This window comes from Adhaeribacter swui, from assembly GCF_014217805.1.
GTDB lineage: Bacteria > Bacteroidota > Bacteroidia > Cytophagales > Hymenobacteraceae > Adhaeribacter > Adhaeribacter swui.
The window spans coordinates 5,017,414-5,075,084 of sequence record NZ_CP055156.1 but is presented as its reverse complement, the minus strand read 5'-3'; the positions used below and the strand labels follow the sequence as shown (position 1 = coordinate 5,075,084).

Annotated in this window: 49 protein-coding genes, 1 tRNA gene and 1 pseudogene (2 of these 51 only partly in view); 10 read left to right on the top strand and 41 right to left on the bottom strand. The window is 41.7% G+C overall.

All coding sequences use genetic code 11. From position 1 onward, the window contains the following. Nucleotides 1-246 carry the 3' end of a TetR/AcrR family transcriptional regulator gene (locus HUW51_RS21030; RefSeq protein ID WP_185271571.1) on the top strand. It extends 315 nt beyond the left edge of the window, so only the last 246 of its 561 coding nucleotides appear in the window; the start codon falls outside the window, past its left edge; it ends in the stop codon at nt 244-246. 234 nt (nt 247-480) lie between these two features. On the opposite strand, the gene hisIE is transcribed toward HUW51_RS21030, so the two are convergent. The 8 genes from hisIE to hisG form a co-directional block, all read right to left on the bottom strand. Continuing rightward, entirely contained in the window at nt 481-1,107 is a 627-nt protein-coding gene (gene hisIE, locus HUW51_RS21025; protein ID WP_185271570.1) for a bifunctional phosphoribosyl-AMP cyclohydrolase/phosphoribosyl-ATP diphosphatase HisIE, read from the bottom strand. Continuing rightward, nucleotides 1,098-1,859, bottom strand: coding sequence for an imidazole glycerol phosphate synthase subunit HisF (gene hisF / locus HUW51_RS21020; RefSeq protein WP_185271569.1), 762 nt, complete (start codon nt 1,857-1,859; stop codon nt 1,098-1,100). Before hisF ends, hisIE begins: the two co-directional genes overlap by 10 nt. Continuing rightward, nucleotides 1,853-2,575 (bottom strand): 1-(5-phosphoribosyl)-5-[(5-phosphoribosylamino)methylideneamino]imidazole-4-carboxamide isomerase, encoded by a 723-nt coding sequence (gene hisA / locus HUW51_RS21015; protein ID WP_185271568.1) that lies wholly within the window; start codon nt 2,573-2,575, stop codon nt 1,853-1,855. The genes hisF and hisA overlap by 7 nt, the downstream gene beginning before the upstream one ends. After that, complete coding sequence (gene hisH / locus HUW51_RS21010) at nt 2,572-3,153, bottom strand: imidazole glycerol phosphate synthase subunit HisH (protein ID WP_185271567.1); 582 nt, start codon at nt 3,151-3,153, stop codon at nt 2,572-2,574. The genes hisA and hisH overlap by 4 nt, the downstream gene beginning before the upstream one ends. Next, a complete protein-coding gene (gene hisB, locus HUW51_RS21005; RefSeq protein WP_185271566.1) occupies nt 3,153-4,247 on the bottom strand; it encodes a bifunctional histidinol-phosphatase/imidazoleglycerol-phosphate dehydratase HisB in 1,095 nt (364 codons plus the stop codon). The genes hisH and hisB overlap by 1 nt, the downstream gene beginning before the upstream one ends. A gap of 88 nt (nt 4,248-4,335) precedes the next feature. Then, the gene (gene hisC, locus HUW51_RS21000; protein WP_185271565.1) at nt 4,336-5,388 is read right to left on the bottom strand and encodes a histidinol-phosphate transaminase; all 1,053 of its coding nucleotides are present in this window, start codon (nt 5,386-5,388) and stop codon (nt 4,336-4,338) included. Further along, the gene (hisD, locus tag HUW51_RS20995) at nt 5,381-6,673 is read right to left on the bottom strand and encodes a histidinol dehydrogenase (RefSeq protein WP_185271564.1); all 1,293 of its coding nucleotides are present in this window, start codon (nt 6,671-6,673) and stop codon (nt 5,381-5,383) included. The genes hisC and hisD overlap by 8 nt, the downstream gene beginning before the upstream one ends. Next, nucleotides 6,673-7,524, bottom strand: coding sequence for an ATP phosphoribosyltransferase (gene hisG / locus HUW51_RS20990; protein ID WP_185271563.1), 852 nt, complete (start codon nt 7,522-7,524; stop codon nt 6,673-6,675). Before hisG ends, hisD begins: the two co-directional genes overlap by 1 nt. A gap of 451 nt (nt 7,525-7,975) precedes the next feature. Here hisG and HUW51_RS20985 point away from each other — a divergent pair, with 451 nt between their 5' ends. Then, entirely contained in the window at nt 7,976-8,857 is an 882-nt protein-coding gene (locus tag HUW51_RS20985; protein ID WP_185271562.1) for a DUF2911 domain-containing protein, read from the top strand. Between the two features lie 174 nt (nt 8,858-9,031). On the opposite strand, the gene HUW51_RS20980 is transcribed toward HUW51_RS20985, so the two are convergent. From HUW51_RS20980 to mnmA, 5 genes are read right to left on the bottom strand one after another with little or no spacing between them, the layout of a single operon-like run. After that, nucleotides 9,032-11,443 carry a TonB-dependent receptor gene (locus HUW51_RS20980; protein ID WP_185271561.1) on the bottom strand — a complete coding sequence of 804 codons (2,412 nt, stop codon included), beginning with the start codon at nt 11,441-11,443 and terminating at the stop codon, nt 9,032-9,034. Nucleotides 11,444-11,494: 51 nt separating this feature from the next. Further along, nucleotides 11,495-12,151, bottom strand: coding sequence for a ribulose-phosphate 3-epimerase (gene rpe, locus HUW51_RS20975; RefSeq protein ID WP_185271560.1), 657 nt, complete (start codon nt 12,149-12,151; stop codon nt 11,495-11,497). 58 nt (nt 12,152-12,209) lie between these two features. Further along, nucleotides 12,210-13,892 (bottom strand): S8 family serine peptidase, encoded by a 1,683-nt coding sequence (locus tag HUW51_RS20970; protein ID WP_185271559.1) that lies wholly within the window; start codon nt 13,890-13,892, stop codon nt 12,210-12,212. 13 nt (nt 13,893-13,905) lie between these two features. Further along, nucleotides 13,906-14,640, bottom strand: coding sequence for a hypothetical protein (locus HUW51_RS20965; RefSeq protein WP_185271558.1), 735 nt, complete (start codon nt 14,638-14,640; stop codon nt 13,906-13,908). A 15-nt stretch (nt 14,641-14,655) separates the two neighbouring features. Continuing rightward, nucleotides 14,656-15,759: a tRNA 2-thiouridine(34) synthase MnmA gene (gene mnmA, locus HUW51_RS20960; protein WP_185271557.1), complete on the bottom strand. Its 1,104-nt coding sequence runs from the start codon at nt 15,757-15,759 to the stop codon at nt 14,656-14,658. Nucleotides 15,760-16,003: 244 nt separating this feature from the next. Between mnmA and trpF the strand changes: the two genes are divergently transcribed. Next, nucleotides 16,004-16,627: a phosphoribosylanthranilate isomerase gene (trpF, locus tag HUW51_RS20955; protein WP_185271556.1), complete on the top strand. Its 624-nt coding sequence runs from the start codon at nt 16,004-16,006 to the stop codon at nt 16,625-16,627. A 131-nt stretch (nt 16,628-16,758) separates the two neighbouring features. On the opposite strand, the gene trmB is transcribed toward trpF, so the two are convergent. From trmB to holA, 9 genes are all read right to left on the bottom strand, one after another. Then, nucleotides 16,759-17,412 carry a tRNA (guanosine(46)-N7)-methyltransferase TrmB gene (gene trmB / locus HUW51_RS20950; protein ID WP_185271555.1) on the bottom strand — a complete coding sequence of 218 codons (654 nt, stop codon included), beginning with the start codon at nt 17,410-17,412 and terminating at the stop codon, nt 16,759-16,761. Nucleotides 17,413-17,418: 6 nt separating this feature from the next. After that, nucleotides 17,419-18,711: a bifunctional folylpolyglutamate synthase/dihydrofolate synthase gene (locus tag HUW51_RS20945; RefSeq protein WP_185271554.1), complete on the bottom strand. Its 1,293-nt coding sequence runs from the start codon at nt 18,709-18,711 to the stop codon at nt 17,419-17,421. Nucleotides 18,712-18,739: 28 nt separating this feature from the next. Next, nucleotides 18,740-19,630 carry a hypothetical protein gene (locus tag HUW51_RS20940; protein ID WP_185271553.1) on the bottom strand — a complete coding sequence of 297 codons (891 nt, stop codon included), beginning with the start codon at nt 19,628-19,630 and terminating at the stop codon, nt 18,740-18,742. Between the two features lies 1 nt (nt 19,631). Next, nucleotides 19,632-20,033 (bottom strand): ExbD/TolR family protein, encoded by a 402-nt coding sequence (locus tag HUW51_RS20935; RefSeq protein ID WP_185271552.1) that lies wholly within the window; start codon nt 20,031-20,033, stop codon nt 19,632-19,634. Nucleotides 20,034-20,035: 2 nt separating this feature from the next. Further along, nucleotides 20,036-20,731 carry a MotA/TolQ/ExbB proton channel family protein gene (locus HUW51_RS20930; protein WP_185271551.1) on the bottom strand — a complete coding sequence of 232 codons (696 nt, stop codon included), beginning with the start codon at nt 20,729-20,731 and terminating at the stop codon, nt 20,036-20,038. Between the two features lies 1 nt (nt 20,732). Further along, on the bottom strand, nt 20,733-22,205 hold the full coding sequence (locus HUW51_RS20925; RefSeq protein WP_185271550.1) for an HU domain-containing protein: 1,473 nt from the start codon (nt 22,203-22,205) through the stop codon (nt 20,733-20,735). 11 nt (nt 22,206-22,216) lie between these two features. After that, nucleotides 22,217-23,896 carry a TonB-dependent receptor gene (locus tag HUW51_RS20920; protein WP_185271549.1) on the bottom strand — a complete coding sequence of 560 codons (1,680 nt, stop codon included), beginning with the start codon at nt 23,894-23,896 and terminating at the stop codon, nt 22,217-22,219. Beyond that, nucleotides 23,896-26,973: a tetratricopeptide repeat protein gene (locus HUW51_RS20915; RefSeq protein ID WP_185271548.1), complete on the bottom strand. Its 3,078-nt coding sequence runs from the start codon at nt 26,971-26,973 to the stop codon at nt 23,896-23,898. The genes HUW51_RS20920 and HUW51_RS20915 overlap by 1 nt, the downstream gene beginning before the upstream one ends. 186 nt (nt 26,974-27,159) lie before the next feature. Beyond that, entirely contained in the window at nt 27,160-28,203 is a 1,044-nt protein-coding gene (holA, locus tag HUW51_RS20910) for a DNA polymerase III subunit delta (RefSeq protein ID WP_185271547.1), read from the bottom strand. Nucleotides 28,204-28,347: 144 nt separating this feature from the next. Between holA and tyrS the strand changes: the two genes are divergently transcribed. Continuing rightward, nucleotides 28,348-29,655 (top strand): tyrosine--tRNA ligase, encoded by a 1,308-nt coding sequence (gene tyrS / locus HUW51_RS20905; RefSeq protein ID WP_185271546.1) that lies wholly within the window; start codon nt 28,348-28,350, stop codon nt 29,653-29,655. 232 nt (nt 29,656-29,887) lie between these two features. Here tyrS and HUW51_RS20900 read toward each other — a convergent pair. Beyond that, nucleotides 29,888-30,055: pseudogene (locus HUW51_RS20900) on the bottom strand (histone H1); the annotation flags it as partial. A 106-nt stretch (nt 30,056-30,161) separates the two neighbouring features. Beyond that, a complete protein-coding gene (locus HUW51_RS20895) occupies nt 30,162-31,400 on the bottom strand; it encodes an aminotransferase class I/II-fold pyridoxal phosphate-dependent enzyme (RefSeq protein ID WP_185271544.1) in 1,239 nt (412 codons plus the stop codon). 195 nt (nt 31,401-31,595) lie between these two features. Between HUW51_RS20895 and HUW51_RS20890 the strand changes: the two genes are divergently transcribed. Further along, nucleotides 31,596-33,095 (top strand): acetyl-CoA carboxylase biotin carboxylase subunit, encoded by a 1,500-nt coding sequence (locus tag HUW51_RS20890; RefSeq protein WP_185271543.1) that lies wholly within the window; start codon nt 31,596-31,598, stop codon nt 33,093-33,095. 109 nt (nt 33,096-33,204) lie between these two features. On the opposite strand, the gene bshB1 is transcribed toward HUW51_RS20890, so the two are convergent. The 8 genes from bshB1 to HUW51_RS20850 all read right to left on the bottom strand — a co-directional run bounded on the left by bshB1 (nt 33,205) and on the right by HUW51_RS20850 (nt 41,966). Continuing rightward, entirely contained in the window at nt 33,205-33,924 is a 720-nt protein-coding gene (gene bshB1, locus HUW51_RS20885) for a bacillithiol biosynthesis deacetylase BshB1 (RefSeq protein WP_185274619.1), read from the bottom strand. 9 nt (nt 33,925-33,933) lie between these two features. After that, on the bottom strand, nt 33,934-34,980 hold the full coding sequence (locus HUW51_RS24885; RefSeq protein WP_185271542.1) for a peptidoglycan DD-metalloendopeptidase family protein: 1,047 nt from the start codon (nt 34,978-34,980) through the stop codon (nt 33,934-33,936). A gap of 226 nt (nt 34,981-35,206) precedes the next feature. Continuing rightward, on the bottom strand, nt 35,207-36,145 hold the full coding sequence (gene trxB, locus HUW51_RS20875; RefSeq protein ID WP_185271541.1) for a thioredoxin-disulfide reductase: 939 nt from the start codon (nt 36,143-36,145) through the stop codon (nt 35,207-35,209). Between the two features lie 155 nt (nt 36,146-36,300). Further along, complete coding sequence (locus tag HUW51_RS20870; protein WP_026464485.1) at nt 36,301-37,164, bottom strand: sigma-70 family RNA polymerase sigma factor; 864 nt, start codon at nt 37,162-37,164, stop codon at nt 36,301-36,303. A 233-nt stretch (nt 37,165-37,397) separates the two neighbouring features. After that, the gene (pnp, locus tag HUW51_RS20865; protein ID WP_185271540.1) at nt 37,398-39,542 is read right to left on the bottom strand and encodes a polyribonucleotide nucleotidyltransferase; all 2,145 of its coding nucleotides are present in this window, start codon (nt 39,540-39,542) and stop codon (nt 37,398-37,400) included. 116 nt (nt 39,543-39,658) lie between these two features. Further along, nucleotides 39,659-39,934 carry a 30S ribosomal protein S15 gene (gene rpsO, locus HUW51_RS20860; RefSeq protein ID WP_185271539.1) on the bottom strand — a complete coding sequence of 92 codons (276 nt, stop codon included), beginning with the start codon at nt 39,932-39,934 and terminating at the stop codon, nt 39,659-39,661. A gap of 106 nt (nt 39,935-40,040) precedes the next feature. Continuing rightward, nucleotides 40,041-41,453, bottom strand: coding sequence for an LptF/LptG family permease (locus HUW51_RS20855; RefSeq protein ID WP_185271538.1), 1,413 nt, complete (start codon nt 41,451-41,453; stop codon nt 40,041-40,043). A gap of 117 nt (nt 41,454-41,570) precedes the next feature. Continuing rightward, nucleotides 41,571-41,966 carry an START-like domain-containing protein gene (locus HUW51_RS20850; protein WP_185271537.1) on the bottom strand — a complete coding sequence of 132 codons (396 nt, stop codon included), beginning with the start codon at nt 41,964-41,966 and terminating at the stop codon, nt 41,571-41,573. Nucleotides 41,967-42,079: 113 nt separating this feature from the next. Between HUW51_RS20850 and HUW51_RS20845 the strand changes: the two genes are divergently transcribed. After that, nucleotides 42,080-42,153: transfer RNA gene (locus tag HUW51_RS20845), tRNA-Met, on the top strand. 249 nt (nt 42,154-42,402) lie between these two features. Here the strand turns inward: HUW51_RS20845 and rplT are convergent. The 8 genes from rplT to HUW51_RS20805 form a co-directional block, all read right to left on the bottom strand. Continuing rightward, nucleotides 42,403-42,747: a 50S ribosomal protein L20 gene (gene rplT, locus HUW51_RS20840; RefSeq protein WP_185271536.1), complete on the bottom strand. Its 345-nt coding sequence runs from the start codon at nt 42,745-42,747 to the stop codon at nt 42,403-42,405. 119 nt (nt 42,748-42,866) lie between these two features. After that, nucleotides 42,867-43,061: a 50S ribosomal protein L35 gene (rpmI, locus tag HUW51_RS20835; protein WP_185271535.1), complete on the bottom strand. Its 195-nt coding sequence runs from the start codon at nt 43,059-43,061 to the stop codon at nt 42,867-42,869. Nucleotides 43,062-43,085: 24 nt separating this feature from the next. Then, a complete protein-coding gene (gene infC, locus HUW51_RS20830) occupies nt 43,086-43,637 on the bottom strand; it encodes a translation initiation factor IF-3 (protein ID WP_185274618.1) in 552 nt (183 codons plus the stop codon). 78 nt (nt 43,638-43,715) lie between these two features. Then, a complete protein-coding gene (gene thrS / locus HUW51_RS20825) occupies nt 43,716-45,656 on the bottom strand; it encodes a threonine--tRNA ligase (protein WP_185271534.1) in 1,941 nt (646 codons plus the stop codon). 30 nt (nt 45,657-45,686) lie between these two features. After that, complete coding sequence (locus tag HUW51_RS20820; RefSeq protein WP_185271533.1) at nt 45,687-46,796, bottom strand: tetratricopeptide repeat protein; 1,110 nt, start codon at nt 46,794-46,796, stop codon at nt 45,687-45,689. A 200-nt stretch (nt 46,797-46,996) separates the two neighbouring features. Further along, nucleotides 46,997-47,776: a tetratricopeptide repeat protein gene (locus HUW51_RS20815; protein WP_185271532.1), complete on the bottom strand. Its 780-nt coding sequence runs from the start codon at nt 47,774-47,776 to the stop codon at nt 46,997-46,999. Nucleotides 47,777-47,796: 20 nt separating this feature from the next. Beyond that, nucleotides 47,797-50,532 (bottom strand): DNA gyrase/topoisomerase IV subunit A, encoded by a 2,736-nt coding sequence (locus tag HUW51_RS20810; RefSeq protein ID WP_185271531.1) that lies wholly within the window; start codon nt 50,530-50,532, stop codon nt 47,797-47,799. Beyond that, entirely contained in the window at nt 50,525-52,399 is a 1,875-nt protein-coding gene (locus HUW51_RS20805) for a DNA topoisomerase IV subunit B (RefSeq protein ID WP_185271530.1), read from the bottom strand. Before HUW51_RS20805 ends, HUW51_RS20810 begins: the two co-directional genes overlap by 8 nt. Nucleotides 52,400-52,713: 314 nt before the next feature. On the opposite strand from HUW51_RS20805, the gene HUW51_RS20800 reads away from it, so the two are divergent. Together HUW51_RS20800 and HUW51_RS20795 are read left to right on the top strand one after the other, a co-directional pair. Next, nucleotides 52,714-53,862, top strand: a complete 1,149-nt coding sequence (locus HUW51_RS20800) for an AI-2E family transporter (RefSeq protein ID WP_185271529.1) — start codon at nt 52,714-52,716, stop codon at nt 53,860-53,862. Between the two features lie 338 nt (nt 53,863-54,200). After that, nucleotides 54,201-55,604 (top strand): exonuclease domain-containing protein, encoded by a 1,404-nt coding sequence (locus HUW51_RS20795; RefSeq protein WP_185271528.1) that lies wholly within the window; start codon nt 54,201-54,203, stop codon nt 55,602-55,604. A gap of 93 nt (nt 55,605-55,697) precedes the next feature. Here HUW51_RS20795 and HUW51_RS20790 read toward each other — a convergent pair whose 3' ends face one another. Next, nucleotides 55,698-56,774 (bottom strand): DNA topoisomerase IB, encoded by a 1,077-nt coding sequence (locus tag HUW51_RS20790; protein WP_185271527.1) that lies wholly within the window; start codon nt 56,772-56,774, stop codon nt 55,698-55,700. A 256-nt stretch (nt 56,775-57,030) separates the two neighbouring features. Here HUW51_RS20790 and HUW51_RS20785 point away from each other — a divergent pair, with 256 nt between their 5' ends. Beyond that, the gene (locus HUW51_RS20785) at nt 57,031-57,441 is read left to right on the top strand and encodes a hypothetical protein (protein WP_185271526.1); all 411 of its coding nucleotides are present in this window, start codon (nt 57,031-57,033) and stop codon (nt 57,439-57,441) included. Nucleotides 57,442-57,621: 180 nt separating this feature from the next. After that, a protein-coding gene (locus HUW51_RS20780) for a M48 family metalloprotease (protein WP_185271525.1) crosses the window boundary here: on the top strand, nt 57,622-57,671 show its 5' end (the start). Its footprint extends 772 nt past the window's final position; 50 of the gene's 822 nt are visible here — the first part of the coding sequence; it begins with the start codon at nt 57,622-57,624; the stop codon falls past the right edge of the window.

Sequence of the window (57,671 nt, the reverse complement as noted above, 5' to 3'; positions counted from 1 at the left end):
CTTTACTACAGCCTACAACTTTCTTCGGTTACTGCTCTGCTCATTAAACAAGATTTAGATACGTTTAGTAACACCATCCAGAGTATGCTGGAGGCATGTTTAGCAGAGGAAGAGATACCTTTCCCAAGTTTGGAAGCCAAGTTAATGTTAGCGTTTTTAGATGGCTTGACTACCCAATTTTTCCTGCAGGAAAAGTATCCCGTTGATGATTTAGTAAATCTCTTATTAATGAAGTACCAGCATTAAGAAAGTACTAAGGTTGCACAACGACAAGCAGTTTTTTTAACGCAACCAAGCATCTATTTAACATAATAAGCAAGATTGGGGAATTTGTAATACTAAATCTGCCGCTTTCTACCCTATTTGGGTTGGCCTTTACTTTAGAGCTAGGAAAACAACCTAAACTGGACGTTCTGGAAAATGAAATTTTTAAAAATTTCATTTTCCAAAATGGTTAAATAAGGCAAGTAGGTTAACCGGCTATTTACTTTGATGTCTATGCTGCAGAACTTGCATCACATCGCTAATTTCCATATCCGAGGCGACTAATAAAACTAATAAATGGTAGAGTAAATCAGCTGCTTCTTCTTTCAGGCGTTCTTTATTACCAGCCACAGCGTCAATTACTGTTTCTACGGCTTCCTCTCCTACTTTTTGGGCAATTTTTTGAATGCCTTTTTCAAAAAGCGAATTGGTGTAAGATTTTTCCTGCGGATTTTGGCGTCGGCTTTGGATAATATCTTCTAAATAATTTAAAAAAGCAGCCGTTGGTTTTGTAGCGGCAACTTCGGCATTTGGATCAGGTGCTGCTTCAAAACAAGTACGGGCTCCGGTATGGCAAACCGGGCCTACGGGATTTACTTTAATGAGTAAAGTATCCTGATCACAATCTACCTGCATGTTTACCACGTGCAGAAAGTTACCGCTGGTTTCGCCTTTGGTCCAGAGCCGGTTTTTAGTCCGGGAAAAGAAGGTAACAATTTTCTCCTGCTGGGTTTTCTCGTAGGCTTCCTGGTTCATGAAACCCAGCATAAGTACTTCCTGGGTTGTGTTGTCCTGAATTACAGCCGGGATTAATCCGCCGGACTTGGCAAAATCTAATAACATAAGCGAATGGGTAATTGCTGGTTGGCTAAATAAGCTTTAAGATCGGGAATGGGCACTTCCCCGAAATGAAAAATACTGGCCGCTAGGGCGGCATCGGCGTTAGCCTGGTTAAAAACATCGGCAAAATGATCCATTTTACCGGCACCCCCGGAGGCAATTACCGGAATAGAAACGCCCCGCGATACATCACCAGTAATATCCAGGGCAAAGCCGTCTTTGGTACCATCGTGACTCATGGACGTTAACAAAATTTCGCCAGCGCCTAAGTCGGTAATTTGTTTGGCCCAATCCAGGGTATAATGTTCGGTTTCCACGGTACCTGCCCGGCTAAAAACCTTCCAGCCAGCCGCCGTAAATTTAGTATCAATAGCCACCGTGATGCACTGGCTCCCGAAACGTTTAGCTAAATCATAGACCAACTGCGGTTCTTTAATGGCCGCGGAGTTAATAGATACTTTGTCGGCACCTTCGTGCAGTAAAACTTCTACGTCGCTAATCGCGGCAATGCCACCGCCTACGGTAAAAGGAATATCAATGTGGCGGGCAATATCCCGCACCAACTGCGCAAAAGTTTTACGCTCTTCGTTGGTAGCGGTAATGTCCAGGAAAACCAATTCGTCGGCTCCTTGGCGGGCGTATTCTGCGGCTAAGGCCACCGGATCGCCGGCATCCCGGATGTTTTCAAAACGGATGCCTTTTACGGTGCGGCCGTTTTTAATGTCCAAGCAGGGAATAATGCGTTTCGTTAACATACAAAGCGGTTTAAATCAGCTAAGGCAATGGTTCCTTCGTAAATGGCTTTGCCAATAATGGCCCCGGAAACGCCGGCGGCTTCCAGTTCATCTAAATCTTTAATGGTGGTAACTCCCCCGCTAGCGATAAAAGCAGTTCCCGGATTAGTTTTTACTAGCTCGGAATAAATGGCCGTAGCCGGGCCTTGCAGTTTACCGTCTTTACTCACATCGGTGCAAATAAAAGTAGTTGCGCCCGAAGCAATATACTGGCCAATAAAATCCTGCAGCGATACGGTAGATTGTTCAGCCCAGGCGTTAATAGAAATAAAATTATCCCGGAAATCAGCGCCAATAATTATTTTTTCTGCTCCGTAAGTAGTAAGCCAATCTTGCACCTTGGCCGCTTCGCGTACGGCAATGCTACCGGCCGTAATTTGGCTGGCCCCAGCATTAAATACTTCCTGTATCGCAGAGTCGGATTGAATGCCGCCGCCAAAATCTATTTTTAAATTTGTTTGATTGGCAATAGCCTCCAGTACAGCTAAATTTTTTGGTTGTTTGGCCCGGGCGCCATCTAAATCTACGAGGTGCAAACGCGTTAAACCGGCTGCTTCAAATTGCTTGGCTACTTCTACCGGATTGTTTGCATACGTTTTTTGCTGGTTAAAATCACCTTCGGTCAGGCGCACGCATTGTCCGTTTATTATATCAATGGCAGGAATAATCTGAATCATAAAGAAAGAAAGTTCTGAATAATACGGGTGCCGGTGGGGCCGCTTTTTTCGGTGTGGAACTGCATGGCGTAAAAGTTTTTGTACTGCACTGCTGCGCTAAACGGTTCCGGGTAGGCGGCGGTGGCAATGGTGTACTCACAAACGGGCAAGTAATAACTGTGCACGAAATACACGTAATCTTGTTCTTTTACCCCTTCGAACAAGGCGCCCTGCAAGTTGTATAAATTGTTCCAACCCATGTGCGGCACCTTTAAGTGATGCTGGAACTTTTTTACGTTAACCGGAATAATATCAAGCATTTCGGTATCGTTTTCCTCGGAATGCCGACACAACAATTGAATGCCTAAACAGATGCCTAAGAACGGCTGCGTCAGTTCCGGAATTACTTTATCTAAGCCGCGGGCTCGTAATTCTTGCATGGCCGAGCTGGCTTCTCCTTCGCCCGGGAAAATAATTTTATCGGCGGCCCGGATGGTTTCGGCATCAGCAGTTAAAGTAGCTTCTACGCCTAATCTTTCGAGCGCAAATTTAACTGATTGCACATTCCCGCCTTTATAATCAATGATGACAACACTCATTACAAAATTCCTTTGGTACTCGGAATCTCCATTTTATTTACGTCGCGGGCCACAGCCATTTTAATGGATTTAGCTACCGCTTTAAAAATTGCTTCTATTTTGTGGTGTTCGTTGGTGCCTTCGGCCTTTACATTTAAGTTACATTTAGCCGCATCGGAGAAAGATTTAAAAAAATGGTAAAACATTTCAGTAGGCATATCCCCTACTTTTTCCCTTTTAAATTCTGCTTCCCAAACTATCCAGGGCCGACCCGAAAAATCTAAAGCTACTTGCGCTAATACATCGTCCATGGGTAATAAATAACCGTAGCGGCTAATGCCCCGTTTATCACCTAAAGCCTGGGCAAAAGCCTCCCCAATGGCAATGGCGGTATCTTCAATGGTATGGTGTTCGTCGATGTGTAAGTCGCCGTTTACGTTAATAAATAAATCTACTCCGGAATGTTTACCTAACTGTTCCAGCATGTGGTCGAAGAAACCTAAACCCGTATGAATTTGCATGGCGCCGGAACCATCCAGATTTAAATCTACTTTAATTTTAGTTTCGTTGGTATTACGGATGATGGAAGCTTTACGGGCCGGGAGCCGTAAAAAAGTGTAAATCTCACTCCAATTCAGCGTGGTTAAAGCCGCAGCTTCATTGATCTGATCCTTGAGGTAAATGGCTTTACAACCCAAATTTTCAGCCATTTTTATATCGGTAACTCTGTCGCCGATAACGTAGGAGTTCTCTAAATCGTAACCTGCACCCAGGTACTTTTGTAGCATGCCTAATCCGGGCTTACGGGTAGGTAAATTTTCGTGTTCAAAGCTTTTATCGATCAGGATATCCGAAAAAGTAATTCCCTCTCCGGCTAAAATCTCCAGCATTTTGTTTTGGTAAGGCCAGAAAGTTTCTTCGGGATAAGAAGCCGTTCCTAGTCCATCCTGGTTGGTTACCATAACCAGTTCATAATCTAGTTCGGCACTGATTTTAGCCAGGTTCTGAATAACTCCCGGAACAAAGGAAAACTTTTCAAAAGAATCTACTTGGTAATCGGTTGGTGGCTCTATCAGGATGGTTCCATCCCGATCAATAAATAAAACTTTTTTCATTAAAAATTTTCTAATGGTACTTATTTAAAAAATTTAAATATCGCAAAACGAGATACTTATGATTATCTAAATTACAATTTAGTTGAACCTACAAATTAAAATATTTTAAAGTTTTAACTAGTTTTTCGTTTTCTTCTTTAGTGCCTACCGATATGCGTAAACAGTTAAAACAACCCGGCTGGGTAGTACGGTTGCGCACCACAATGCCTGCCTCTAACAAGTAATTGTAAATGGTATTAGCATCGGTAACTTCCGCCAAAACAAAATTAGCATCGGAAGGATAAACCTTTTTTACGACTGATAATTTTTTTAAATTTTTAATTAACTCCGCCCGGTTTTCTTTTATTTCCGAAATCATTTGGTGCAAACGGTCGGTGTTTTGCAAGGCTTGCAACGCAATTTCCTGCGTAGCTTCGTTAATGTTGTAGGGCGGCTTTATTTTATTTAAAAAAGAAATAATTTCTTCCGAAGCAAAGGCCATTCCTAAGCGCAAAGCGGCCATGCCCCAGGCTTTAGAAAACGTTTGTAAAACTACCAGGTTCGGGAAATCCGCTAATCGCTTAGTCCAACTTTCTTCCGAGGAAAAGTCAATGTAAGCCTCATCTATAACTACCAGGCCGTTGAACGATTGCAAAATGTATTCAATAATGTCCCGGTTAATCAGGTTACCGCTTGGGTTATTGGGCGAGCAAATAAAAACAATTTTGGTTTCGGAATGAATTTGCCCTTGCAACATATTCCGGTTCAACTGAAAATCAGCATCCAGTTTTACCTGGCGTAATTCCACATCATTCAGGTTGGCCGATACTTCGTACATGCCGTACGTGGGTCCGAAAGCTAAAATCTGATCGTGGCCGGGCTGGCAAACTAAGCGGATTAACAAATCAATGGCCTCATCTGAACCGTTACCCAAAAAGATTTGCTCCGGCCGTACTTCCTTAATTTCGGCAATCCGGGCTTTTAGCGCTTTTTGGTGCGGATCGGGATAACGGTTATAGTGCTGATTCGCCGCCATACTCCCCAGATTATTTTCGTTGGCATCGATAAAAACACTGGCTTCGCCTTTAAATTCATCTCGGGCCGAAGAATAAGGCTTCATGCCCCGAATGTTTGGGCGAACTAAATTACTCAGCTTAAACATGAGCTAAATTTTTTAAACGTATACTTACGGCTTGTTGGTGCGCATCTAACCCTTCGGCAGCCGCCATAATTTCTACTCCTGGACCAATTTGTTGCAATCCTTGCGGGGTAAGATGCTGAAAAGTTATTTTTTTAACAAAAGAATCCAGCGACACGCCGCTGTAAGCCCGGGCGTACCCGTTGGTAGGCAGCGTATGGTTAGTCCCCGAAGCATAATCACCGACCGACTCCGGACTGTAAGGCCCTAAAAACACGGAACCGGCGTTGGTTACTCCTTGCGCCACTTGCGCATAGTTCTCAACCGCTAAAATTAAATGCTCTGGCGCGTACAAATTTGAAAATTCCAGCATTTCGGTGGTGGAGTTCAGGATAATGCCTAAACTATTTTTTAAAGTTTGGGTCACCATCGCCTGCCGCGACAAAGCAGGTACCTGGTTGTTTAAAGCCGCGACTACTTCTTGCAGCTTTTGCTCGGAGGTGGTAAGTAAAACCACTTGCGAATCTACACCGTGCTCGGCTTGCGAAAGTAAATCGGCGGCCACAAATGTGGGGTCTGCTTTTTCATCGGCCATTACTAAAACTTCCGAAGGGCCTGCCGGCATGTCTATGGCTACCCCATATTTAACAGTCATTTGCTTAGCTACGGTCACGTACTGGTTTCCAGGTCCAAAAATTTTAGCTACCGCCGGTACGGTGTTAGTGCCAAAAGTTAAAGCCGCAATTGCCTGACTTCCGCCTATTTTGATAATGGTGTTAATGCCCAGAATAGAGGCGGTATACAAAATAGCCGGATGGATGGTACCGTCTTTAGCGGGAGGCGTACACAAAACTATTTCTTTGCAACCGGCCAGTTTTGCTGGCACGCCTAACATCAGTAGCGTAGAAAATAACGGGGCAGTACCGCCGGGAATGTATAAACCTACTTTTTCAATAGGCACACTTTGGCGCCAGCAAGTTACGCCCGGCATGGTTTCCAGAGGTTGAAAATTCTCATGTTGCGCCTCGTGAAATTTTTTAATATTTTGATAGGCCTGTGCAATGGCTTGTTGCAATTCTGCTGGAATATAATCCTGAGCCGCTTTAATTTCTTCCGGAGAAACTAATAAACCGGTAAGTTCTACCTTATCAAACTGGGCGGTAAATCTTCGTAAAGCGTCGTCGCCGGTAAGCCGAACCTGTTCAAAAACCGATTTAATTTGCGACTCCACTGATTCGTAATCCTGCACCGGCCGCTTTATTAGTTCGGGCCAGGTTTCTTTACCCGGATATGTAACAACTCGTAACATTACAAAATCATTTTCTCAATAGGTACCACCAAAATGCCTTGAGCGCCGGCTTCCCGCAATTTTTCAATAATTTCCCAAAAATCATCTTCGTTAACCACCGAGTGCACAGAACTCCAGCCTTCTTCGGCTAAGGGTAAAATAGAAGGCGCTTTCATGCCGGGTAATAAAGATTTAATGTGCGGAATGGCATCGTTAGGCGCATTAAGTAAAATATACTTGGCTTTTTGTGCTTTCCGGACGGCATCAATCCGGAACAACAACTGATTTAATAGTTGGTGTTTTTCGCTGGTTAAATCCTGATTGGCAATTAAAACAGCCTCGGAGCGGAAAACCGTTTGTACTTCGCGCAAACCATTACTGATTAACGTGCTGCCCGACGAAACAATATCGCAAATGGCATCGGCCAGGCCAATGCTAGGCGCAATTTCTACGGAACCGCTTATAGTATGAATCTGGGCTTTTACCCCCTCGCCGGCTAAATATGTTTGCAGCAAGTTAGGGTAAGAAGTAGCAATGTTTTTACCTTCTAAGGCCGAAATGTCAGTAAAAGCTTCGTTTTTAGGAACAGCAATCGATAAACGGCAACGCGAAAATCCTAATTTTTGTACTTGCAGTTCTTCGCGGCCTTCTTCTACCAACACGTTTTGGCCCACAATACCAATGTCGGCAACACCGTCGGCTACGTAACCCGGTATATCATCGTCCCGCAGGAAAAGAATTTCTAAAGGAAAATTAGTGGCTTCGGTTTTTAACTTTAAAGAAGAATTAATAAAAGAAATACCGCATTCCCGAATGAGATTCAGCGAATCTTCGCTTAATCTTCCCGATTTTTGAATGGCTAATCGAATCATATGTAAATTGTAATCTTCCTGAATAATAAATTTTAAAAAGCTGTTGATAATTAACAGCAAAACAGGAGTTTTCTCCTATCCGGTAATACTCTATATTATTTCCGGATGGAAGGATGGTAATGGTGGAAATGGACAGCAAAAGCAAACGCGGGAAAGCGCATCGGAGAAAAGGGGCTGTTAGGTTGTTTGCTGTTGTTCATCATTAGGTGCTGCAAATGTAAGCCAGAATTTGAATTTTAAAAATTAATTCTAAAATTTTTGTAGTGCTCTATGGTTTCAATTCACCAGCTTTTTTGTAATTTGCCGCTATAATATAGTATTTTAATTATTTAAACTTTAAAGTTGCCAGAATGCAATTGGCAGGTTGGCATAATTTTTACCTTTAATTTTTTATCCTGATTCGGGTTAATTGATCGCTTACTAAAAACACTTAAAAAATTTTTACTAAAATATGCTACGTACTGCGCTGGTATCTTTTTGTTTTAGCCTATTAGTATTCACTCAAACTGTTTATGCCCAATTAAGGCTACCGCAGCCCAGTCCGGCGGCAACCATTGTGCAAACCATTGGGCTTACTGACATTACCGTTAAGTACCATGCGCCTGGTGTTAAAAATCGTGAAATATGGGGCAAATTAGTACCTTATAATGAAGTATGGCGCACGGGAGCCAATGAGGCTACTTTAATTACCTTTCCGGACCCGGTTACTGTTAACGGCGAAAAAGTAGCGGCCGGTACTTACAGCTTGTTTACTTTGCCCGAAGATGCAGATTCCTGGATATTCATCCTGAATAAGAATGTAGGTTTATGGGGCGCTGAAGGTTACGATGCTCAAGAAGATGTAATCCGGGTAAAAGCCGAAAGCAAAGAAGTACCTTTTCAGGAAACATTTCAGTTTGCTTTTTCTAACCTTACCCAAAATTCCGGATTTTTAAATTTTAAATGGGAAAAGAAAGAAGTATCGGTTAAAATAGAAGTTGATACCGATGCCAAAACTTTGGCTTTGTTGCAGGAAGATCTTAAAAATGCCAAACCCGGCGATTGGCAAATTTATGCCCAGGCTACCAGTTATTTAATCGGCAAAAACTCGCAGCATGAACTAGCCTTGGAATGGATAGATAAATCGCTAGCTATGAACGATAATTTTTACAATAACTGGGTAAAAGCGCAATTGTTAGCCCAAAAAGAAGAATACGAAGGGGCAGTAGATTTCTGTAAAAAAGCAATGAAGCTCGGCAAAAAAACGCAGGAAGAATTTAAAAAATATGAACCCGATATGGAGCGCGAGATGAGTCTTTGGAAATTTAAAAGACACGAAAACTTATTTAACTAGTCCGGATAAAAAACAAAAAAGGCTGTAAGAAATTACAGCCTTTTTTGATTGCAGCACACGAGCAAACAGTTTAATCTCAATTAGGGAATTTAAATTTTTATTCTCCTATAGCAGTATTTACCTTCATTCGAATAAATCAATCTGTTTTTGCTAATTTCTAAAATTTTTAAATTTTTAAAATCGGGCGATGAAACGAAGGTTAATAAGCCGGGATGATAAGTAGTTAGGCACCGCGTAAGTTACATTATAGATGTCCTTTACGTAAGAATAAGAAACCACATTGTTAGCTGCAATTAAGTTTAGCACTTCCAGGCTTATCCATAAACTCTCCAGTGGATTTGTTTTAGCCGATTCAATCGTCCGGAAAGACACTAATTTAGAAAACCCAACATCTACGCGCCGGTAAAAAGGCATGTTATATTGATTACGGATAGATTCATTACCTGGCGGGCTGAAAGGCAAACCCGTACCAATAACCCCGTTTAAATAAAGTTTAAGGCTGGGATTATTAGGAATGTGGTCCTGGAAATAAAACCCGAACGTTACCCGCTGATCGGTGGGCCGCCGGATGTAGCCCAATGGTTCTTTTTTTATTAATTTAAAAGTATTCAGGTCGTAAATAGTAGAATCACCGGTGATATCTTCTTTGGTAGACATAATACCTAAACTAAACCATGACTCGGCGCCTTTAATAAAATCGCCGTTTACCCGCATATCCAAACCCACGGCGTAAGCCTTCGCATTATTCCGGGCAAAATAGCGGAGGCGCACATTATCTACTTCGTAGGGTATTACATTACTTAAGCGCTTATAGTAAATTTCAGAAGTCCACTTAAATGGCCGCGACCAGGATCGGAAATAATGCTCCGCGCCGGCTACTACGTGCACTGATTTTTGAGCTTGCAGATTTGTGTTTAATTCACCAGCCTGGTTGCGGAGTTCCCGGTAAAAAGGCGGCTGATAATAATAACCCGCCGCGGCTTTAAAAATCCAGGCGGGTTGATTGGGTAATTTGGCCCTTAGCTGCACCCGCGGACTAATAACGAGTTGCTGGTTCACGGTCCAATAATTAGCCCGTACGCCGTAATTTATGGTGCGCAGCGAATCTATTTGCCAGGTGTGTTGGCCGTAAGCCTGGTGGCGAAAAGAATATAAATTTAAAGAACTAGCCCGCGATTGGTTTAAAGTTATGTAATCTGCCGAGTCGGTTAGCGCATATTCTTTTAGCTGATCGGCAATTTTCTCACGACTGGTTTTAACTCCTAGCTGGATATTATTTTGGCCATTTAGCTGCCAAGTATACCGGTTTTCGAGGGTAAAAACCCGAGCGGCCAGCTTATTGCGGGCATGTTCCAAGTTAGTACCAGCTTCCACGTTCCGGACCATATCATTGCTCGATCTGCCCTGCCCATTAGGTGAAACATCGTAAAACAAATAAGAAGCGGCAATATCGCGTAATTCTCTTTCGTGCGTCAATAAAGCACTGCCAATCAATTCGGTAAAAAAACGGTCTTTAAAGTAATGCTTTAAATTAAAACCTCCTTGGTAAGTTTCGTATTCCATACGTTCGTGCCCACTAAACTGGATGCCTAAGCGCACAATCCGGTCGGTGGTACCAAAAGAAGTTTCGCGGTAGCTGGGCACTACCCGGTATTTATTGCGGGCCACGCTGACTAATATCCCCAAAGTAGTTTTACCTGGTGGATTATTCGCCGTAAAATTCCGGGATAAATCCAGGTTTATGTAAACCTGGGCATCTAAAAAATTGGGCTGGTAGTTACCGGTGGTTTCTAAAGAACGAAATACTAATTGCTGATTTTTATACCGTACTCCCAGCAAATAAGTAGCACGTTGATTTTTAGACGCATTTTCCAGATGAAACTCGCCACCCATTAAGCCACCGGTTACAGAACCTGCCAGTTTACGGGGCTTTTTATATTCGATGTTTAAAACCGAAGAAAGTTTATCGCCCCAGCGGGGCTGCCAGCCGCCAGTCGAAAACTGAATATCTTGTACCAAGTCCGGGTTTACAAAACTTAAGCCTTCTTGTTGGGCATTGCTCACCAGAAAAGGCCGGTAAATTTCAATACCGTTTACGTAAACCAGGTTTTCGTCGTAATTGCCCCCGCGTACCGAATACGTAGAGCTTAGCTCGTTATTGCTTATTACCCCCGGCAGCGTGGCCAACACTTTGTTAAAATCATTAAAAACCGACGGTATTTCTTTGCTGATGCGCGGGCTTAAACGCATAATGCTGCCCGTAGTGTTGTTGTTGGCAGAATTAGTACCCGAAATAATAACCGGCGCCAAATTTTGGGCGCTGGAAACTAAAGCAATTTTTAAATTTATTACAGATTGAGCCGTCTCTTTAATGATAACTTCCTGTTCCTGAAAGCCAATGTACCTAATCAAAATGGAAGCTTCTTTTCCGGATGGGATGGAAAGAGTAAACCGGCCGGCGGCATTCGTGTGGGTTAATTGTTGGGTGTTTTTTAGGCTGACGCTGGCATATTCCAAAGGAATGCCGGCTTCGGTGGTTACCACCCCATTTACCGTAGTGGTTTGCGCAAAAACTAAAACGGGCAAGCATAGGCTAACCAGCCCTAGTACCAGTTTTAGAAACATAAACCGTGGCAATCAGGAATGTAAATTTTTTAAATTTTGAATGGTTTGCGGCGGATCTGTGGCTTGAAAAACAAAAGAACCAGCTACTAAAACATCGGCGCCTTGAGCTAAAAGTAATGGCCCTGTTTCCTCGTTTACGCCCCCATCAATTTCAATAAGCGCGTGGGCATTCCGCGAGTCGATCAGTTGGCGCAACTCGGCAACTTTAGCATAGGTATGCTGAATAAATTTTTGCCCGCCAAAACCTGGATTTACCGACATCACACAAACTACGTCAATATCCTGAATGATATCCGTTAGTAAAGCTACCGGGGTGTGCGGATTTAAAGCTACTCCGGCTTTACAATCTACCGCTTTGATTTGTTCAATAACCCGGTGCAGGTGGGTACAAGCTTCGTAATGCACCGTAATGTTGCTGGCGCCGGCTTTTTTAAATTGCTCAATGTACAACTGCGGTTCCATAATCATTAAGTGTACATCCAATGGTTTGCGGGCGTGTTTGTGCACGGCCTCCAGAACGGGTAAGCCAAAAGAAATATTGGGTACAAAGCGGCCATCCATAATATCGCAATGGATCCAATCGGCCGAACTTTGGTTGAGCATTTCGATTTGGGCTTGCAAATTGGCGAAATCGGCAGCCAGAATTGATGGAGCAATAATAGGTTTCATGCGGCAAATATAGGCGCTTTGTTTAACTACCCGGGCTAAAACAGGTAATAAAACAAATTTATAATTTTAAAAAACGGATGGTTTCGCTGCTATTCGGGCCGGAAATAACGCAATGGTATATACCGGGCGCCATTCCTTTTAGTTCAAACGTGATAAATGTCCGGTCGGATTTTACTTTGCCGTATTGGTAAGAAAACTGGCTTACCTCCTGGCCCACGGCATTATACAAGCGAAACTCGGTGTTTTGGTCGGCTGCGAGCGGCAAAATAATGGTAAAATGGTTCTCATCTACCGGCACGGGGTTAGGGTATAATCTAAATTCTCCGTTTAAGTTACCTTCTAATTGATCGGCTAAAGTTTGTGCCCGTCTATAATGAGGTATGCCAAAACCTAACCGATTATCTGGGTTCGTGGCCTGGCTGCCCGATAATTTTAAATAATCCATTACCTGCACATTGCTAAGTTGCCGGTTCGCTTGCCAGAAACCAGCCGCTAAGCCACAAATAATAGGCGCTGAAAAAGAAGTACCGTTCGCCCGGATTACGTTCCCAGCCGGATTAATGACTGCTGCCAGCAAACCCTGACCCGATAAATCCGGTTTAATTCGGCCATCGTAAGATGGGCCAATGGAACTAAAAACCGCCCGCCGGCCCAAAGAATCCGTTGCCCCAATACTTAAAACTGAATCGGCATCGGCAGGAGCGGTAATGTATTGCCAGGGATCGTTGCCCTCGTTGCCGGCGCTTACTATAACCAACATCCCGGCAGCAGCCGCAAAATCGGCGGCACGCGTACTAATGGCTTTATCGCCGTTGAAATCCTGATAAGTATAACTGGTTTCGCCCTTATCAAATAAATTATAACCCAACGAACTCTGAATTATATCCACCCCGGCGCTATCGGCAAATTCAGCGGCCAACAGCCAGTTAATTTCTTCCAGGCGTTGTTCCCGGCCAACATCTTCGGTTATAAATAACGCATATTCAGCCTTGGGTGCCGTGCCCACAAAAGCGCCCCGTATATTAGCCGCCATTGTGGATAAAACTTGGGTGCCGTGGCTGTCTTTTTCGAAAACGCCGGTATCTTTATCCACAAAATCGAAAGTAGCCTTAATCCTATTATCCCGGAATAGCTGCGCAAAAGCAGGCACCCGGTTAACGCCGGAGAACCCGCCATCAAATACCGCAATGCGCATGCCTTCTCCTCTAAAACCGGCTTGGTGCATTTCGGGAACCCCGATGAGTTTCGCCTGACCATAAGCTTCGCCAAACTCCGATTGATTTTTACCCGATTGAAATTCAATTTTTTTAAAATTTTGAATTTCTACTTGTTTCTGGCCGCTGGTCTGCGGTTTTTTACTGCTCCGGAGCGCTACAGTTTCGCTGGTTCTGATAAATGGCAGCTGTTTAATTTTACGCAAAGTAATTGTATCGCATTGGATTAAAGCCCCGTTGAACCAGCGTGAGGTATACCAAACTTTAGCGCCAGCTTGAGATAATTGAGCCACATAACTAGGCGAAACAGGTAAATCGCGGGTTAAAATAGGTATCTGGTAGCGCTCTCGCCGCTGTATGGCAGTAACAGATAAAAATTGTTGCGGCTGCTGAATGGAGTAAGGCGTATTGGCTTTGTCTTTAAAATAAACAAAATGCTTATAAAGGGCATCGTTACCAGCACCCGATTGGCTCCGGACAGTTAAAGAACATAAAAAAAGAATAAAGATGGTTAGCCCAACGCGCATGTATAACTATTAACTATTTAAGAGAGCCGTGTTCAATTAATTTTTCTGTAATTTTTACTCCGTTTATAATAAACTGATTTCCAATTTCGCATCCATTTTGCCGGTCCGGGTCGGAACAATATTGATAAGCTAATTTTTGCTTTAGTATTCGGCCCACGCCGTAGGCATAAACTTCGTAAAAATCCTGTTCTTCAATGGCATTGCTGTTTTTTATCTGATTTACCTGAACAGTGTTCGCGTAATTTATTCCGTTTACCCGGAAGGGTTGCCCCACCTGAGCAAAAGAGTAATAAGTTACTTCCGCCGGATTATTAACCGACGACTGCGAATTAAAAATATGGGCATTCCACTTTTTGCCTTCTGTTACCGGAAAAATAAAAGAAACTACCCGCCGGTTGTTTTGCATTACCCGCACATCTGTAGCTGATTTATTTACTACAAAAACCGAATCCTGGCCCCAATCTTCCGCACTGGTGCTTCGCCGGGAACGAGTAAACTTGTACGTATCTTCGCCGGTTAAATCCTGGAATACCGTATCAATCTGTTCGCGCACCAGATACGTAACAGAATCGGTTGCTTCGTTTACAAATTGATCTTTATAACGGATTTCGGAAACCTGATAAATCCAGAAATTACCCGCTTGCAAGGGATAATATTTTAAACCCAGCATCTCCGGTTTGAGGTGTTCTTCCTCGGTGCAGCCGAGCAGCAGAAAAAGAACACCACAAAGAAGGAAAAGGCGATTCATTTTTAGAAAAACGGCTTAAACGTTGTAACTGGCTTCAATCCAGCCGCCACCTATTACATCATTACCTTCGTAAAATACGGCAGCCTGGCCCGGAGCAATGGCGTGTACGCCCCTAGTAAATTGTACTTCCATTTTGTCGCCTACCTGCGTGATGATAGATTCCGTGCCTGGGTCGTTGTAACGAACTTTGGTTACCGATGCGGTTGGTTTATCAATCAGATCCGGGTATTTGCTTAAAGTTAACTTGCCAACGCGCATCGCATTTTTGGCTAAATCGTCGTAGTTGCCCAAAATAACCCGATTCTTATCTTTTTCAATTTTAGTAACATAAGCCGGGAAACCTAAAGCAATACCTAAACCTTTGCGTTGCCCAATGGTGTAAAATGGATAGCCTTCGTGCTTACCTACCACAGTACCATCTTCCAACACAAACTCGCCACCGGCTACTTCGGTTTGTAGTTCAGGCACCCGTCTTTTTAAAAATCCCCGGTAGTCGTTGTCCGGTATAAAGCAGATTTCGTAGGATTCCGGTTTTTGGACCAGCTCCAGAAAGCCTCTTTCTACGGCCATTTCCCGGATTTGGGTTTTCCGTAAATTACCCAACGGGAAAATCGTTCGGCTTAAACTTTCTTGCGAAATGCCCCACAAAGCATAGGATTGATCTTTGTTTTCGTCTAAACCTTTAGAAATAACGTAGCGGTTGTTTTCGTTCCGGATGTTCGCGTAGTGGCCCGTGGCAATAAAATCACAACCCAATTTATCGGCCCGACGCAACAACGAATCCCATTTAATGTGGGTGTTGCATAGTACGCAGGGATTAGGGGTACGCCCCGCAATGTACTCATCGGTAAAATGGTTAATCACGTAATCCCCGAACTCTTCCCGGATATCAATAATGTAATGCGGAAACCCCAAAGAAACAGCAATGTTACGGGCATCATTTATCGAATCGAGGCTGCAGCAGCCCGTTTCTTTTTTATTGCCGCCCGCGGAGGCATAATCCCAGGTTTTCATGGTCATGCCTACTACTTCGTATCCTTGCTCGTGCAGCATTACTGCGGCAACCGACGAATCGATACCCCCGCTCATTGCCACTAAAACCCTTCCTAATTTACTCATTATAAAAAGTATGCTTTAAATCGATGTATTAAAATTAAGTTGCAAATATATTAACAACCTTTCAGTAATATAAGTTTAGCATTGGATTTTAGATGTAAAGCAGCCTGTTAAAAGCTAAATACTACTGGTTTATTAAATCTTTTTTAAATAAATCCGTACTGATTAACAAAATACTTACTTAATTTGACTTAAAAAGTAAATTTTAGTTCTGTTAAACAGTAAACCTTTTAAAGTATTTTCCTTTATGGCTTTAATCACCTCGGTAATAGTTAATGGCATTAATAATTTAAGCGACGCCCGTTATTGTGCTGGCATGGGAGTAGATATGATGGGTTTTAACCTAGACGATTCACAGCCGGGTTACGTAAGCGCGCAAGATTTTAAGGATATTGCGGGCTGGGTATCCGGCGTAAAATTAGTAGGAGAATTTACAAAAACGGCCGTAGAGGATATAAATGAGTTAGTAGATGCTTGTGGTTTAGACTACGTGCAGTTGAATAAACAATATTTAATTGACGAAATTCAGCAGATTAAGTGCCCGGTTATTCAGCGTGCCCGTTTTACCAAAGATACCATCGAAAGCGAGTTGGTGGAAGAAATGCACTTGTACAAAGATCACGTAGCTTATTTCATCATTTTCTCCGACGATTATAATACCATCGACGATACCAATATTCGCTTTTTGCAAGATTTAGCCCGCGATTTTAAAGTATTAATTGGCTTTGGCATCGGCAAAGAAAATGTAACCGAAGTTATTCAGCAAATAAACCCGGCAGGTATTGGCTTACGAGGCGGTCAGGAAATTAAACCCGGTTTAAAAGATTATGATACTCTACAAGAGATTTTTGAAGTTCTCGAAGAGGCTTGATTTAGTTGCTAGTTGATGGTCGATAGTCCACAGTCCATAGATGTAGGTATGTAATGTGGTTTACAGAATTAATTTTTAATTTTTTGATTTTAATTCTTCTAATCAGTGGACTATCGACTATCGACCATCAACTAAGTAGTATATTGCAGATACTTTATCGTTTTACCTTCGGCTAAAAAGCGTTTTTCGTAAGTAGTTTGTATCCCTAGGGTATGATGCTGCAAATCAGAAGTATATAAATCAAAACTAAATTTTAAATTTTTAGCTTCCCGCATCTGCAATATTTCTAAGGTATATTCAAATAAATCCAAATCATCGGTTTTAAAATGAATAAGGCTGCCCGGGTTTAGCAAAGACTCATACATGTTTAAATAACGGGCAGACGTTAATCTTTTTTTCTCATCACCTTTCTTGGGCCGCGGGTCCGGGAAGGTAATCCAGATTTCGCTGATTTCTCCTGGTGCAAACTGATCCGGTATTTGCTCGATAAAGTTGCGTAAAAATGCCACGTTTGTTAAGCCTTGCTCCTGGGCTAACCGGCTCCCCTTCCATAACCGGGACCCTTTAATATCTACCCCGATAAAGTTTTTGTTGGGGAATAAATTGGCCATGCCAATGGTGTAATCGCCTTTTCCGCAACCAACTTCCAGAATAATGGGATGATTATTTTTAAAATAGTGGAAATGCCAATTGCCTTTTATTTCTTCAAAAATGGGTTTGCCTGTTTCCAGTACTAAAGCGCTTTCGGCAATTTCTTTAAATTTTGCTAATTTCGATCGGGCCATTCTAATTTATAATTCTTCAATTTCTGCCACCACAAAGGTACTACCGCCAATAAACACAATTTCATCTTCAACTGCATTTTTTTTGGCTATAGCTACCGCTTCCTTTACCGTACTAAAAGATTCCCCTTTTAAGCCAGCTTCTGCCGCCAATTTCACTAATTCATCTACAGGCATAGCTCGTGGAATTTGAGCCTGACAAAAGTAATAATGGTACTGCGGAGGTAAAATTTTTAAAATTTCACTAATATCCTTGTCCTGCACTACACCGAATACGAAATGTACCTGGCGGGTAGGTATAGCATTTAGTTGCTGAATTACCTGCCGGATGCCATCTATATTATGGCCAGTATCGCAAATGGTAAGCGGCTTTTCCTGTAAAATTTGCCAGCGGCCTTTAAAGCCAGTAAGTTTTTGAACTTGAGCTAACCCATTACTTATCGTACTTTCATCTAAAGAAAAGCCAAGAATTTTTAAAAAATCTAATGTCGCTAAAACCCCGGGCAAATTATATTGCTGGTAGTTCCCCATTAAATCGAGCCTTAATTTTTCGAAAATTACCTGATTGTTTGTAGTTACCCGAAAGAATTGATGCTTTAAGTCTTGATTTAAGTAAGTTGTAGTATATTGCTGATCTGCAAATAATAAGGTTGATCGTGATAACTCTGCTTTGTTTTGGAATACGCTGACTACTTCGGGCTGGGTTTTACTTACCACCACCGGTACACCTGGTTTTATGATACCGGCTTTTTCCGCGGCAATAGTGGGTAAATCGTTGCCTAGTAAACTTTGGTGGTCGAGGCTTATATTGGTAATCAGGGAAACCAGCGGGGTAATAATGTTAGTAGAATCTAAACGACCGCCCAAGCCTACTTCAATAATGGCGATATCTACTTTTTCGTCGGCGAAATATTGGAAAGCCAGGGCAACTGTCATTTCAAAAAACGACGGCTTAATTTGCGCGAATAAACCTTGGTGTTTTTCGACGAATGCTACTACGTAATCCTGCGGAACATCTTGGCCGTTAATTTTAATCCGTTCGGTAAAATCTTTTAAATGGGGCGAGGTGTACAAGCCAGTTTTGTAACCGGCTTGTTGCAAAACCGCCGCCAGCATATTACTGGAACTGCCTTTGCCGTTGGTGCCGGCAATGTGTACGGATTTAAAAGTGTGATGCGGATTACCTAAAGCGGCGCTTAAACTTTGAATGTTTTGCAGGCCTTTATTAAAAGCAATATTGCCGATGCGGTGAAACATCGGCAAATGCTGGTACATATAAGAAAGACATTCCGGATAGGTCATGCCCAGAATTTAAATTTTTTAAAAATTTTTATTTAGCGCGGATGATAAACCGGATGGTACCCGTTGCTCCTACACTGGCAGAATTAGTTTTAGGGGTAGTCCGGCTAAAAGTGGTACGGTAAATTTCGTCACGGTATAACTTTTCCAGTTCTTGCGACACGTTCCCACTTAAGCGTCGTACCGATTCTACTTCGCCTTCTTCGTTAATGGTAATTCTAAAAACCAATTCACCGGTTTCGTTAGAAGTATCATTCGGCCGCGGTTCCCGATCGTAACCCCAGCCCGGCATATTTAAAGACCCAGATCCGCTACCGCCGCTGCCCGTTCCTGGCTTGCCGTACAAAGCTTTCGAATTTAAAGAACCATTCGGGTCGCCTTGGTCGCCCACTTTGCCGGGCCGGTCGCCGTTGTTATTGCCGGTGGCGTTGTTGCTGCTACCGGCTGTACCATTACCCGCGCCATTGTTAGCCGCGGATTTTCCCGGATAAAGCGCTTTGGGTTTTTCCTCTACTTTAATTTCTTCTTTGGGTTGCTCTACTACTTTGGGCTGCGGCTTTTCAATTACTTTTACGTTAACCGGGCTTTCTTCATGAGTTGTTAGCAACTTTTCCTCTACTACTGGTTGTTTAACCGGTTCGGGTTTTACTTCGGGTTGGGCTACCTGGGCTGGGCGGCTTGGTGCCGGCCGGCTATCTTCTTTATTTTCCGATTCGTTGGCCGGAGCCGTAGTTTGCACATCGCCATAGCCTTCGGCATCTACTCCGTAATTTAGCACAATGCCATCGCCGCCCGATAATGGCGGCTGGGGTTCCCGCAAAATAATAAAGAAAAACAGCGTCAGTAACCCGGCATGAAAAAGCAGGGTTACCAACAAACCGTATTTTTTATAATTTTCTTCTTCTTCTACGACCATGCTCATCTCAAGCTTTCGGCGTTTGAGTCGCCATAATCATCTTAATTTTTAATTTATTACCTACCTCCAGTATATCTACTAAGGTTTGTACGTTTAAGGTTGCATCTACCCGCAACACTACGGTAGGTTCATCTATCCCGGCTACTACAGCGCCCAATTCCTGTTCCAGGTTTTCGGGTGAAATCTGATTTTTATTAATAAAGTATTCGCCTTTATCGTTCACCGATAAGTTTATTTGCTGCTTGGCAACGGCTTTGCCGCTGTTGGCGCTAGGCAGTAATAATTTAATTACGTTGGGGTTAACCATCGTAGAAACAATTAAGAAAAACAACATCAAAAAAAACATGATGTCGTTCATCGAACCGGTTTCTACGTGCGATGTTACCCTTCTACGGCCGCGTAATTGCATGTTTAGTTCTCCTGTAATAAGTCGGTAAATTCAATAGCGTTGTTTTCCATTTTAAACACTACCCGATCTACCATTAAACTTAAATAATGATACCCTACGTGCGCAATAATACCCACAATTAAGCCGGCCGCCGAGGTTACCATTTTCGTGTATAAACCACCCGAAATCTGGGCAATTCCAAAATCGCCGGAAGCCGAGATGGCATAAAATATTTTAATTACCCCAATAATGGTTCCGATAAAACCCAACATGGGGGCAATACCGGCAATAATCCCTAAAATGCTGATGTTTTTTTCCAGCTTAGTTACCTCTAGTTTACCCACATTTTCGATGGCAGTTTCAATATCTTTTAAGGGTTGACCAATGCGTTTAATCCCTTTTTCTATCATGCGGGCAATGGGCGTGCGGGTTTGGCTGCACAGCATTAAGGCTCCCTGCAAATCGTGGCGCAGAATTAACCCTTTTACCTGGTTCATGAATGAGTCCGGATTCTGCGAGGCCCGTTTTATGGCGATGTACCGCTCCGCCATAATGTAAATCGAAATAAGCGATAGAATTAAGATGGGAATCATTACCCATCCGCCTTTAAATAGCAGTTCGATTAGTGATAAATCAGGATCCGAAGTGGAAGCCGCAGCGGCTACATTGTTTAAAGAATCGGGAGCAGTGGTGGTAATTTGTAAAAGAAAAGAATTCATGTTAACGTTTAAGTATCCAGATTGTATTTCCGTATTTATTTTTTAATTCCGGTAAGTTTTGTAAAGCCTGTTCCCGCGTTTTATATTCAGCTATGGCAATACGGTATAATTTACCATCTCCGGCTGGGGCTAAAACTTGGCCGGGTCTACCTTTCTTCGCCAGTATTTGCCGGTTCCGCTCTGCTCCTTCGTAGGTAGAATACCCGTTTACAATAACGTAAAAACGCTCTGCGCTTGGTTTAATTGTAGTGCTTTTACCAGAAGAAGCATTTTCGCCAGTTGCTGCTTTATTGGTGGCGGTTACTTCTTTATCATGGGTTACATGTAGAGCACCCGCTGCCGTTTTGGTGTTCGTCGATTCGGGATTAATCCGGGTTTTACCGGCGGATAATGCCGCATTAATTTCTTCGGCAGAGAAGTTCCGTTTTATCTCTTTCTTTTCTGTGCTGGGGGTTGGTTTGGTTCGCACCACGGCAGGCGAACCTGCCACTGGTTTTGGTGTAGCCGGTTTAGCTGGATTTGTTTTAACCGGATTAGCTTTAGCCGAAATCAACACTGCTTCGCCGGGGGCAATGGTTAACTTTTTAGGATTAGCAACATTAAAACTTTTTTTGCCGGCTTCTGCTTCTTTACCGGAAAAAGAACTTTCGGAAGTTACCTCATCCGCTGCGCTCTCATTTTTTAAATTTTTATCTAAATCCGCTGATGTAATCAAGATGCTACTATCGGCCGCCAGGTCACCAATCTCCTCTGCTTCCAATTCATCCAAGGGCTGAACTTCCACAGTAACCTGGTTCTTTGCAATTGGGTTATCAGCTCTTTCGGGGTTTACTGTCGCAAAGCCTTCGGCGCTATCTGATTGAAAAAGAGTTATGGGGTTAATGGCGCTTACATTATAATCGGTTTGTACCGAAAGCAAGTACAAGCCCGTAACCACTACCCCGCCAATAACCAAAGCAGTGGCGGCGCGGTAATACCGGCGTATGGTGTTCCGAAAACCTTTTTGGGCAGGTTCTTTCTGGTCTTTTAGCAGGGTACGCAAGATTACCGGCTCTGAAGCAATTACCGGTTTAGATAACAGCTCGGGTAAGCCAAAAGAATCCTGAAGAAAATTTTCGTTTTCGATGTATTCAAAAACTACTTTGCTTTCTTCGTTTAACCGGAAAATGCCAATACCTTTTAAATCAAAGCGTTTATTGTAATTCAACTCCCGCTGCAATTCCTGCACAAACTGAGAAACTTGTTGCTGTGCTTCGTCAGGGCTTAGTTTTTGATCGTAAGCTAGCGTGCTAATAAGCAGGCCATCGTTAATTTTAAGTTTTTCGTTAAAAGCCACGCGCTTGGCCGGTGGCGAAAACGTATGCCGCACCGGATGAATTTTAGCCGGTTCATAATGCGTAATCAGCCCCCCAAAATCGGGCATAATCACGCAATCATGCTCAAACAATAATTTTCGAATATGTTCTAATACCATAATTCAGGCTTTTAGAAAGAGTAAGAAATACCACCTATAACATTCAGGCCTTTGTTCGGATAATTTACAAATCGCTCATATTTCTTATTCAGAATATTGTTGAGCATTACAAAAGTTGAAAATTTATTTGTAAAACGGTAATCTGCCTTTAAATTAAAATCAACAATGTTGTTGGTTTGCTTTAGCACCTGGTTTAATTCGGTATTCCCTAAAGTAGGTCGGTTAATACGGCCGTACGAACTGCTAATATAGTAAAGTTCGCCGTTAAAGAAGAGCTTGTTGTAGATATTATAAGATCCAAAGAAGGTAGCCTGGGTAGCCGGCCGGTGAAAAGGCTTCTCTAAATCAGCGGTTTTATACTTGTTATATTCTGTCCGGACACCCAATCGCAATTTCTCAGCCTGTTTATAAACTAACTCACCAAAAAAATTTAAAACGTTGGTATTATCCGGATCATAAATTAAATCGAAACGGCTGGAATCTGACACGGCATTGTTAAAGAAATATAAATTGCGGTAGCTCAAATAAGAAACCCGGGCCGTAAAGCTCAAGTTTTTACTAACGTTACCGGTAATACCGCCATGTACATCCAACGCTTTGTTTACGTCTGCTATTTGCAGATTGCTATTTAAGAATGGGTTTTCCTGGGTAAGCTGATACAAAGAAGTACGTTGCAGATCGCCGGTTAACCCGCCAAATAATACCAGTTTATCGTCGGCTACTTCGTAGGCAATTTTAAGTACCGGATAAATATTCATTTTGCGCGCATCGTTTACTTCGTCGTTGGTATAGGCAATGTTTACCCCCAAACTATAATCAAAGCGTTCGCCGTCTACGTCGTAGGTTGGTTTTAATTTAAAAAATCCGCGGTTGGTTTTTACGGAGTCCTGGTACGATATGCCGGAAAATTCGGCGGCAACGTTAAACCGCGACATGGCAGAAATGGCATAGCCCGCGCCTAAATTGATGGCTACATTACTTTCCCTCGCCGCGAAATTATCCCGGAAAATAGAAACGCCGATACCCGCCTGGTACTGCAATGGGCTCTCGCTGTTTTTGTTATTTAAATACCCCTGAACAGCAACCCGGTTAAATAGTTGCTTGATAGAATCTTCTTTAATACCTTCTACCCGTGGCGAGTAACCGTAAAAATTATACCTGTCCCGACCGTAAGAAAACTTACCCCCAATGGTTAATGCATCGGCGTAAGATTCGCCGTTTAAATTAATGCTGGTATTACTTACCCCCGAATTTTCGACGGGACCTTTAGAAGAAGAAATATGCGAAATATCGGCGCCGTAAGAATATTGTTCGTCGCGGTTATTATGGAAATAGCCTTTCAGGTAAGGGGTACCGTAATTGCCGTAACCTAATTTTAAATAATTACCCGGAATAGGTAGCTGGTCTTCTTGCTTAATGGTTAAAACCCGCATGTTCAGGTTAATATCCTGTTGCGCCAGTTTATAGTCGGTAAACTTATAACTTAAAGGCTTAATCTTTTTTTCGGGAGGTGTAACTTTAAATTTTTCAAAATTACGGCTTGCCTCCGGCAATTCATTCACTCGGCTTTTTTCCACCACAATTTCGGCATCCTCCAGTTTACCCGTAGTTTTTTGGGCCCAAACTGTAGGGCTAGCCAATAATAAACCGACGGTTAAGGTTAAACCGGATATTCTAAATCTATTTTTCATTACTTAATGGAGTCGGTCAGAACGTTGTTAAGGTTAATTTTGGTAGTATCTACTTTAGGCTGGTTGGTACTGGTACTTGATCCGGGTTCCAGCGCGTTAAGTTTGGCTTTAGCTTCTTCTACTATTTCCTGATTTGGCGAATTTTCAATGACGGAGTTTAATGTAGCCTTCGCCTGGAACAGCTCGTTCGTAGCGGTATAGTTATCCGCAATCAAAATAAAAGCTTTGCCTAACCAATACTCGTAAACCGAGTAATTACTACTAATTTTAAACAAATCGTCTAACGACTCTTTGTATTTCTTTTGTTTATAATGGATTTCACCCACTAAATACTGGGCTTCGGCGCCATTGGCATCAGTGGCCGAACCTACCGTAGCCGAAAGTTCATTCAGGGCTTGCTCCAGATTGCCGGCGGCATAAGAAGCTTTGCCTTTATACAACAAGGCCGAGTTATAGGCGTTTAAAGAAGCATTGCCCTGGGCAATTAATTCATCTGCCATTTTGCTGGTGTTCGCGTAATCGTTGGTGAGGTAATAACTCCGCATTAAACCCATTAAGGCATTTGATTGATCTTTTTTACTGGTTGCTTTTTCGAGTAGCCGGTTGTAGTACGTAATGGCCTCGGGGTAATTTTTATTTTCAAATTCCAGCTCGGCAACTCGGTAGACTGCCCGGCTCACGTACTCCGATTTATTTTCCGAGACCACTTCTTTTAATCGGGTTAATGCGGCTTCGGTATCATTATTTTTTAAATAAGCATCCGCTAAAAAATACCGGGCATCCGGGGCGTAAGAACTGGTTTGGTACGAGGTTAAATAAGCTTCTAAGCGGGTAATCGCTTCATCGTATTTGCCACTTAGGTACAACGATTTAGCGGCTTCAAATTCTACTCCTTCTAAAGCCCCGCTTTGCGGATTCGCATTTTTAAATCTTGCTAAGTACGTGTCGAATTCGGCACTTTGGTTGGTAGCCGCTAACGATTCCTGTAAACTGTAAAGCGCGTTTTGCGCTATTTTAGACGAAGGATAACTGTTTAAAATGCGTTTAAAATCGGCCTGGGCTTCGGCTTGCTTGTTTAAGTTGGTATAAGCCACGCCTCGTTTGTGCAAAGCATTCGGTACAAGCCGGCTATCGGGCCGGGTATCGATTAAATTAGAAAAGCCTGCAATAGCCGGCGCGTAGTTGCCCGCTTCAAAATCAATAATGGCGCGTTGGTAAGCGGCCTCATCAGCATACTGCGACCGCGGGTAATTACCTACCAAGGTTCGTAAGCTTTCCATAGCCTGGTCGCGCTTGCCCTGGAGGCCGTAAATTACTCCTTTTTGAAAATAAGCAAAATCTGAATCAGCGGCTTTTTGGCTAATGGCTTGGTCGTATAAAGCTAAGGCCTGGCTGTAGTTTTTTTGAATGTAATAACAATCGGCCAGCCGGATGGTAGCATCATTTAAATTAAGATTATTGGTGCTAACGGCATTGTCGCTGATAAAAGCTTTGAAATGGGGTAAGGCTTTATCGTACTGCTGGGTATTGTAGTAGGCGTAACCAATGCCGTAACGGCTTTTAATGTAGTAATCGGTTTTAGATGCATTGGAAGTTTTAAAAACGGCACCATAACTCACAATAGCTTCGTTCCACTGTTGGGCAATGGATTGAGTTTCGCCTTTTAAAAAGAAACTGGCTGCCCGGATTTCGCTGTCGTACCGGTGCTCTAAAGATTTATTTAACATATTCAGCGCCTCTTGAAAGCGCCCATCGTTAAATAATTGCACTGCCTGAAAATATGTAACCCGCTGGTAAGTTTCGTTAATCCGGGCAGATCGTTCGCTTAATCCTTCAATGTGGCGCACCGCGTCGCCGTAATTGCTGGTGTTTAAATAAGATTCACTTAAAATATCGTCGGCCTCGCTGCTTAATTTAGATTGCGGAAATTTTTTCCGGAAATCGCCTAAAGCATTAATAGCCTCGTTAAAGTTACCGTTCTCGTAATTAATCTGGGCGTACTTTAAGGTGGCCGATTCCGTTACGGGTTTGTCAAAATCAACGCGGCGGGCCTGATCGAAGGCGGCTAAAGCAAATTGCTTATTCTCATCTTTTAAATAGCTTAAACCAAGATGATAAGCGGCATTTTGCCCCAGAATTTCTTTTTGCGAAGCTACTGGTTGCAAATACTGGATTGCGCCTTTATAGTTATTAGTTTTATAGTTGGCATACCCTAATTTATACGAGATGGTATAATCCAGCTTTTTTTTGCCTTTTGCGTAATCGTTGAAATAAGTTAAAGCCGTTTTGTAGTTCCCTTTTTTATAGTAGCCATCGCCTACTAAAATCCGGATTTCGTCGGCATTTTGGGGTTCTGGTTGTTGTTTGAGTACGCGTTCGCCGTAAGTAATTACCTCGTCGGTGTTGCCTTCTTTGTAGTAAATCTCGGTGAGCATGTAAGGCACAATCTGCTTGTAAGCATCGTTTTGTTCGGCTATCTGCAAATCGTTTTTAGCGTTGGCATAATCGGCATTCCGGTAAGCCAGGTAGCCCGCGTAATAATTAGATGCGTATACGTAATTGTGGTCGCCGGTTTTGTTGCGGTCGAAAAGAACTTTGGCTTTATCGAACTGCTTTTGGGCAAAGTAAGAATAGGCCAGCTTAAACTCTGCTTCTTTTATTTGTTTTTCATCGAGCCGAGCCATAGGCGCCTTCTCCAGGTACTCAATCGATTTTTCGTATTCTTTTTTATTAAAGTAAAATTTACCTAACTCCAGGTAAGCAATGGAAGCTTTAGGGTGCGCCGGATAATTTGCTGCAAAATCCAGAATTAATTTTTCGGCATTGGCGTGCAGCAAATATAATCCGCTCAAGGCGTAATAATATTGCGCATCAATGGTTTTGGTGTTATCGCCAATCAGGCTCACGTATTGCGAAAAAGCTTGTTGAGCAGCACCGTATTTTTCCCGTTCAAAGAGTTCTAAACCTTCGTGATAATAACGATCCGGGTTGGTAAACACCTGCGTATGTTGCGCTTCGGCCAAATGGCCGGCACTCATAAGAGCAGAAGTTAACAGAAGGGTGTGCAGTTTTTTCATGAAATTAAGTTCCGGCAAGGCCGGTATAACAAATTTTAAAAGTTAAAAATAATAAAAACAGCCGAAGCCCAGCAGCTTTATTTTTGTTTTAATAAAGCATCGTATTCTAAAAAGGGTAAGAAGTTGGAAGAATAACGCTTTGTTGCACCTAAAATTTTGGTAAATATTAAAAAAATTAGATACAGTTTACATGGCCGCAACTTGCTCCGGAATTGGATGTAAAATTTTAAAAATTAACTCTTGCATAATTTCCCCATCGGTCATGTTACCTCCTTCTATTCCTTTACTTTGCAAATCGGCTACCCTAATAAAATGAATGATTTGGGCGGTACGGTAATAGTTGAAATGGCGCAAGGCTGTTACATATTCTTTAACCAAAAAACTCCGGTTGCCTAAACTTTTACTAATGGCCGCTTCCGATTTATCTGGCGAGGCATGCAGGCACAATAATTTGGTAAAAAAAGAAAACAGTAAAGTTAAGTTTGGAATAATGGGATTGTTCTTGGGGTTGGCCTCAAAGTATTGAATAATCCGGTTGGCCTTTAGAACATCGTTTTGAATCAGGGCCGTCTGTAATTCAAAAATATTATATTCTTTGCTGATGCCCACGTTTTCCTGCACCATCCGCTCATCAATGGTTTGGTCAGGCTTTAAATTTAAAGTAAGCTTATCAATTTCGTTGGCTAAGCGAGATATATCGGCTCCAATGTATTCGCTTAAAAGCATGGTAGCTTTCGGACTGATTTGTAAACCTTTGGATTTAACGTAACCGTTAATCCATCCGGGTACTTGGTTTTCGTACAACTTTTTGGTAGTTAATAAAACCGCGTGCTTGTTTACCGTTTTGGCCAGAGATTTACGACCGTCCAGTACTTTAAGCTTGTAGCAAAAAACCAAAATGGTAGAAGGTAAAGGATTTTGCAGGTAAGCCTCTAATTGCTTTATGCCCGATTCCCGGTCAATATCCGCAGTCATCTGGGCTTCTTTCACAATTACTACCGACCGTTCCGACATCATGGGATATCTTTTAGCCTGGAGCAATATCGTGCTGATATCAACATCTTTGCCGTACAGCACTACCTGGTTAAAACCTTTTTCACTTTCCGATAAAACATTCTTTTCGATGTAATCCGAGATTAAATCAATAAAGTATGGTTCTTCGCCCTGCAAAAAATAAACGGGCGCGTATTGCTTATTTCTCAGCTTTTGTAAAATTTCTTCGGCTGTCATAGAACAAAAATATACCAATGGCTAACAAGGAACAAGGAACATCTGATATCTTTGCGGCTGAATAAAAAATTTAAAAATAAATATTTGTTAAGTACTTCTTAAAGTGAGCAAGTACTTACATCTGTTTTCTAATTAGTTTACTGCATGAATCTGGTTGAAGAATTAAAATGGCGTGGCATGCTCCACGATGCCATGCCGGGCACCGAAGAACAACTTACCAAAGAAATGACCACCGGCTACGTGGGCTTTGACCCTACGGCTGCTTCGTTGCACATTGGCAATTTAGCCACCATTATGCTGCTGGTGCATTTGCAACGCTGCGGCCACAAACCTATTGCCTTAGTTGGGGGAGCTACCGGTATGATTGGAGACCCTTCGGGTAAGTCGGCGGAGCGGAATTTGTTATCCGAAGAAGCCCTCCGCACAAACCAAGCGGGTATCCGGAAGCAACTGGAAAAATTTTTAAATTTTGATTGCGGTGCCAACTCCGCCGAGATGGTTAACAATTACGATTGGTTTAAGGAATTTAGTTTTCTGGGATTTTTACGGGAAGTAGGCAAGCATCTTACCGTAAATTACATGATGAAAAAAGAATCGGTGCAAAAGCGCCTGCAGGTAGATGAAGAAGGCGAAGGCCGGGCCGAAGGCTTATCTTTTACCGAGTTTTCTTACCAATTACTGCAAGGCTACGATTACTACTACTTATATAAAAATAAAAACGTGCGCCTGCAAATGGGCGGCTCCGACCAATGGGGTAATATAACTACGGGTACCGAATTAATCCGTAGAATTGACAGCGGCAAAGCGTTTGCTTTAACTACTCCTTTAGTTACTAAATCCGATGGTTCTAAATTTGGTAAATCGGAAAGCGGCAATGTGTGGCTCGACCCTAATTTAACTTCGCCGTACAAATTTTATCAGTTTTGGCTTAATGTGTCGGATGAAGAAGCCAGTCGGTTAATTAAAGTGTTTACCTTACTTTCCCGGACTGAAATTGAAAGTTTAACCACCGAGCACCAGGCTGCACCGCACTTACGGATCCTGCAAAAAGCTTTGGCGAAAGAAGTAACCACCCGGGTGCACTCCGAAGAAGATTATCTGGCTGCTTTGCAAGCTTCCGAAGTTTTATTTGGCAAAGGGGATATTAGTACCCTAAGAGCATTGCCCGAAGATTTATTATTGGCTGTATTTGAAGGTGTGCCTTTAATTAAAATTTCAAAAACTGCTTACCAGGAAGCTGGCAACATTGTAGAATTCTTAGCCGACACCACTCAATTTCAGATTTTTGAATCGCGTGGCGAAGCCAAGCGCATGTTGCAGAACGGCGGCATCAGCATAAACCGGGAAAAAGTAGCGGATAACCTGACGGATTTAAATTTTGAATTGCTGCAAAACAAATACCTGGTTATTCAAAAGGGTAAGAAAAACTATTATTTAGTAGCAGTGGAGTAACAGGTTACAAGTTGCAGGTTAGAGGTTAAATAAGATTTTTAAATTTTTAAATTTTATATTAATTAAAACTTGCAACCTGTAACCTGCAACCTATAAGTATATAAAAACAAAAAAAGTGGTCCGTTCCGGGCCACTTTTTTTGTTGGTTGGTGTGAAAGTTCCTTGTTTACTTCTTAGCCTTAGGTGCACTTTTTTTAGCACCAGCTTTCTCTTCCGATCCACCAGCCGCATTGTTTTTCATGTCCTGTACTTCTTTTCTTAAATCCTGAGCCAGGTTTTTCAGATCCTGCATTCCTTTTCTTACCCGGGTACCGGCAGCTGAATTTCCTTTTTCATAGAACTTTTCAAAATCACTTTCCAGAGACATTACTAAGTCTTTAACACTGCTAAACTTGTTCATTAGAGTTTTATTAGTTGTGGAACATAAATATTTAATCGCCCTAATATACACAATAATCAATACCAAGCAAAGAAAAGGCTTTTTTTATCGCTATTTATACGGAATTTTATGCTGTAATTGCTGATTTTGCATACAACCCCTTGTCTAATTTCGCCGAAATTTGTTCAAAAGCCTCAATTGTTTCTTTTACATCTTCTAAGGTATGAGCTGCAGTAGGTATTAGGCGCAACATTATTACGTCTTTTGGTACTACAGGATACACTACAATAGAACAAAATATACTATAATTTTCGCGCAAATCTAAGGTAAGCTGCGTGGCATCGGGTATTTGTCCTTTAAGTATAACCGGAGTTACACAAGATTGAGTGGTACCCAGGTTAAAGCCTTTTTCCCGTAAACCGTTTTGTAAAGCGTTGGTAATCTCCCACAGCTTATCCTTAAATTCCGGATGGTTACGCATAAGCTCTAATCTTTTAAGCGCCCCAACTACTAAAGGCATTGGCAACGATTTGGCGAAAACTTGCGAACGCATATTATAGCGTAGGTACTCAATTACCTGCTCCGGACCAGCCACAAACGCGCCAATGCTCGCCATAGATTTAGCGAAAGTAGAAAAGTAAACATCAATGCCGTCTTGCATGCCAAAATGCTCCCCGGTACCGGCTCCGGTCTTACCCTGTGTTCCGAAACCGTGCGCATCATCAATAAACAACCGGAAATTATATTTTTCTTTTAAAGCCACAATAGCGGGCAGGTTGCCTAAATTACCCGACATGCCAAATACGCCTTCGGTAATTACTAAAATGGCTCCCCCGGTTTCGGCTACCAGCCGGGTAGCGCGTTGTAGCTGCTTTTCTAAATTTACCATGTTATTGTGGGCGTACACAAAGCGTTTGCCCTGGTGCAACCGTACCCCATCAATAATACACGCGTGCGATTCGGCATCGTACACAATTACGTCGTGCCGGTCTACTAAAGCATCAATAATCGATACCACTCCCTGGTAGCCAAAGTTGAGTAATAAGGCATCCGGCTTCATTACAAATTCGGCCAGTTCAGCTTCGAGTTGTTCGTGTAAATTTGAATTACCAGACATAATCCGGGCCCCCATGGGATAAGCCATACCCCATTCGGTAGCGGCCATGGCATCTGCTTTGCGCACTTCCGGATGATTGGCTAAGCCTAAATAATTATTTAAACTCCAGGTAAGTACCGGTTTACCCCGAAACATCATACGAGGGGCAATTTCACCTTCGAGTTTCGGAAATGTAAAGTAACCGTGTGCATAATGCGAATGGCTGCCCAAAGGACCTCGGTTAGCTAACAGTTTTTCAAATAAATCCACTATGTATCCTATTAAATGATGGAAAAATAAATTTTTTAAAATTAAGACCGGCCAAAAGCCGCTCAATTTCACCGGCAAAGTTAAAATTTAATTGTTTCAGAAACAATCTAAAACCCTGCAGGAAATATTAACTCTAGTAAATCTATAGACTTTAATTCGGATTTGACTTATTAAAGTTGCAGTGTACATTGCAAAATGAAAAAAATTAAAAAAATCTTGGTAGCCAACCGCGGTGAGATTGCCTTACGGGTAATGCGCTCGGCCCGCGAAATGGGATTAAAAACCGTGGCAGTTTACAGCGAAGCCGATCGTACGGCTTTACATGTGCAATACGCCGATGAGGCAGTCTGCATTGGTGGCCCCAAATCCAGCGACTCTTATTTGCGCGGCGACAAGATTATTGCGGTTTGCCAGGCATTACAGGTCGATGCGGTGCATCCAGGATACGGTTTTTTATCAGAAAATGCCAGCTTTGCCCAGGCTGTTCAAGAGGCCGGGCTTATCTTTATCGGGCCAGATCCGGCGGCTATTGAATTAATGGGAAGCAAGTTAGCGGCCAAAGCGGCTGTGGCGCACTATAACATACCCATGGTGCCCGGCACCGAAGAAGCCATTTCCAGCCTTGCCGAAGCTAAAGAAATTGCGCAAAAAGTAGGTTTCCCCATATTAATTAAAGCCAGTGCGGGTGGTGGCGGTAAAGGCATGCGGGTAGTAGATGATCTGGACAGTTTAGAAGAACAAATGAACCTGGCCGTAAGCGAAGCTACTTCGGCCTTTGGCGATGGATCCGTTTTTATAGAAAAAAACATTGGTTCGCCCCGCCACATCGAAATTCAAATTTTAGGCGATACCCACGGCAACATCGTGCATTTATTTGAACGGGAATGTTCGATTCAGCGCCGGCACCAGAAAGTAATAGAAGAGGCGCCATCCAGTATTTTAAGCCCAGCTTTACGCGCCGATATGGGGCAATGTGCCGTTAATGTAGGAAAAGCCTGTAACTATATCGGGGCCGGAACCGTGGAATTTTTGTTGGACGAAAATCAAAACTTCTACTTCCTGGAAATGAACACGCGTTTGCAAGTAGAACATCCGGTAACCGAACAAATTACCGGTTTAGATTTAGTAAAAGAACAAATTAAAATTGCCGAAGGCCAGCCTTTATCTTTTACCCAGCAAGATTTAAAAATTAACGGCCATGCCCTGGAGTTGCGCGTGTACGCCGAAGATCCACAAAACAACTTTTTACCCGACATAGGGCAATTAGCTACATACCAGCGGCCTCAAGGTTTAGGCGTACGCGTAGATGATGGTTTTGCGCAAGGAATGGACATTCCGATATATTATGACCCCATGATCGCCAAGTTGGTTTCTTTTGGGGCTAACCGGCAAGAAGCCATTGCTAAAATGATCCGGGCGATTGACGAGTACCAGATTACCGGTGTGGAGAACACCTTGGCTTTTGGCAAGTACGTGTTGCAGCATCCCGCTTTTGTATCCGGAAATTTTGATACTAAGTTTATTCAAAAATACTTCGACCCGGCTAACCTCAATGCACCAGCGGACGATGCTGAAACCCAAATAGCGGCTGTTTTAGCCGCCTGGTTGTACGAAAACGAAAAGCCTAACGCCCATACTAATCAAAGTCCGGTTTTAGCACCTACGTCTAACTGGAAAAAAAATCGGCTTAGATAAATTTTTAAAATTTTACTTAAGCCGATACCAGATGATTTATGTAGCTGCTGGCAGGTACGTCTGTTTTACCCTAAGGAAAGCGCTGGGTTTAAGCTGTTATGTAGTTGAATTAAATTATATCGAACAAACTACGAACCCCGATGTGGCGTTCTTTAGTAAAGCCTTCCCCGAAGGTGGTACCAATCATATGACCCATATCGCGGCTGCGCGCTTCAATAAAATTTAAAAAATTGGGTTGCGAGATATACGTATTGGGTTCGGTGTTGTTCGGGTCAAAAAACTGGGACTTAAATGCTCTAATTGCCTGCAATTTTATATCCCAAAAAGGCGTAATATCCATCACAAAATCCGGTTGAATAAAACGGTCCTGAATGTAATGGTATACAGCCTTGGGGCGCCAGGCCTCCTGCATTTGCCCATCCGGACCAGTGGTTTTGATTTGCTTTAAACCAGCCAGAAAACACGCCTCAGAAACCACGATGCTGCCACGGCCATGATCAGGGTGGCGGTCAGTAATCGCATTAGCAATTACAATTTCCGGTTGATATTGCCGTAATGCTTTTACTACTTCTAACTGATGTTCCCGGTCATTTTTAAAAAATCCATCCGCAAATCCTAAATTTTTCCGTACATCTAAACCCATGATGGCAGTAGCAGCTTTTGCTTCAGCTTCCCGGATTTCCGGAGTTCCCCGGGTACCAAGTTCCCCTTTTGTTAAATCAATAATCCCTACCTTTTTACCGGCTCTAACATGTGCTATTAAGGTACCAGCACAGGATAATTCAATATCATCCGGATGCGAAGAAAATGCCAGAATATCTAGTTTTATCATTTTACTTTATTTTACGCGTAACCTGCGACCAGCACGAATGGTACTGCGGGCAGAAATATGATTTAAACGGGTAAGTTGGGAAACGGATACACCATACTTGCGAGCAATACTTCCCAGCACTTCTCCCCTACGTACGGTATGGTATACGGCGCGCCGGGCTTTGTATTTTTTAACCGAATTATAATAGTTAAACAACGCCGCTGTAACTACAAAATCGTTTTGCAGTAAACGGTATTCCGGAAAATCGTATAAACGTTCCGGATCGATGGGGTTACCCTGGTAGCGCACCTCAAAATGCAAATGCGGGCCAGTACTACGACCCGTACTGCCACCTTTACCCAATAACTGTCCGGCTTTAACAAACTGCCCTACTTTAACCAGGGTTTTACTCATGTGCCCGTATAAGGTTTCCAGACCGTTGTAATGTCTTACCACCACGTAATTACCGTATCCGCCACCATCCCAGGCTGCAATCCGGATAACACCATCAAAGGCGGCTAATACCGAATCGCCGGTATCTAAATCTAAATCGGTGCCATAGTGCCAACGATATCCCCTAAAGCCAAAATCCGAAGTTATGGGAGTTGTCTCTAAGGGCATTTTACTAAATCGTTTGCGGGCTTCATCTACTAACTGCAACGGAACCGGCTCTTTTATCTGGCGGCCATCCATGCGGTACGGGTTAATGTTACGCGTATCCCAGATAGAATAATAACCAGCAATTTTAATCCAGGACGAGTCAATTAATACTTCCTCCGAAATTTCGACAATACTCTGTTCCCCTAAATCTAAACTCGTGGTGTCTTCGCTTACAATGGAGAGTTTTTTGGCTGGGTTAAATATAGATTTATTAGCCTCTGATTTATCATCATGAAACTCCTCGTACTCAATTAAGGTCGTGGTATCGGGCTTAACGTATTGTATTTTTGGAGTTTGAAGTTTAAAAAAGTCGTTTGATTTTTTAGGCTGCTTCTGCTGGGCCCAGCCGCTACTGGCGCTGAGCAGGAATAATATGGTTAGATAAAAGGTATATACGTTTTTTTTAAATAACATTCGTGCTTAAAATTTAGCAATAAAGTTGGGATAGATGAACTACCCTTCATTTAACCCCATTTATGCTACTTTTATTGTTAAATTAAGATTTAGCTCCTTATGTGTTTACCTAAGGTAAATCAGCTAAATTTTTAAATTTTTTAAATTCTAAATCCGTAATTAAAGAATTACCAAGGCGCAAATTTTATCTGTTTCCTGGTGGCATAAGAGGTCAACGTAAAATTAATTAATGCAACTCATTGGCCACTAAATAGCGCTCAGCATCCAAGGCTGCCATACAACCCGAACCCGCGGCCGTTACCGCTTGCCGGTATACATAATCCTGCACATCGCCGCAGGCAAATACCCCATCTACGTTTGTTTGCGAAGTGCCCGGAATAGTTTTTAAATACCCGTTGGCATCGTGATTTATGTATTTTTTAAAAATTTCGGAATTAGGCTGGTGCCCAATGGCAACAAAAAAACCTTTTACATCCAGTATCCGGGTTTCGCCGGTAAGCGCATTTTTAATCCGGGCTCCTTCTACCGTATGCTCACCCAAAATTTCTTCGGTAACGGAGTTATAAATAATCTCAATATTAGGCGTTTTTTTTACGCGCTGCTGCATAATCAGCGAAGCCCGCATTTCACCTTTGCGCACAATCATGTAAACTTTAGAGCACAAATTGGCTAGGTAGGTAGCTTCTTCGCAAGCCGTATCTCCTGCACCCACTATGGCTACATCTTGGCCGCGGTAAAAGAAACCATCGCAAACGGCGCAGGCCGATACACCACTCCCGTTTAAGCGGGCTTCTGATTCAATGCCGAGCCATTTAGCGGAAGCCCCGGTAGCCAAAATCACCGCGTTGGCTTGTATGGTTTTCGAGTCATCAATAACAACTTTGTGGGGCTGTCCGGAAAAATCTACTTCGGTGGCAATACCGTACCGGATATCGGTGCCAAATCTTTCGGCCTGGGCCCGGAAATCTTCCATCATTTGCGGACCATTAATACCCTGCGGGTAGCCGGGGTAATTTTCTACATCATTCGTAATTGTAAGTTGGCCGCCTGGTTGCAAGCCTTGGTACATTACCGGATTTAAACCAGCGCGGGCTGCGTAAATAGCAGCTGTGTAACCGGCTGGTCCGGAACCTATTATCAATAATTTTACTTTTTCTACTTCCATTTATATCGGAAAAATTTAAATGCGGGGCAAAACTACAAAATATTAGCAATAGAACCAGTATGGTAATTAACTTAGGTTCTGGGTTGCTTTTCCAGTATAAAACAAAAAAAGCCTTAACATGTTAGCTAAGGCTTTTAATCTAATTTTAAAATTTATTAACCTAAGTAAGGTTTTAAGGCTTTGCTGCGGGAGGTATGACGTAGCCGGCGAATGGCTTTTTCTTTAATTTGCCGCACCCGCTCGCGAGTTAAATTAAATTTTTCACCAATTTCTTCCAGTGTTAAAGAATGCTCTCCATTTAAGCCAAAGTATAACGTAATCACATCGGCTTCGCGTTTGGTTAAGGTCGAAAGTGCCCGTTGCACTTCTTTCCGCAACGAATCGTTCATTAAACCAGTATCCGGCGATTCTTCATCTTCATTTTCCAGCACATCCAATAACCGGTTTTCTTCGCCTTGCACAAACGGGGCATCTACCGATACATGGCGACCAGAGATTTTAAGCGTATCTACTACTTCCGATGTAGTTAATTCCAGCACTTCGGCAATTTCTTCCGGCGATGGTTCCCGTTCAAATTTTTGCTCCAGTTCCGAAAAAGATTTTGAAATTTTGTTTAAAGAACCAACCCGGTTTAAAGGCAAACGAACAATGCGCGATTGCTCCGCTAAAGCTTGTAAAATAGATTGACGAATCCACCAAACGGCATAAGAAATAAATTTAAAACCCCGTGTTTCGTCGAAACGTTTCGCGGCTTTAATTAAACCTAAATTACCTTCGTTAATTAAATCGCCTAAAGAAAGACCTTGATTTTGATATTGTTTGGCAACAGATACCACAAAGCGTAAATTAGCTTTGGTTAATTTTTCTAAGGCAAACTGGTCGCCTTCTTTTATTCTTTGAGCTAACGTAACCTCTTCATCAGGAGTAAGCAAATCAACTTTACCAATTTCTTGTAAGTATTTATCCAGCGACTGGCTTTCGCGGTTAGTGATTTGTTTACTTATTTTAAGTTGTCTCATTAGAGTATGTCGTAAATTATATTATATTTTATTATGATTGCGATTCCTGAAAAGTTAATATTAATGCGTATAAATCTAATTACTGGTAAGCTCCCAAAAAGCGCTCCAGAATTGTTTACTCATTCTTACTAACTTTAAAGTATTTGTTTTACGGAGCTACCTACCTCCATTTGAATTAGAAAGCGGTGGCCCCTCATAGGAAACCACCGCTGTACTAAAATAAGTTCGATAAGCTAAGAATTTGTTTGTGCTTGTTCGCCAGCCTTAGGTAATAATACTTTCCGGGATAATTTAAACTTACCGGTTTTTTTATCAATATCAACCAGTTTAACTTTTATTTCCTCGCCAATCTCTAACACATTATCCATTGATTCTAAGCGTTCCCACTTTACTTCAGAAATGTGTAACAACCCGTCTTTGCCCGGCATAAATTCAACAAAAGCGCCGTAGGGCTGAATCGATTTAACTTTACCGAAATAAACTTCGCCAATTTCAGGTACTGATACAATGGCTTTTACTTTACCAACTGCCTGGTCCATGGCTGCCTGGTCGCTGGCAAATATATTTACGTGGCCTTTGTCGTTTTTCTCTTCAATAACAATAGTAGCGCCGGTATCTTTTTGAATTTGCTGCACTACTTTACCACCTGGCCCAATAATGGCCCCGATAAATTCTTTATCGATAACAATATTGTAAGAACGTGGGGTATGTGGTTTAAAATCAGCGTTAGGAGCTGCAATGGTTTTACCCATTTCGCCCAGAATATGTAAACGGCCGGCTTTGGCTTGGGCTAAAGCTTGTCCTAATACTTCAAAGGATAAACCTTGCACTTTAATATCCATTTGGCAAGCCGTAATACCATCTTTAGTACCAGCTACTTTAAAGTCCATATCGCCTAAATGGTCTTCATCTCCTAAAATATCAGATAAAACGGCAAATTTACCGCTTTCTTTATCCGTGATTAAGCCCATGGCAATACCAGAAACGCCGCCTTTCACTTTTACGCCGGCATCCATTAACGCTAAAGAACCAGCACAAACGGTAGCCATCGACGAAGAGCCATTAGACTCTAAAATATCCGAAACAATCCGGATAGTATAAGGATTTTCTGATTCTAGTGGCAATACTTTACGCAAGGCGCGCATAGCTAAGTTGCCATGTCCTACCTCGCGGCGGCCTGGCCCCCGGTTGGGTTTTACTTCGCCGGTAGAAAAAGCAGGGAAATTATAATGCAGAATAAATTTATTGTAGCCGCTAAACATGGCACTGTCAATCATCTGTTCATCTAACTTAGTTCCCAGGGTAACAGTGGTTAAAGATTGCGTTTCGCCGCGAGTGAAAATAGCAGAACCATGCGTAGAAGGCAAATAGTTAATTTCCGACCAAATCGGACGAATTTCATCTAATTTCCGGCCATCTAAACGTACCCGCTCATCTAATACTACATTCCGAACTGCTTCTTTTTCAATGTCATGGTAGTAGGTTTTAATTAAACCTAAGTCTAGTTCATGATCTTCGGGTAAAGCTGCAATGTATTCGTCAATAATAGCCCGGAAGGCAACTTTGCGCTCGGCTTTTACATTATTGCCGGACTTTGCTACAGCATATACTTTATCGTAGAGTTCAGCGCGCAAGCGTTCTTTTAACTCTAAATCGTGCGTTTCGTGCGAGTATTCACGTTTTTGTAATTTGCCTACCTGCTGAGCCAACTCAACCTGAGCCTGGCATTGCAGTTTGATGGCTTCATGAGCTACCCGAATGGCTTCCAGCATTTCCTCTTCCGAAACTTCGTTCATCTCGCCTTCCACCATGGCCACGCTATCCGCAGAACCGCCCACCATAATGTCGATATCGGCACGTTGCAAGTCAGAGCCTAAAGGGTTAATAACAAATTGACCATCTATCCGGGCTACCCGCACTTCAGAGATAGGTCCATTAAAAGGGATATCCGATACTGCCAGAGCAGCGGAGGCAGCTAAGCCAGCCAGGGCATCCGGTAAAATATCCGTATCCGCTGAAATCAAGCTAATTAAAATCTGAGTTTCTGCGTGATAATCCTCTGGGAACATAGGCCGCAAAACGCGGTCAACCAAACGACTAATTAAAATCTCGTAATCCGATAAACGGGCTTCCCGTTTCAAGAAACCGCCCGGAATTTTACCGGAAGAGGCAAACTTTTCCTGGTAATCTACGGAAAGTGGTAAAAAGTCGGTTCCTTCCCGGGCTTCTTTCGCAGATACCACAGTAGCTAATAACATGGTATTACCCATTTTAACAACTACAGCCCCATCTGCTTGCTTGGCCAGTCTACCGGTTTCAATGGTAATTTCCCGACCATCAGCTAAGGTAATTGTTTTATATATAGCGTTATAAGACATATATTTTTATAGACATAAAAGGGCTGCTAGCCCTTTTAAATAAATTTAAAAAAATTAAAAAATAGCGGGCATGTAAAAAAGATTAGGGAATCCGTAAAATGAATTCCCTAATCTTTTTATTTTCTGATACCTAACTCGCTGATAATAGCCCGATATCTTTCAATTTCGGTGTTTGAAAGGTAGTTAAGCAATCTTCTTCTTTTTCCTACCAGTTTCAAAAGACCTAAACGGGTAGAGAAATCTTTTTTATTTTCTTTCAAATGCTCAGTCAGGTGGTTAATCCGGTGAGTAAAAAGAGCGATTTGAGATTCAGCAGAACCAGTATCGGTTTTAGATTTTTGTAAGCTGTTTTTTTCAAAAATTTCTTGTTTCGCTTCGGTTGTTAATTTCATCGGGTATTTATTACTTATTATCTTTTCTTTGTTGTTTCTATTAGGCGGCAAAGGTAAGAATTTTTTTAGTATTTTTAAAATTTTCTTACTTTATTATTGCTCTATATTATAATTTATTTCGCTTTAAAAGCAAAGTAATGCGGCGCCAAAAATCAATTTCCAATAAACTCGAGTCGTTACGCGCCTGGTAAAGAAAAAATAAGCCGATGGGCAATAAAATTAAATTGGCTGCCCACATACCAGCGCCCACTACTACGATGCCTTCCCGGCCCCATTTTTCTCCCAAAATGGTAAGCACGTAAAATATTATAAAAAATAAAATAGAAATAAGCACCGGCATACCTAAACCTCCTTTTTTAATAATAGCTCCCAAGGGGGCTCCTATCAAAAACATAATTACACAAGCGGCCGACTGGGTAAACTTTCGAAAAATCTCGATTTGGTAGTTATTACTTTCCCGGTAAGTGCCTTTCATTTTTTCGGTATACGCAGTAGTAAAGCTTTTAATATTACGGGCTTTATTGGCAGCCAAAGCTACAATATTGGCATTGGGTTCCGAAATAGTTTTTTTGGAAACAGCCGTAATTTTGGGAGTTTCCATTCTTTTTGCCGAATCGGCTTTAAAGTAGGTGTAATAAGGCACCAGATTAGGTGTAATTAGCCTGCGTTCCTGCCCCAGTTGGTTTTTTAAAGAATCGGTAACATGGTGCAGTTCATCTATATTTAACATCATCCGACTGCCTTTAAAAAGATCTTCCCGAGTTCGGTCCAGGTTAAAGGATGATAAGTTAAATAGCATTTTTTGCGAGGTGAATTTTTGCCGCACAAATCCGGCCTGGCCGTTCGAGTTGGAATTTGAAGCTTCTTCGGCGTAAATTTTACCGTTAAATAAATCAAAGGCTAAATATTGGTCATTAAACTTGGTATACATCCGCCCAGAATCAGCAATAATAACCGTGGTGTTGCCCCGACCGCTCGTATGATCATAAATCATCACTCCTTTTAAGATGTCGCCGTCATCGCCTAATTTTTCAGTTACTTTAATGCTGTAACCGGGTATACCGTTGTAAAAAATATTTTCCCGGATATCTAGAGAAGGTTTTTTTTGCCGGATATCCCAAAGTAAGCTGTAAGCTTTTAAATTAGCTTTAGGCACTACTTTGTTGTTAAAATAAAAAGCTCCGATACTCAGGAATATCGCAAATATAAATACAGGTCGCAGAATACGTAAGAGAGAAATGCCGGAAGTTTTAATGGCAGTTAGTTCGTTGTGCTCACCTAAGTTCCCGTACGTCATCAGCGATGATATAAGCACCGCTAAAGGCAGCGCTACCGGCGCCATGTTTAAACTAAAATACATTAAAAGCTGGGCAATTACCAGAAAGCCTAAGTCTTTACCTACTAAATCATCGAGGTATTTAAGCATGTATTGCGTGAGCAGAATAAATTCGACTACCGCAAATGTTAACAAGAAAGGACCAATAAAAGAGCGTAATATAAGTTTATCTAACTTTTTCATTTCTTTTTAACCACAATTATCCTGTTACGAAAAGGAATATCGTAGCGCCACAAAATCATTTTACATGAATGGATAAACTAAGGTACAACAAAAATAATGCAAACCTGCGCGTAATATTTAGCCGCCAATAATATCGCGCAATCCTTGAATTAAACCATACCACATTTCGTCTAGTTCTTCTTTATCTGTTTCTTCGGAATAATCTATTACGCGTAAGTATTGCTCCTGGGTTAATTCACTGGTTTCAATGCAAAAATCCATGTAGTTCGGATCGGGTTCGTGTAACATCTGGTCGTTTAAAAAAACAAATCGCACAGATTTATTGGTGCGATGGCTATTCATTTCGGCATAATGATTCTGATTATCCCAGATGAAATTAAAAACTTTGTCTTCATTTAACCGGACGTCGTGGCAAAACCATTGCGCCAGGCCAGATGCTGTACTCAGATACGGATAAATCATCCGGGCTGAAGCATTTATTGGGAATTCACTCGTAAATTTAAATTTACTCATACTCAGTTAACTAGTAGTAATGTTATAAAACATTAATTAAATCAAATTATTTTATTTTACAAAAGCTTGCTTATATAATAATGTTTTTTCTACATTTGCACCTCGAATTAGATGGCGGGGTAGCTCAGTTGGTTAGAGCACAGGATTCATAACCCTGAGGTCAGGGGTTCAACTCCCCTCCCCGCTACTACAGCCCCTTTACTGCACGTAGAGGGGCTTTTTTATTTTTTAGCATCCGCCAATACCCAACTCTTATCCTCCAATTTTAATTTTTAAATTTCTTAATCTAAGCTTCCAGGCGAGCAAACTTTATAATAATGCTAGATTATAGCTAAAAAGCTCTTAAATAGAAATTATTTTTATCCGAAGTAAAATAAAAATTAAAAAAAAAGCTTAACCATATGGTTAAGCTTCTCTTTAAATATTTTAAAAAATATTATTTAACTTTTTCTACGATGCCTTTAAAAGCATCCGGATGGTTCATGGCTAAATCGGCTAATACCTTACGGTTTAAGTTAATGTTAGCTTTTTTAAGACCGCCCATAAATTGAGAGTAAGATAAACCATATTCCCGAACCCCCGCGTTAATCCGCTGAATCCATAAGCTCCGGAAATCTCTTTTCTTAGCTTTTCTATCGCGGTAAGCGTATAATAAACCTTTTTCTACGGCATTTTTAGCAACGGTCCAAACGTTTTTACGACGTCCAAAATAACCTTTAGCTAATTTCATGATCCGCTTTCTTTTTTGTCGGGCGGCTACGACATTTACTGATCTTGGCATTTCTGTACTTTTTTGGAGAGTGGTGATTTTTTAAATTCTTGGATACCAAACCCCGGGTGAAAAATAATTTAAAATTTCAGAAAATTATTCAACCAATCTAAACTGGCAGACAATTTTTCTTAAAGGTTAAGCATGGCTTTAACACGGCCCATGTCGGCATCACTTACCAAACCAACATGTGTTAAGCTTCTCTTTTGCTTGGTGGTTTTCTTAGTTAAGATATGGCTTTTGAAGGCGTGTTTGCGCTTTATTTTGCCAGTACCGGTAAGAGAAAACCTCTTTTTTGCACCAGATTTAGTTTTTACTTTAGGCATTTTATTTATTTGATTGATGAAATTCTATTTTTTTGGTTTTGGCGCTAAAAATAAGAACATTCGTTTACCTTCTAATTTAGGCATCTGTTCTACTTTTGCTACCTCCTCCAAGGCTTGGGCAAACTTTAGTAAAAGTAATTCACCCCGTTCTTTAAACACAATGGTCCGGCCAACGAAATGAACGTATGCTTTTACTTTAGCCCCACTTTCTAAAAAGGCTTTAGCGTGTTTTACTTTAAATTCAAAGTCATGGTCATCGGTATTAGGACCAAAACGAATTTCTTTCTGAACAACTTTCTGCGTTTTAGCTTTTAGCTCACGCTGTTTTTTCTTGATGTCGTACTTAAACTTAGAATAATCTACAATACGACAAACCGGTGGTTCAGCTTTTGGCGAAATTTCTACTAAATCCAGGTTTTGCTCACGGGCAATCGCCTGGGCTTCAGAAAGGGAATACACACCTGGCTGGACATTTTCACCAACCAGCCGTACTTCCCGGGCCAGAATTCGGTTATTTATCTTATATGGCTCCTCGACTACCTGTCTGGGTGCGGGGCGTTTGTTTGTAGGATTAATATGTTTACTCGTTTAAGTTTAACATTTTACAATTAAGGTGCAAATATCGCACAAAAGAATATATTTTAAAAATAATTTCTATTTTTTACTTAGAATATCTTCCAGCATAGACTTAAAATTACTGATAAATAAGTCTACGGTTAAGTTACCCATGTCGCCGATACCGTGTTTCCGGACGGCAATAATGTTATTCTCCTGTTCTTTTTCCCCCACAATAATCATGTAAGGTATTTTTTGTACTTCCGCATCCCGTATTTTACGGCCGATTTTCTCGTCGCGGGTATCAATATGGCCGCGAATATCTTCCTGCAACAAACGATCATATACCTGTTGCGCGTAATCGTGGTATTTTTCCGAAATAGGAAGAATCGCAAATTGCTCCGGACTTAACCACAACGGGAAATTACCTGCACAATGTTCAATTAGCACGGCCACAAAGCGTTCCATCGATCCAAACGGTGCCCGATGAATCATAACGGGGCGTTGTTTGGTATTATCCGAGGCAGTGTATTCTAATTGAAAACGCTCGGGTAAATTATAATCTACCTGAATGGTACCTAATTGCCATTTGCGGCCTAAAGCATCTTTCACCATAAAGTCCAGCTTAGGACCGTAAAAAGCAGCTTCGCCGTATTCGGTTACGGTGGGTAGTCCTTTTTCCTGTGCAGCTTCAATAATGGCGCTTTCTGCTTTTTCCCAAACTTCATCGCTACCAATGTATTTGCTCCGGTTTACCTGGTCGCGTAAAGAAATTTGAGCGGTATAATCTGCAAAACCAAGCGCATTAAAAACATAAAGAACTAAATCGATAACTTTGATAAATTCTTGTTTTACCTGATCTGGCCGGCAGAAAATGTGCGCATCATCTTGAGTAAAGCCTCTTACGCGCGTTAATCCGTGTAATTCGCCACTTTGCTCATACCGGTAAACGGTACCAAATTCGGCTAATCGTAAAGGCAAATCCCGGTAAGATCTAGGTTTTACTTTGTATATCTCGCAATGATGCGGGCAGTTCATGGGTTTAAGTAAGAATTCTTCTCCTTCGTTGGGAGTATGAATGGGTTGGAAAGAATCTTTACCGTACTTTTCGTAATGACCAGAAGTTACGTATAACTCCTTGCTACCAATGTGAGGAGTAACTACTTGTTGGTAACCGGCTTTTACCTGGGCGCGACGCATAAAATTTTCGAGCCGCTCCCGTAAAGCAGTACCTTTGGGTAACCACAACGGCAAGCCCATGCCTACTTTTTCAGAGAAAGCGAACAATTCTAATTCTTTACCCAACTTGCGGTGATCGCGGCGTTTTGCTTCTTCTAAACGTTCTAAATACTCGGTTAAATCTTTTTGCTTTGGAAAAGTAATGGCATAAACCCGGGTAAGCTGTTTGCTCTTTTCGTCGCCGCGCCAATACGCGCCGGCCACATTCATTAGTTTTGCCGCTTTTATAAAGCCAGTATTAGGTATGTGCGGCCCACGGCATAAATCGGTGAAGTTGCCTTGGGTATAAAAAGTAATGGTACCATCCTGCAAATCTTGCAGCAGGTCTAATTTATATTTATCTCCTTTTTCGGTGAAGTAAGCAATTGCATCGGCTTTCGAAATTTCTTTCCGGAGGTATGGACTTTTTGCCCGGGCCAGCTCCAGCATCTTTTGCTCAATGGCCTGAAAATCATCTTGCGAAAGTTGCCGGTCGCCTAAATCAATATCGTAGTAAAAACCATTTTCAATGGCGGGCCCAATACCAAATTGTACACCGGGGTATAAAGCTTCTAAAGCTTCTGCCAGTAAGTGAGCAGAAGAGTGCCAATACGTTGCTTTACCTTCTGGGTCGTTCCAGGTTAATAATTGTAGCGTAGCATCTTGCGTAATGGGTCGGTTAGCTTCTACTACTTCGCCATTAACTTTTGCCGCTAATACGTTGCGGGCTAAACCCTCACTTATGCCACTGGCAATTTCGTAACCGGTTACACCGGCCTCGTATTCTTTTATGGAACCGTCTGGTAAGGTAATATGAATCATTCTGTTTAACTCCAAAATTTAATTTCTATTTTATGATTGCCCCTGGCGAAAAATGGCTAATAAACTGTCGCGCTTTTTCTTTTCGTCGAGGCGTAAACTATCGCGTTTTAATTTATACAAACGATACATGGTACGCCGTACGCCCCACATTGCTTTTATGTTTTGCGGTTCCCGGGAATATACCCATTGGTAATAAGGGAGCGCTTTTTCATACGCTCCTAATTTTTCATAGCTTTCCCCCAGAACCATGTGGGCTTCAGGTAGTTTTTTTAAAAATTTCATGGCTTTCTCCATTTGCTGGGCTGCCAATAAATACCGGTTTTTATTAAAATCCAGTAAGCTTAATTTATAGTGGGCAAGATATAATAAAGAATCGTATTTTACGGCATTCTGATAGCTATAATAGGCGCTATCCAGTTGTTTGCGGCGGTTAAAATGCTCGCCTTGGTAATACCATAAATACGCATTGGTAGAATCATGTTTTTGCCCGGCCCGCAAATAAGTTAAAGCATTAACTTCATCTTTTTGGCTGAGGTATATTTTTATTAACTGATTATAAGCTTCTATTAAATCGGGGGCTCGCCGAATGGCCGATTTGAAATTTCGAATGGCGGCTACCGAATCGTTGGTTTGGGCTAAAGCCAAGCCGCGGTAAAAATAAATATATTCGTTTTCAGGCGATTCTTCCAGCGCGTCGTTTAAATATTGCAGCGCAAACTCATATTTTTTACTAAATAGGTAAAGCTCTCCCAAAAGAATATCCAGCTCAGTGCTTCTAAAATTTAAATCTTCGGCGCGCACCGCTGATGAAAGTGCTGCCGGGTAATTGCCCATGTCCCTTAAAATTTGAGCTTTCCGGAAATAGTACTCTCCTCTTTCTTCGTCTTGCTTAATGGCTTGTTCTATATCTTTTAGGGCAGCCGCATTGTTTTTGGCTTGCAAATAAAACTGCGCTCTTTTAAAATAATGGGTCGCATTTTGCGGATCACGGTCAATGGCGGCACTTATTTCTTTTAGAGTATAAGCTGGGTCGTACTTAACTTTACGGAAATCGACCATTTTGTCCTGGCTTGGTTCCGGAGAAGAACAGGACAAAAAGAAAATTACCCCAATCAAATATACATGTTTCTGCCGGATCATATTCCTGAAGTTACCAATACCGAAGCAGCCGCAAAAATACCAACAATTTTTAAGTTTTTTGTTACAAAAAGCAGGAAGGTGCATGCTGCAATTACTTTAGATCGAAATAGCATATTATTTCAATGTGTTACTTTTAAAAATTTGGCACATAAAAAAAGCCAGTAAAAACTGGCTTTTAAATTTAAAAAGTTCTAGTGGAACTAGCTTGGGCTAAGTTCGTTTAGCATTACTTTGCAACGCCGGCTTAATTCTAAATCTTCGGAGGTAATAGGCTGTAGTTGCGTTGCGTTTTGTAATACCGCAATACTTTCATCAATCTCTTTTGTTTCGCGGTAAACAACGGCTAAATCGTAATAATAAGTTAAGTTGTTCGGATCTAGTGCAATTGCCTTTTTTAAGGCAGAAACAGCTAAGGCATTGCTAGCTTCTGTTTTGGCGCAGCCGTTTAATATTTTTGAAATAGTACATTCCAAAATATTCAGATTAGCTACTTTAAAATGCCACCTCCCCAGTAATTGCCAGGCATTGGCATTTTTGGGATTAGCAGCCAACGATTTATCCAGGTAAGATTTAATAGTTTTTAAATTTCCGATGCGGGCTTTTGCTCCGGAAACAAACGAAAGATTGGAAATAGCCAAAGCCATAACGTAATTCGATTCCGAACCGTGTTTATTTACTTCTAACGCTTTTTCGGCGAAATTTTTGGCTAATAAAAAATGCTCACTTTTCTGTGATTCATCGGAATACCGCAAACCAATCCGGGAGTGCAATAAACTTATTTTATAAAGGGCTTCGTAGTGGTGCGGAACTACTACTAAAACTTCTTCAAATTTTTGTAATGCCTCCGCATCTTTATACTCGCCTAATAACTGATTAGCTTCCCGGACTAATTCATCGGAGGCGTTAAATGAAAAGGCCTGGTAACAACACAACATCATTACCAGCCACACTCCCGCAAATTTGTTCCAGACCTTTATCATGGCATTAAAAACGTTACTTTTTAAAATAAGTTAAGTTGTCTTTTTTTAGGTTTCTCTTCTGTTATACTATTTTCTTCTACGGTATCCACCGGTATCAGTTTTTCAGTATTTTGAGAAACTAATGGTACTTCAGCAAGTTCGGCTGGTGAGCTAACCAAAGACGTAGTCTTAACAGCGCGGCGCGGAGTTAATCCTTTAACCGGTTTTGCTTGTACTTCATCAACGGCTGAGTTGCTTAGACTTACGCTGAATATTTTGAAGTAATTTAAACGATTGCCCGTAGCTTTCCAACCTTTTACGTCAATAAATGCACTTAATAAAATAGTTTCAACTTCTTTCTCGGATTTTTTATCTCTCTGAAACTTGATTTCTACCTGCGGTTCCGGATGGGCAGATACCGTTAGCAGTTTAGAACCTTTGTTTTCACTGATAAATACAAATTTTTTACCAATAGTAGAAGTCTCAATTTTGAAACGTTTAACGTAGGTATTTTTATTTTCTCCGTCGTAATGAACTGCCGAGATAACGCCTTCCGGATCAAACTTTTGGATAATTTCGATATTGGCAACATCGTAATGGTTGGTTAACTCAAACGTAGTTTGCTCATAAGAACCATCTTTGTAAATCACCAGAATTGTATCATCGGTATTAAAGGAGCCCAGGTACCGTCCGCGCGACTCGGTGTTTAAGCGGCCGATTACTTCGTCGTAATAAATTTCCCGGCCACCTAAAGTAGATTCGCCCCGGCTCTTCTGCACTATTTTCTTCACCGGATATTTAGTAACCATATTGCCCATAGAACCTTTGCCTTTAATCATTAATTCGGCAAAATCGAAATCAAAAGATTTTACCCGGGCCGTAGAAGCCGGCGTTAAGGTAATGTTTACCACTTCTGATTCGCTGTTGGGGTTGGCGGTTAAATAATGTACTTTGGTGCCTTTATTCCCTTTGGTTAAATCGTATTCTTTATCGCGGGTTATACCGGTTACCGAGAAACGTTTAGCATAGGAAATACCGGTTTTGCCATCTACGTAAATCATGTTGTACACCATGTGTTCATCATTTTTATTGTAGATACCGGCGTATATAATATCCTTGCCCACAAAAGTTTTTTCAGCAATTCGAGTTACCCGGAACTTGCCGTCTTTGGTAATGGCGATAATATCATCCATATCCGAGCAATCGGTCACAAACTCTACCGAATCATCTTTTTTCAAACCATAACCCACAAAACCATCGGCCCGGTTTACGTACAACTTCTGGTTAGCAATAGCTACCTTCTGCGCGGTAATTACATCAAACGTGCGAATTTGGGTTTTGCGGTCGCGGCCGTTACCGTATTTTTTTAAAAGATTTTCGAAATAAGTAATAGAGAAGCGAATGATGTTAGCCAGATTATCGGCCGTTTCGGCCATTTCCTCTTCCAACTTTTTAATGTATTCATCCGCTTTAAAAGAATCGTATTTTGAAATTCGTTTAATTTTAATTTCGGTCAGGCGCAGAATATCATCTGTGGTAACTTCGCGGCGTAACAATTTTTTAAAAGGTTTTAAACCTTTATCAATGGCTTCGAGTACGGCTTCCCAGGTTTCACATTCTTCGATTTTGCGGTAAATGCGGTTCTCGATAAAAATTTTCTCCAACGACGACATGTGCCATTTCTGGTCCAATTCCGCCATCTTAATTTCGAGTTCCCGCTGCAATAAGTCTACCGTTTTCTGGGTAGAAATTTTAAGTACTTCCTCTACGGTTAAGAAATGGGGCTTATCATCGATGATCACGCAGGTGTTCGGCGAAATGGATACCTCGCAATCGGTAAAAGCATACAGCGCATCAATGGTTAAGTCGGGTGATACACCGGGCGGTAACTGCACGTGAATTTCTACATTGGCCGCCGTGTTATCGATTACCTTCTTAATTTTAATTTTATTGTTTTCGCTGGCTTTTACGATAGACTCCATCAACCCAGTGGTAGTGGTACCGTAAGGCACATCCCGGATAATGAGTAAGGTTTTATCTACTTTCTCAATGGTAGCCCGGATGCGGATGCGACTTCCCCGAGCTCCCCCTTTGTAATCCGTAACGTCCACCATCCCGGCCGTTGGGAAATCCGGGAAAAGCTGAACTGGTTTTTTCTTTAAAACATCAATAGATGCCCGGATCAGCTCTTTAAAGTTGTGCGGCATTATCTTGGTAGATAAACCAACCGCAATACCTTCTACACCCTGCGCCAGCAAGAGCGGGAACTTTACCGGCAAAGTAACCGGCTCATTTTTCCGGCCATCATAAGAGGCCTGCCATACGGTAGTGTCGGGGTTATAAACTACATCTAAGGCAAATTTAGATAAACGGGCCTCTATGTAACGAGCCGCCGCCGCACTGTCGCCGGTGCGTACATCGCCCCAGTTACCTTGCGTTTCAATTAATAAATCTTTTTGGCCCAGATTTACAATGGCATCCCCGATAGAAGCATCGCCGTGCGGGTGGTACTGCATGGTTTGCCCGATGATGTTGGCTACTTTATTAAAGCGACCATCATCCATCTCTTTCATGGCGTGCAGAATGCGGCGTTGTACGGGTTTTAAGCCGTCTTCAATGGCGGGTACCGCCCGTTCCAGAATTACGTACGAAGCATAATCCAGGAACCAGTTTTGGTACATGCCGTCAACGGCTGTAATTTCGTGTATCTTTTCTTCGCCGTCAAACGGTTCTTCTTCGTTTAACAGCGCATCATTTTCATTTTTTATATTAAGCATAAACTTCCTCTTCTACGTCCTCAACAATGTCTTTTTCTACTTTGAGGTTATCAATAATAAAATTCTGGCGCTCCGGCGTGTTTTTACCCATAAAGTAGCTCAGTATTTTCTGGATTGAAGTTTCGGTATTTAAAATTACCGGCTCTAAACGAATGTTATCGCCAATGAATTTACCAAACTCGTCCGGTGAAATCTCGCCTAATCCTTTGAAACGTGTAATTTCCGGGTTCTTGCCCAGCTTTTTCATGGCGGCTTGCTTTTCTTCTTCGTTGTAGCAGTAAATGGTTTCTTTTTTGTTGCGTACCCGGAACAAAGGCGTTTCCAGAATAAATAAGTGACCATTTTTTACTAAATCCGGGAAAAACTGCAAAAAGAACGTGAGCAACAGCAAACGAATGTGCATGCCATCCACGTCGGCATCGGTAGCAATTACTACCCGGTTGTAGCGCAAGTCTTCCAGGCTTTCTTCAATATTTAAGGCGTGTTGTAAGAGGTTAAATTCTTCGTTTTCGTACACTACCTTTTTCTTTAACCCAAAGCAGTTTAACGGTTTACCCCGTAAACTAAATACGGCTTCGGTATCTACGTTCCGCGATTTAGTAATTGAACCACTCGCCGAATCACCCTCGGTAATAAACAAAGTGGAAAGCAGGTGTTTTTCGTTTTGCTCATCGGTAAAGTGCACGCGGCAATCACGCAGCTTACGATTGTGCAGGTTGGCTTTTTTAGCGCGTTGGTTAGCTAGTTTTTTAATACCGGCCATATCCTTACGCTCCCGCTCGCTCTGCTCAATGCGGCGTTTCATGGCATCAGCTATTGCCGGATTTTTGTGCAGGAAGTTATCCAGGTGTTCTTTTACAAAATCGTGAATATACCCGCGCACTGTTGGGCTATCCGGACCCATCTGAATAGAACCTAGTTTGGTTTTAGTTTGAGATTCGAAAACCGGCTCTTGTACCCGAATGCTGATAGCGCCTATGATGGAAGCCCGAACATCCGAAGCCTCGTAATCTTTTTTGAAAAATTCTTTAACGGTTTTGGCCACTGCTTCGCGGAAGGCGGCTAAGTGAGTACCACCTTGGGTCGTATACTGCCCGTTTACAAAGGAGTAATATTCTTCGCCGTATTCATCACCATGCGATAGAGCTAGCTCAATGTCTTCGCCTCTTAAATGAATAATAGGATAACGCAATGACTCTACATCGGTCTTGTGGGTAAGTAAATCTTTTAGGCCGTGTTCAGAATAGTATTTCTGGCCGTTAAAGTTTATAGTTAAGCCGGCGTTCAGATATACGTAATTTCGGATCTGGTTTTCGAGATATTCCGGGATAAACCGGTAGTTTTTAAAAATAGTATCGTCCGGCACAAAGGTTATTAAAGTTCCGTTGCGCTGATTGGTTTCAATTACCGGATGATCATTTATTAATTCGCCGCGTTCAAATTCGGCAGTTTTCATCTGGCCATCGCGCACAGATTGTACTTTAAAGTAACTGGCTAACGCATTGGTGGCTTTGGTACCTACCCCATTTAAACCAACTGATTTCTGAAAAGCTTTGCTGTCGTACTTACCGCCCGTGTTAATTTTACTCACGCAGTCGATTACTTTACCCAGCGGAATACCCCGGCCGTAATCACGAACCTGCACTTTATGATCGGTAATTTTAATTTCAATAGTTTTACCGTTCCCCATTACGTATTCGTCGATGGAGTTATCGATAATTTCTTTTACCAGAATATAAATACCATCATCCTGCGAGGAGCCATCGCCCAGCTTACCAATGTACATACCGGGCCGGAGCCGGATGTGTTCGCGCCAATCCAGGGAGCGGATACTATCTTCGGTATAATTGTTTGTTACTTCAGCCATTCTAAAGAAAAGGTGTTATAAAAAAGATTTAAGGTTAAAGTAAAGAAAAAAATTTATAACCCCGAAAGCGAGGCACGTATAAGGCCTAGAGGTTATGTGTTAGAAATGCTAATAACATTTGCATTATAAAGCAAGAATTGAGTTTCTGTTACTTGTTTAAGGTAAACTAATTTTACATCTTACAGGTTCAATAAAAACCCTATTTGTTAGCTGTATTACCCTACTTCATAAGCTAAGAGCTAACATTTATTTACCTAAATTTAGCTAATTTTCCTGGAATTTAATTCACTTAATGCTAAATATTTTACTAAAAAATGGAAATCTCCTTCCCTAAGTACTTTAAGTACACTATTATTTTATTGGGTCTGGTTTTGCTGATTTGGTTTTTGCAAACCTTTAAATCCATTCTGGTTCCTATTTGCTTTTCGGGCTTATTTGCGTTGTTGCTGGTGCCACTTTGCGAACGACTGGAACGTTGGCGTTTCCCGCGCCCCTTAGCTATTTTGTTATGTATAATTTTAATTATTGCCTTTTTAGCCGGTTTAATCTGGTTGTTGTCTTCTCAACTAGTCAGTTTTATTCAGGAGTTAACAACTTTATCGGATAAAGTAAATGAGTACATCCAGAAAGTTCAGGTGTTCTTGCTGAACAACTTTGGCATTAAGCCCACTAACGGCCGGGAATTTATTACCAAAAACATGGGCACTTTGCAGCAAACCGGTACTACTATTTTAACCGGCACTTTATCTTTAACCACCGGCGCCTTAAGTGTACTTACTATTATACCTATTTACATATTTTTTATGCTGTACTACCGGGAGCACTTCCGGCGGTTTATGTTTAAGTTTATTACCCGCGACAAACGGTCTACGTTAATGCAAACCATCGATAATATTCAAAAAGTGGTAGCTAGTTACATTACCGGTCTGCTGATTGTAATCGTGATAGTGGCCATTCTGAACATGATGGGATTGATGATTATGGGGGTGCCATACGCGGTGTTTTTTGGTATTTTTGCTTCGGTGCTTACCATTATTCCGTACATCGGTATTTTAATTGGTGCTGCCTTGCCGGCTCTTTATACCCTGGTATTAACCGGATCTTTGGTGCAGGCCTTGGTGGTAATTGGTATTTTTGCTTTTGTGCAGTTCCTGGAAGGTAATTTTATTACGCCCAATATCACCGGCTCTAAAGTAAGTATAAATCCTTTTGCCGCTATTCTGGCATTAATTATTGGGGGCGAAATCTGGGGGGCAGCCGGTATGATTTTGTCGATCCCGATTATTGCCATTCTTAAAGTTTTATTCGACGCCTACGAGCCTTTAGAACCATTTGGCTTTTTGCTCAGCGACATTAACAACGATTCTGATAAGCCCAATGTATTTGCTACTTTGTCCGATAAGGTGCGAACAATTCTAAACTTAAAAAAAGAGAAAGAGCAACAAGATAAAGCCACGAAGTAAAGCAGAATTTTTAAAATTTTTTCTTTTTAGTAATTATAAAATCAGGCAAATGGAAAACTAGCTGCAGTGGCTTTCCGGTACATTGTAAAATTTTTACTTACCTGAAAAGTAGCATATAACCTGGATGCTACTTTTCTTGTTTTTACCGGTTTATGGGTTTCCAGATTTTAAAAATTTGAAATTCCTTTAGTAAATGCCAGTATGTTTAGTAATTTTAATGGCTTGTGCTAAAATATTTTAGCTCTTCCTTAAACAGACTAGGTTCTTTTTGAAACTAAGCAACTAAAGCAAATTGTTATTAAACATAAGCTAATTACTTAAAACTAAACATAGCCCCTTTGTACGCTATTATCGACATAGAAACCACCGGTGGTCAACCCACGCAGGACCGGATTACGGAAATTGCTATCTTTATTCACGATGGTAACCAGGTGGTAGATCAATACAATACTTTAATCAACCCGGAGCGGCCCATTCCTTTTTTTATTACCCAACTTACCGGTATTACCGACGATATGGTGCGGGAAGCGCCTAAATTTCATGAGGTGGCTAAAGACATTGTGCAGTTTACCGAAGGCAAAGTATTTGTGGCCCACAACGTACGCTTTGATTATTCTTTCATTAAAAAAGAATTTGCCGATTTAGGTTTTAATTACCAGCGTAAAACTTTGTGTACCGTACGGTTAAGTCGCTCGCTTATGCCGGGTTTACCTTCTTATAGTTTAGGCAAACTGTGCAAGAGCATTGATATTGATTTGCAAATGCGCCACCGGGCCATTGGCGACGCCGAAGCTACCGCTAAATTATTTGATAAACTGATTAAGATTAATGAGCAAGCCATTGTAAACTCCGGCGATGCACTAATCGAAAAAAGCAAGAAGTTTATCACGAATGAGATGCGCACCTCGCTTTTGCCGCCGGCTATTTCGCGGGCGCAAATAGATGCCTTACCTGAAGTGCCCGGCGTTTATTATTTCTACGATGAGCAAGGCGAAGTAATTTACGTGGGCAAAAGCATTAACATTCGTAAAAGAGTAACCCAGCATTTTAACATTGATGTAAAAAGCCGGAAGTCGATTGAGTTTAAGAACCGGATTACGGATATTTCTTACGAACTGATGGGCAACGAATTAGTGGCTTTGCTCTTTGAATCGGATGAAATTAAACGCTTGAAACCTTTTTATAACCGGCAGCAGCGGCGTAGCGTGTTTAGCTCGGGTATCTATACTTACTACGACCAGAACGGCTACAAACGTTTAACTTTTCAAAAAGTATCGCCCGATAATCCGCCCATTATTGCTTTAAGTAATCATTTTAAATCAAAAGATTTTTTGTACCACAAAGTGGCTAAGTATAACTTGTGCCAGAAGTTATGCGATTTGTACAAAACCAAAGGCGCTTGTTTTGATTATCAGGTACACCAATGCAAAGGCGCCTGCGTAAACCAAGAACCGCCCGAAGAATACAACGCCCGGGTAGATCAGGCCATTGAATCATTTACCTACGAGCACGACTCTTTTGTAATTGTTGGCAAAGGCCGTGAGCCCGGCGAACGTACGGTGGTGTGCGTAGATAATGGCCGGTACGTTGGTTTTGGGTTTGTTGACGAAACCTTCTCGGCTAGCAATATGGAAGATTTTAAAAGCGCCGTGAAACCGTTTAACGATAACAAAGATATACAACAAATTATCCGGGGCTTTTTACGCACCAAACACCGCGATAAAGTTATTGTTTTTGATTAAGTAATTGAGATTGATTTAAATAGAACAGTAGCGGGACTAAAAATCTGATTTTTTAATCCCGCTACTGTTCCATAATTTAAAAACCTATACGCGTTAAGATTGCGATTGCGCCAAGGCGCTTTTCAGCATTTCAACTACCATTTTCTCTGTGGCCGACAGGTACGAATCTGTAAACTCGTCGGCGTCGTGTTTTTTTAAATAATCGAGCAACTGGTCGCTTTTAAAAATTTCCAGGATTTGCGGATGCACGTAGTACTTACTGCAAACCGTAGGCGTGTTACCCAAACCTTTAGCTACAATTTTAAAAGCATTTTTAATTGATTTTTCTTTTTCCAACTCCGGATTTTCGTCGAGTAATTGCTCCAGGCATTCTACCATTAGAACAGTGCCGCCCCAGGTCCGAAAATCCTTAGCTGTGAAATCGTTGCCGCTAATTTCCTGAATGTAGCTGTTTACCTGGCCGGAGTCTAAAGTTTGCCGCGAACCATCCGGATCGTAGTATTGAAATAAATCGTAGCCCGGAATGTCTTTGCATTTTTTTACGAGTCGGGCTAAACGGCGGTCCTTAATGCCAATTTCGTGGCTTACTCCTTTTTTACCCACAAACTGAAATTTTACTTCATCGCCCTCAATAGCTACGTGTTTATCGCGTAGCGTAGTTAAGCCATACGATTTATTGGTTTGGGCGTAGTGCCGGTTCCCGATCCGGATCAAAGATTGATCGAGCAAGTTGAGCACAATGGCTGTAACTTTACGTTGATTTAAATCCCGGATTTGTAAATCTTTTTCAATTTGCTGCCGCATAGTAGGTAAAGCTTCGCCGAAAGCAATCATGCGGCTAAACTTGGTTAAACTGCGGGTATTGCGCCACTCCGGGTGATAAATGTACTGTTTGCGACCTTTCTGATCGCGCCCCGTTGCCTGAATGTGCCCATTGGGCGAAGTACAAATCCAAACGTTTTCCCAAGCCGGCGGAATAATTAGCTTATTAATCCGTTCTATAGTTTTGGAATCCGTAATTTTTTCGCCTTTGATATCCAGGTAAGTAAAACCTTTGCCGCTTTTTTTCCGGGTAAAACCTTTACGAGTGTCGGGTATATAGCGTAAACCGGCTTCTGCCGCCGATTGCACCGGATCGGCGTATATAGTATGTACATCTTTTTCTTCCATCTGCTTTTAATTGCGTCATTTTCTTTAACTGACTTCCGGAATAAAAGTTATGCACCAGCGGCCATGTCCATTTTTTTAAAATATTTATTTTGCGTAAGGTTAAAAATTAGCTTGGCTAAGGTTGGTTGATATTTTACTTTTGCCGGCTCTTTCGCCAAAACGGAAGGCATAATGTAAGCCTGCCAAAATCCATAAATCTGAACTAAACAGGTTTTAAAGCGGGTGCGTAAAGAAGGCAAGTAATTATAAAAAAGTAATGACCTATAAAGGAGCTTCGTTTTTAGTACTGTTTTGGGGGATAATTAATTTGCTGATTAGCGGTGTAGCCTATTATTATATGGGTTCGTTTTCGCAACCGGTACTGGTACCCGGCATTCTGGCCGGCGTGTTGAGTTTTGGCTTGGGGCATTTCTTAAATCGGGCGCATACGCTGGCTTTTATATTAGCCTTAGTAGCCAGCTTTACGTTTGTATTTTGGTTGGGCTGGCTTACTTCTCAAGCTTTAACGCAAGAACAAAACTACATTTTCCCGGATGCCTTGGCTAATCCATCACGCAACGTTTATTTTTTGGTTTCTTCGGCCATGTTAACCAGCACCGTTCTGGTTCTGTTGCTTTTAGGCGTATTCTGGAAATCGATTTACCTGAGTTTGCAAAATAAAATGTAACCTAACCCTTAGTGTTGACATAGTGGTGATACAACATTCAAGAAACTTATTTTTTAAAATTAGTTTTTTTTACAACGCAAAAGGCCGCAGAAACATAAACGTTTGCTCCTAAAAGTGGCACAATTTTTTAATTATAAAATAAGCTGTGCTTATGATTCAACTTTCATTTTGCTTTCAATCATGATTCAATTTTTTAAAAAATGTTCTTTTTTCGGTTGCCTGGTGGCTGG

Excerpts from the sequence above, each read along its gene's own strand:
- thrS (WP_185271534.1), bottom strand. The coding sequence starts at position 45,656 with ATGATTCATATTACCTTACCAGACGGTTCCATAAAAGAATACGAGGCC.
- hisD (WP_185271564.1), bottom strand. The coding sequence starts at position 6,673 with ATGTTACGAGTTGTTACATATCCGGGTAAAGAAACCTGGCCCGAACTA.
- HUW51_RS24885 (WP_185271542.1), bottom strand. The coding sequence starts at position 34,980 with ATGTTATTTAAAAAAAACGTATATACCTTTTATCTAACCATATTATTC.
- hisIE (WP_185271570.1), bottom strand. The coding sequence starts at position 1,107 with ATGTTATTAGATTTTGCCAAGTCCGGCGGATTAATCCCGGCTGTAATT.
- HUW51_RS20925 (WP_185271550.1), bottom strand. The coding sequence starts at position 22,205 with ATGGTATTAGAACATATTCGAAAATTATTGTTTGAGCATGATTGCGTG.
- HUW51_RS20800 (WP_185271529.1), top strand. The coding sequence starts at position 52,714 with ATGGAAATCTCCTTCCCTAAGTACTTTAAGTACACTATTATTTTATTG.
- HUW51_RS20815 (WP_185271532.1), bottom strand. The coding sequence starts at position 47,776 with ATGATAAAGGTCTGGAACAAATTTGCGGGAGTGTGGCTGGTAATGATG.
- rplT (WP_185271536.1), bottom strand. The coding sequence starts at position 42,747 with ATGCCAAGATCAGTAAATGTCGTAGCCGCCCGACAAAAAAGAAAGCGG.
- HUW51_RS20945 (WP_185271554.1), bottom strand. The coding sequence starts at position 18,711 with ATGACCTATCCGGAATGTCTTTCTTATATGTACCAGCATTTGCCGATG.
- hisH (WP_185271567.1), bottom strand. The coding sequence starts at position 3,153 with ATGAGTGTTGTCATCATTGATTATAAAGGCGGGAATGTGCAATCAGTT.
- HUW51_RS20920 (WP_185271549.1), bottom strand. The coding sequence starts at position 23,896 with ATGAAAAATAGATTTAGAATATCCGGTTTAACCTTAACCGTCGGTTTA.
- HUW51_RS20820 (WP_185271533.1), bottom strand. The coding sequence starts at position 46,796 with ATGATCCGGCAGAAACATGTATATTTGATTGGGGTAATTTTCTTTTTG.
- hisF (WP_185271569.1), bottom strand. The coding sequence starts at position 1,859 with ATGTTAACGAAACGCATTATTCCCTGCTTGGACATTAAAAACGGCCGC.
- tyrS (WP_185271546.1), top strand. The coding sequence starts at position 28,348 with ATGAATCTGGTTGAAGAATTAAAATGGCGTGGCATGCTCCACGATGCC.
- hisC (WP_185271565.1), bottom strand. The coding sequence starts at position 5,388 with ATGTTTAAGCTGAGTAATTTAGTTCGCCCAAACATTCGGGGCATGAAG.
- trxB (WP_185271541.1), bottom strand. The coding sequence starts at position 36,145 with ATGGAAGTAGAAAAAGTAAAATTATTGATAATAGGTTCCGGACCAGCC.
- pnp (WP_185271540.1), bottom strand. The coding sequence starts at position 39,542 with ATGTCTTATAACGCTATATATAAAACAATTACCTTAGCTGATGGTCGG.
- mnmA (WP_185271557.1), bottom strand. The coding sequence starts at position 15,759 with ATGAGTAAATTAGGAAGGGTTTTAGTGGCAATGAGCGGGGGTATCGAT.
- HUW51_RS20935 (WP_185271552.1), bottom strand. The coding sequence starts at position 20,033 with ATGCAATTACGCGGCCGTAGAAGGGTAACATCGCACGTAGAAACCGGT.
- trpF (WP_185271556.1), top strand. The coding sequence starts at position 16,004 with ATGGCTTTAATCACCTCGGTAATAGTTAATGGCATTAATAATTTAAGC.
- HUW51_RS20805 (WP_185271530.1), bottom strand. The coding sequence starts at position 52,399 with ATGGCTGAAGTAACAAACAATTATACCGAAGATAGTATCCGCTCCCTG.
- HUW51_RS20940 (WP_185271553.1), bottom strand. The coding sequence starts at position 19,630 with ATGAGCATGGTCGTAGAAGAAGAAGAAAATTATAAAAAATACGGTTTG.
- HUW51_RS20970 (WP_185271559.1), bottom strand. The coding sequence starts at position 13,892 with ATGCGCGTTGGGCTAACCATCTTTATTCTTTTTTTATGTTCTTTAACT.
- HUW51_RS20985 (WP_185271562.1), top strand. The coding sequence starts at position 7,976 with ATGCTACGTACTGCGCTGGTATCTTTTTGTTTTAGCCTATTAGTATTC.
- hisB (WP_185271566.1), bottom strand. The coding sequence starts at position 4,247 with ATGAAAAAAGTTTTATTTATTGATCGGGATGGAACCATCCTGATAGAG.
- HUW51_RS20870 (WP_026464485.1), bottom strand. The coding sequence starts at position 37,164 with ATGAGACAACTTAAAATAAGTAAACAAATCACTAACCGCGAAAGCCAG.
- rpmI (WP_185271535.1), bottom strand. The coding sequence starts at position 43,061 with ATGCCTAAAGTAAAAACTAAATCTGGTGCAAAAAAGAGGTTTTCTCTT.
- HUW51_RS20930 (WP_185271551.1), bottom strand. The coding sequence starts at position 20,731 with ATGAATTCTTTTCTTTTACAAATTACCACCACTGCTCCCGATTCTTTA.
- hisA (WP_185271568.1), bottom strand. The coding sequence starts at position 2,575 with ATGATTCAGATTATTCCTGCCATTGATATAATAAACGGACAATGCGTG.
- HUW51_RS20785 (WP_185271526.1), top strand. The coding sequence starts at position 57,031 with ATGACCTATAAAGGAGCTTCGTTTTTAGTACTGTTTTGGGGGATAATT.
- HUW51_RS20965 (WP_185271558.1), bottom strand. The coding sequence starts at position 14,640 with ATGAATCGCCTTTTCCTTCTTTGTGGTGTTCTTTTTCTGCTGCTCGGC.
- holA (WP_185271547.1), bottom strand. The coding sequence starts at position 28,203 with ATGACAGCCGAAGAAATTTTACAAAAGCTGAGAAATAAGCAATACGCG.
- trmB (WP_185271555.1), bottom strand. The coding sequence starts at position 17,412 with ATGGCCCGATCGAAATTAGCAAAATTTAAAGAAATTGCCGAAAGCGCT.
- HUW51_RS20855 (WP_185271538.1), bottom strand. The coding sequence starts at position 41,453 with ATGAAAAAGTTAGATAAACTTATATTACGCTCTTTTATTGGTCCTTTC.
- rpe (WP_185271560.1), bottom strand. The coding sequence starts at position 12,151 with ATGAAACCTATTATTGCTCCATCAATTCTGGCTGCCGATTTCGCCAAT.
- HUW51_RS20850 (WP_185271537.1), bottom strand. The coding sequence starts at position 41,966 with ATGAGTAAATTTAAATTTACGAGTGAATTCCCAATAAATGCTTCAGCC.
- HUW51_RS20790 (WP_185271527.1), bottom strand. The coding sequence starts at position 56,774 with ATGGAAGAAAAAGATGTACATACTATATACGCCGATCCGGTGCAATCG.
- hisG (WP_185271563.1), bottom strand. The coding sequence starts at position 7,524 with ATGATTCGATTAGCCATTCAAAAATCGGGAAGATTAAGCGAAGATTCG.
- rpsO (WP_185271539.1), bottom strand. The coding sequence starts at position 39,934 with ATGAAATTAACAACCGAAGCGAAACAAGAAATTTTTGAAAAAAACAGC.
- HUW51_RS20915 (WP_185271548.1), bottom strand. The coding sequence starts at position 26,973 with ATGAAAAAACTGCACACCCTTCTGTTAACTTCTGCTCTTATGAGTGCC.
- HUW51_RS20890 (WP_185271543.1), top strand. The coding sequence starts at position 31,596 with ATGAAAAAAATTAAAAAAATCTTGGTAGCCAACCGCGGTGAGATTGCC.
- HUW51_RS20810 (WP_185271531.1), bottom strand. The coding sequence starts at position 50,532 with ATGCTTAATATAAAAAATGAAAATGATGCGCTGTTAAACGAAGAAGAA.